The 48,152-nt window shown below is 70.7% G+C and carries 46 protein-coding genes and 1 riboswitch; of the genes, 15 read left to right on the top strand and 31 right to left on the bottom strand.

Annotated features, from left to right (window positions below):
- Positions 1 to 92: 92 nt before the first annotated feature.
- Positions 93 to 803: a TetR family transcriptional regulator gene (locus ACFWBT_RS14345; protein ID WP_385699588.1), complete on the bottom strand. Its 711-nt coding sequence runs from the start codon at positions 801 to 803 to the stop codon at positions 93 to 95.
- Positions 804 to 954: 151 nt separating this feature from the next.
- Here ACFWBT_RS14345 and ACFWBT_RS14350 point away from each other — a divergent pair, with 151 nt between their 5' ends.
- The gene (locus ACFWBT_RS14350) at positions 955 to 2,082 is read left to right on the top strand and encodes an FAD-dependent oxidoreductase (RefSeq protein ID WP_385699591.1); all 1,128 of its coding nucleotides are present in this window, start codon (positions 955 to 957) and stop codon (positions 2,080 to 2,082) included.
- Positions 2,083 to 2,225: 143 nt separating this feature from the next.
- Here ACFWBT_RS14350 and ACFWBT_RS14355 read toward each other — a convergent pair whose 3' ends face one another.
- Positions 2,226 to 3,065, bottom strand: coding sequence for a hypothetical protein (locus ACFWBT_RS14355; protein ID WP_385699593.1), 840 nt, complete (start codon positions 3,063 to 3,065; stop codon positions 2,226 to 2,228).
- 497 nt (positions 3,066 to 3,562) lie between these two features.
- Here ACFWBT_RS14355 and ACFWBT_RS14360 point away from each other — a divergent pair, with 497 nt between their 5' ends.
- Positions 3,563 to 3,736 carry a hypothetical protein gene (locus ACFWBT_RS14360; protein WP_266756206.1) on the top strand — a complete coding sequence of 58 codons (174 nt, stop codon included), beginning with the start codon at positions 3,563 to 3,565 and terminating at the stop codon, positions 3,734 to 3,736.
- A gap of 323 nt (positions 3,737 to 4,059) precedes the next feature.
- Positions 4,060 to 4,239 carry a hypothetical protein gene (locus ACFWBT_RS14365; RefSeq protein WP_266756208.1) on the top strand — a complete coding sequence of 60 codons (180 nt, stop codon included), beginning with the start codon at positions 4,060 to 4,062 and terminating at the stop codon, positions 4,237 to 4,239.
- A 70-nt stretch (positions 4,240 to 4,309) separates the two neighbouring features.
- Here the strand turns inward: ACFWBT_RS14365 and ACFWBT_RS14370 are convergent, their stop codons facing one another.
- Positions 4,310 to 5,050: an SDR family NAD(P)-dependent oxidoreductase gene (locus ACFWBT_RS14370; protein ID WP_385699595.1), complete on the bottom strand. Its 741-nt coding sequence runs from the start codon at positions 5,048 to 5,050 to the stop codon at positions 4,310 to 4,312.
- A 95-nt stretch (positions 5,051 to 5,145) separates the two neighbouring features.
- Here ACFWBT_RS14370 and ACFWBT_RS14375 point away from each other — a divergent pair, with 95 nt between their 5' ends.
- Both ACFWBT_RS14375 and lnt read left to right on the top strand, forming a co-directional pair.
- The gene (locus ACFWBT_RS14375; protein ID WP_385699598.1) at positions 5,146 to 5,631 is read left to right on the top strand and encodes a nuclear transport factor 2 family protein; all 486 of its coding nucleotides are present in this window, start codon (positions 5,146 to 5,148) and stop codon (positions 5,629 to 5,631) included.
- A 116-nt stretch (positions 5,632 to 5,747) separates the two neighbouring features.
- Positions 5,748 to 7,334: an apolipoprotein N-acyltransferase gene (gene lnt / locus ACFWBT_RS14380; protein ID WP_385699601.1), complete on the top strand. Its 1,587-nt coding sequence runs from the start codon at positions 5,748 to 5,750 to the stop codon at positions 7,332 to 7,334.
- On the opposite strand, the gene ACFWBT_RS14385 is transcribed toward lnt, so the two are convergent.
- From ACFWBT_RS14385 to ACFWBT_RS14420, 8 genes are all read right to left on the bottom strand, one after another.
- On the bottom strand, positions 7,252 to 8,163 hold the full coding sequence (locus tag ACFWBT_RS14385; RefSeq protein WP_385699603.1) for a Gfo/Idh/MocA family protein: 912 nt from the start codon (positions 8,161 to 8,163) through the stop codon (positions 7,252 to 7,254). The two genes, lnt and ACFWBT_RS14385, sit on opposite strands and share 83 nt — an antisense overlap.
- Positions 8,164 to 9,375: 1,212 nt before the next feature.
- Positions 9,376 to 9,933: a hypothetical protein gene (locus tag ACFWBT_RS14390; RefSeq protein WP_385699605.1), complete on the bottom strand. Its 558-nt coding sequence runs from the start codon at positions 9,931 to 9,933 to the stop codon at positions 9,376 to 9,378.
- Positions 9,934 to 10,054: 121 nt separating this feature from the next.
- Positions 10,055 to 10,738, bottom strand: a complete 684-nt coding sequence (gene ung, locus ACFWBT_RS14395) for a uracil-DNA glycosylase (RefSeq protein ID WP_351534760.1) — start codon at positions 10,736 to 10,738, stop codon at positions 10,055 to 10,057.
- 128 nt (positions 10,739 to 10,866) lie between these two features.
- A complete protein-coding gene (locus tag ACFWBT_RS14400; RefSeq protein WP_385699608.1) occupies positions 10,867 to 12,447 on the bottom strand; it encodes an ABC transporter substrate-binding protein in 1,581 nt (526 codons plus the stop codon).
- Between the two features lie 269 nt (positions 12,448 to 12,716).
- Positions 12,717 to 13,478, bottom strand: a complete 762-nt coding sequence (locus ACFWBT_RS14405; protein ID WP_385699610.1) for an SDR family oxidoreductase — start codon at positions 13,476 to 13,478, stop codon at positions 12,717 to 12,719.
- Positions 13,479 to 13,495: 17 nt separating this feature from the next.
- The gene (fabG, locus tag ACFWBT_RS14410) at positions 13,496 to 14,257 is read right to left on the bottom strand and encodes a 3-oxoacyl-ACP reductase FabG (protein WP_266756229.1); all 762 of its coding nucleotides are present in this window, start codon (positions 14,255 to 14,257) and stop codon (positions 13,496 to 13,498) included.
- Between the two features lie 203 nt (positions 14,258 to 14,460).
- On the bottom strand, positions 14,461 to 14,844 hold the full coding sequence (locus ACFWBT_RS14415; protein ID WP_385699612.1) for a DUF3037 domain-containing protein: 384 nt from the start codon (positions 14,842 to 14,844) through the stop codon (positions 14,461 to 14,463).
- Positions 14,841 to 15,614, bottom strand: a complete 774-nt coding sequence (locus ACFWBT_RS14420) for a HipA family kinase (RefSeq protein ID WP_385699614.1) — start codon at positions 15,612 to 15,614, stop codon at positions 14,841 to 14,843. Before ACFWBT_RS14420 ends, ACFWBT_RS14415 begins: the two co-directional genes overlap by 4 nt.
- Positions 15,615 to 15,810: 196 nt before the next feature.
- On the opposite strand from ACFWBT_RS14420, the gene ACFWBT_RS14425 reads away from it, so the two are divergent.
- Positions 15,811 to 16,260: a Rieske (2Fe-2S) protein gene (locus ACFWBT_RS14425; protein ID WP_385699615.1), complete on the top strand. Its 450-nt coding sequence runs from the start codon at positions 15,811 to 15,813 to the stop codon at positions 16,258 to 16,260.
- A 12-nt stretch (positions 16,261 to 16,272) separates the two neighbouring features.
- On the opposite strand, the gene ACFWBT_RS14430 is transcribed toward ACFWBT_RS14425, so the two are convergent.
- On the bottom strand, positions 16,273 to 16,911 hold the full coding sequence (locus ACFWBT_RS14430) for a cysteine hydrolase (RefSeq protein ID WP_385699617.1): 639 nt from the start codon (positions 16,909 to 16,911) through the stop codon (positions 16,273 to 16,275).
- Positions 16,912 to 17,082: 171 nt separating this feature from the next.
- Here ACFWBT_RS14430 and ACFWBT_RS14435 point away from each other — a divergent pair, with 171 nt between their 5' ends.
- On the top strand, positions 17,083 to 17,550 hold the full coding sequence (locus ACFWBT_RS14435) for a pyridoxamine 5'-phosphate oxidase family protein (RefSeq protein ID WP_385699620.1): 468 nt from the start codon (positions 17,083 to 17,085) through the stop codon (positions 17,548 to 17,550).
- 22 nt (positions 17,551 to 17,572) lie between these two features.
- On the opposite strand, the gene ACFWBT_RS14440 is transcribed toward ACFWBT_RS14435, so the two are convergent.
- Positions 17,573 to 18,475 (bottom strand): LysR family transcriptional regulator, encoded by a 903-nt coding sequence (locus ACFWBT_RS14440; protein WP_385699623.1) that lies wholly within the window; start codon positions 18,473 to 18,475, stop codon positions 17,573 to 17,575.
- 75 nt (positions 18,476 to 18,550) lie between these two features.
- On the opposite strand from ACFWBT_RS14440, the gene ACFWBT_RS14445 reads away from it, so the two are divergent.
- Positions 18,551 to 19,486 (top strand): DMT family transporter, encoded by a 936-nt coding sequence (locus ACFWBT_RS14445; protein WP_385699625.1) that lies wholly within the window; start codon positions 18,551 to 18,553, stop codon positions 19,484 to 19,486.
- Positions 19,487 to 19,705: 219 nt separating this feature from the next.
- Here the strand turns inward: ACFWBT_RS14445 and ACFWBT_RS14450 are convergent, their stop codons facing one another.
- Entirely contained in the window at positions 19,706 to 21,037 is a 1,332-nt protein-coding gene (locus tag ACFWBT_RS14450; protein ID WP_385699628.1) for an aminotransferase class I/II-fold pyridoxal phosphate-dependent enzyme, read from the bottom strand.
- A gap of 35 nt (positions 21,038 to 21,072) precedes the next feature.
- On the opposite strand from ACFWBT_RS14450, the gene ACFWBT_RS14455 reads away from it, so the two are divergent.
- The gene (locus ACFWBT_RS14455; RefSeq protein WP_385699629.1) at positions 21,073 to 21,762 is read left to right on the top strand and encodes a pyridoxamine 5'-phosphate oxidase family protein; all 690 of its coding nucleotides are present in this window, start codon (positions 21,073 to 21,075) and stop codon (positions 21,760 to 21,762) included.
- 272 nt (positions 21,763 to 22,034) lie between these two features.
- Here the strand turns inward: ACFWBT_RS14455 and ACFWBT_RS14460 are convergent, their stop codons facing one another.
- The 3 genes from ACFWBT_RS14460 to ACFWBT_RS14470 all read right to left on the bottom strand — a co-directional run bounded on the left by ACFWBT_RS14460 (position 22,035) and on the right by ACFWBT_RS14470 (position 25,025).
- The gene (locus ACFWBT_RS14460) at positions 22,035 to 23,006 is read right to left on the bottom strand and encodes a DMT family transporter (protein WP_385699631.1); all 972 of its coding nucleotides are present in this window, start codon (positions 23,004 to 23,006) and stop codon (positions 22,035 to 22,037) included.
- Positions 23,007 to 23,209: 203 nt separating this feature from the next.
- Positions 23,210 to 24,220, bottom strand: coding sequence for a DMT family transporter (locus ACFWBT_RS14465; RefSeq protein ID WP_385699633.1), 1,011 nt, complete (start codon positions 24,218 to 24,220; stop codon positions 23,210 to 23,212).
- 256 nt (positions 24,221 to 24,476) lie between these two features.
- Positions 24,477 to 25,025, bottom strand: a complete 549-nt coding sequence (locus ACFWBT_RS14470; protein ID WP_385699635.1) for a Clp protease N-terminal domain-containing protein — start codon at positions 25,023 to 25,025, stop codon at positions 24,477 to 24,479.
- A 307-nt stretch (positions 25,026 to 25,332) separates the two neighbouring features.
- Here ACFWBT_RS14470 and ACFWBT_RS14475 point away from each other — a divergent pair, with 307 nt between their 5' ends.
- The gene (locus ACFWBT_RS14475; protein ID WP_351554222.1) at positions 25,333 to 25,761 is read left to right on the top strand and encodes an SRPBCC family protein; all 429 of its coding nucleotides are present in this window, start codon (positions 25,333 to 25,335) and stop codon (positions 25,759 to 25,761) included.
- A 108-nt stretch (positions 25,762 to 25,869) separates the two neighbouring features.
- On the opposite strand, the gene ACFWBT_RS14480 is transcribed toward ACFWBT_RS14475, so the two are convergent.
- Positions 25,870 to 26,505 (bottom strand): PadR family transcriptional regulator, encoded by a 636-nt coding sequence (locus ACFWBT_RS14480; protein ID WP_385699637.1) that lies wholly within the window; start codon positions 26,503 to 26,505, stop codon positions 25,870 to 25,872.
- A 479-nt stretch (positions 26,506 to 26,984) separates the two neighbouring features.
- Between ACFWBT_RS14480 and ACFWBT_RS14485 the strand changes: the two genes are divergently transcribed.
- Positions 26,985 to 27,815: a PhzF family phenazine biosynthesis protein gene (locus ACFWBT_RS14485; RefSeq protein WP_385699639.1), complete on the top strand. Its 831-nt coding sequence runs from the start codon at positions 26,985 to 26,987 to the stop codon at positions 27,813 to 27,815.
- A gap of 117 nt (positions 27,816 to 27,932) precedes the next feature.
- Here ACFWBT_RS14485 and ACFWBT_RS14490 read toward each other — a convergent pair whose 3' ends face one another.
- A complete protein-coding gene (locus tag ACFWBT_RS14490) occupies positions 27,933 to 28,736 on the bottom strand; it encodes a CPBP family intramembrane glutamic endopeptidase (protein WP_385699640.1) in 804 nt (267 codons plus the stop codon).
- A 185-nt stretch (positions 28,737 to 28,921) separates the two neighbouring features.
- Between ACFWBT_RS14490 and ACFWBT_RS14495 the strand changes: the two genes are divergently transcribed.
- Positions 28,922 to 30,691 (top strand): substrate-binding and VWA domain-containing protein, encoded by a 1,770-nt coding sequence (locus ACFWBT_RS14495; RefSeq protein ID WP_385699643.1) that lies wholly within the window; start codon positions 28,922 to 28,924, stop codon positions 30,689 to 30,691.
- Positions 30,692 to 30,835: 144 nt separating this feature from the next.
- Here the strand turns inward: ACFWBT_RS14495 and ACFWBT_RS14500 are convergent, their stop codons facing one another.
- Positions 30,836 to 32,353: a glutamate--cysteine ligase gene (locus tag ACFWBT_RS14500; RefSeq protein ID WP_385699644.1), complete on the bottom strand. Its 1,518-nt coding sequence runs from the start codon at positions 32,351 to 32,353 to the stop codon at positions 30,836 to 30,838.
- Between the two features lie 541 nt (positions 32,354 to 32,894).
- Between ACFWBT_RS14500 and ACFWBT_RS14505 the strand changes: the two genes are divergently transcribed.
- Positions 32,895 to 33,479: a hypothetical protein gene (locus tag ACFWBT_RS14505; RefSeq protein WP_385699645.1), complete on the top strand. Its 585-nt coding sequence runs from the start codon at positions 32,895 to 32,897 to the stop codon at positions 33,477 to 33,479.
- A gap of 375 nt (positions 33,480 to 33,854) precedes the next feature.
- The gene (locus ACFWBT_RS14510; protein WP_323178830.1) at positions 33,855 to 34,061 is read left to right on the top strand and encodes a DUF5999 family protein; all 207 of its coding nucleotides are present in this window, start codon (positions 33,855 to 33,857) and stop codon (positions 34,059 to 34,061) included.
- 135 nt (positions 34,062 to 34,196) lie between these two features.
- On the opposite strand, the gene gcvP is transcribed toward ACFWBT_RS14510, so the two are convergent.
- A complete protein-coding gene (gene gcvP / locus ACFWBT_RS14515) occupies positions 34,197 to 37,082 on the bottom strand; it encodes an aminomethyl-transferring glycine dehydrogenase (RefSeq protein ID WP_385699647.1) in 2,886 nt (961 codons plus the stop codon).
- 177 nt (positions 37,083 to 37,259) lie between these two features.
- Positions 37,260 to 37,355, bottom strand: a riboswitch (glycine riboswitch).
- A 114-nt stretch (positions 37,356 to 37,469) separates the two neighbouring features.
- Between gcvP and ACFWBT_RS14520 the strand changes: the two genes are divergently transcribed.
- Entirely contained in the window at positions 37,470 to 37,841 is a 372-nt protein-coding gene (locus tag ACFWBT_RS14520) for a PRC-barrel domain-containing protein (protein WP_351554188.1), read from the top strand.
- Here ACFWBT_RS14520 and ACFWBT_RS14525 read toward each other — a convergent pair.
- The 10 genes from ACFWBT_RS14525 to ACFWBT_RS14570 all read right to left on the bottom strand — a co-directional run bounded on the left by ACFWBT_RS14525 (position 37,763) and on the right by ACFWBT_RS14570 (position 48,046).
- Positions 37,763 to 39,295 carry a DNA polymerase IV gene (locus tag ACFWBT_RS14525; RefSeq protein ID WP_385699649.1) on the bottom strand — a complete coding sequence of 511 codons (1,533 nt, stop codon included), beginning with the start codon at positions 39,293 to 39,295 and terminating at the stop codon, positions 37,763 to 37,765. The genes ACFWBT_RS14520 and ACFWBT_RS14525 overlap by 79 nt on opposite strands.
- A 74-nt stretch (positions 39,296 to 39,369) precedes the next feature.
- A complete protein-coding gene (locus ACFWBT_RS14530) occupies positions 39,370 to 40,044 on the bottom strand; it encodes a MerR family transcriptional regulator (protein WP_385699652.1) in 675 nt (224 codons plus the stop codon).
- 218 nt (positions 40,045 to 40,262) lie between these two features.
- Complete coding sequence (locus tag ACFWBT_RS14535) at positions 40,263 to 40,736, bottom strand: bifunctional nuclease family protein (protein ID WP_006123076.1); 474 nt, start codon at positions 40,734 to 40,736, stop codon at positions 40,263 to 40,265.
- An 86-nt stretch (positions 40,737 to 40,822) separates the two neighbouring features.
- Entirely contained in the window at positions 40,823 to 41,578 is a 756-nt protein-coding gene (locus ACFWBT_RS14540) for a MerR family transcriptional regulator (protein ID WP_385699654.1), read from the bottom strand.
- 42 nt (positions 41,579 to 41,620) lie between these two features.
- Positions 41,621 to 42,577 carry an FHA domain-containing protein gene (locus ACFWBT_RS14545; protein WP_385699657.1) on the bottom strand — a complete coding sequence of 319 codons (957 nt, stop codon included), beginning with the start codon at positions 42,575 to 42,577 and terminating at the stop codon, positions 41,621 to 41,623.
- A 61-nt stretch (positions 42,578 to 42,638) separates the two neighbouring features.
- The gene (locus ACFWBT_RS14550; protein WP_385699660.1) at positions 42,639 to 43,484 is read right to left on the bottom strand and encodes a DUF881 domain-containing protein; all 846 of its coding nucleotides are present in this window, start codon (positions 43,482 to 43,484) and stop codon (positions 42,639 to 42,641) included.
- Between the two features lie 5 nt (positions 43,485 to 43,489).
- Positions 43,490 to 43,822, bottom strand: a complete 333-nt coding sequence (locus ACFWBT_RS14555) for a small basic family protein (RefSeq protein WP_003988855.1) — start codon at positions 43,820 to 43,822, stop codon at positions 43,490 to 43,492.
- On the bottom strand, positions 43,819 to 44,727 hold the full coding sequence (locus ACFWBT_RS14560; RefSeq protein WP_385699662.1) for a DUF881 domain-containing protein: 909 nt from the start codon (positions 44,725 to 44,727) through the stop codon (positions 43,819 to 43,821). The genes ACFWBT_RS14555 and ACFWBT_RS14560 overlap by 4 nt, the downstream gene beginning before the upstream one ends.
- Positions 44,728 to 44,825: 98 nt before the next feature.
- Positions 44,826 to 47,321, bottom strand: coding sequence for a sugar phosphate nucleotidyltransferase (locus ACFWBT_RS14565; protein ID WP_385699663.1), 2,496 nt, complete (start codon positions 47,319 to 47,321; stop codon positions 44,826 to 44,828).
- A 116-nt stretch (positions 47,322 to 47,437) separates the two neighbouring features.
- A complete protein-coding gene (locus tag ACFWBT_RS14570; RefSeq protein ID WP_385699666.1) occupies positions 47,438 to 48,046 on the bottom strand; it encodes a CDP-alcohol phosphatidyltransferase family protein in 609 nt (202 codons plus the stop codon).
- Positions 48,047 to 48,152: the final 106 nt, after the last annotated feature.

Consider the following 48,152-nt stretch of genomic DNA (forward strand, 5'->3'; position numbering starts at 1 on the left):
CCAACTCACCCCGGAGCCGGTCCACTTCCCCCAACCTCATTCCGGGAAGCTGCCCACACTCAGCCGAGATCACTCAACGTAACGAAGCACTACTATTCACCGGGAAGCCGGCCGGCGGTGATGCCGGTGAGGACGAGGTCGATGCCGGCGAGGAACTGCTCGCGGTCGTCGTGGTCGCGCAGCTGGTCCGCGACGGCCCGGGTGAACGGGTAGTCGGCGGGGTCGAGCGCTTCCCACGCCTTCGATACGGAGTCGAGGAACTCGGTGCGGCCCACCCCGGCCCCGAGAGTGCGGGCGCTCGCGGTATTCGCGGCGTTCTGGCCGGCGGCGCCGAGGATGTAGTGCACCAACGCCGAGGTCGCCGTGAACCAGCCGTCCTGGGGCACGCCCAGCGCGGGGACCTGCCGACCGACGCTTTCGAAGATCCGCGGCGTGACCGAGCCCCAGGGGCTGCGGGAGAGATGCGTCGAGAGCTGCGTGGCGAGCCACGGGTGTTCCTCGATCGCGTCGAACAGACCGAGCGCGACGCCGCGGATCTCGTCCCGCGGCGAGCCCGGGGACTCGGCGGGCTCGACGGCCAGAGCGGCGGCGACGACCGCGTCGGTCGCGGCGTCGAGCAGCTCACCCTTGTTCACCACATGCCAATAGATCGCCCCGGGCCCGGTGGCGAGGCGCTCGGCCAGGGCCCGGAACGTCAGCCCGCCCTCGCCCGCGCCGTCGAGCAGCTCGACGGCGGCCTCGACGATGCTCTCCCGTGAGAGCGCCTCCGTGCGCCGCTGTGACCGGCGCGTTCGCGTTGCCATGCCCCCATCCTAGACGGACCTTGGAACGCCGTTCCAGCTTGACAGGGAATGGAACACCGTTCCATCCTGGAGTGGCTGGAACGACGTTCCAGAAGGTGACCCGCCAGGTGGAGGTGTCCGCCGAGCGGTCCGCGATCAGGAAGGAAGCACCATGACCACTCCCGTCACGATCATCGGCGCCGGACTCGGCGGCCTCACGCTCGCCCGCGTCCTGCACGTCCACGGAATCCCGGCCACGATCTACGAGGCGGAGACCTCTCCGAGCCAGCGGTCGCAGGGCGGCATGCTCGACATCCACGACGACACCGGCCAATCGGCTCTCCGGGCGGCGGACCTGATGGACGAGTTCCGCGGCATCATCCTGGAGGGCCGCGAGGCGACACGGGTCCTCGCCTCGGACGGAACCGTGCTGTACGACGACGACAGCACGCGTGGACGCCCCGAGGTGCTGCGCGGCGAGCTGCGACGGCTCCTGCTCGACTCGCTCCCGGCCGGCACCGTCCGGTGGGGCCACAAGGTCAGCGGCGTCCGCACCCTCGGCGAGGGGCGCCACGAGGTGACCTTCGCCGACGGCGGCACCGCCGTCACGAACCTGCTGGTCGGCGCGGACGGCGCGTGGTCACGGGTCCGGCCGCTGCTTTCCGACGCGACACCCGAGTACATCGGCCGGTCGTTCATCGAGACCTACCTGTTCGACGCCGACACCCGGCACCCGGCCGGCGCGAAGGCGGTCGGCGCCGGAGCACTGTTCGCGCTCACCACGGGGAAGGGAATCCAGGCTCACCGGGAGAGCGGCGGGACCCTCCACACCTATGTGGCGCTCTCCGAACCGCAGGACTGGTTCGCCGGTATCGATTTCACCGATTCCGCCGCGGCCACCGCGCGGATCGCGCAGGAGTTCGACGGCTGGGCCCCGGAGCTCACCGCGCTGATCACCGACGGTGAGACCGCGCCGGTCCTGCGCACTCTCAACGCCCTGCCCGACGAGCACCGGTGGGACCGGGTGCCGGGGGTGACCCTGCTCGGCGACGCCGCCCACCTCTCGGCCCCGAACGGCGAAGGCGCCAACCTGGCCATGTACGACGGCGCCGAACTCGGCGAGGCCATCGCCGCGCACCCCGACGACCCCGAGGCCGCGCTCACCGCGTACGAGCGGGCCCTGTTCCCCCGCAGCGCCGCGGCCGCCACCGACGGCGCCGAACTCCACGAGCTCCTCTTCGGCGACAACGCGCCCCACGGCCTGATCAACATGTTCACCGGACACGAGCAGGCCCGATGAGCCACGCGCCGTGCGGGCCCGGGCGCACCGGTGAACCGGCCAGGTCCTGATACCGGCGCCCGACGCCGTCGCCGTCTACTGCGGGACCTCGTCGTCCTCCACCGATGCGATGTCCACTGGCTCGTCAGGCGCGGAGTCCGTGCTCATGGCGTCTCACCGCGGTCCCGCGGAGAGGTGTCGCCGCTGGCGTAGGTGGCCAGGATCAGTCCGCCGGGGTGCTCGTCGTCGCGGACAAGGCGCCAGGTGTTGCCGCCTCCGTCGTCGATCGACTCGTCGTCACCGTGCCGCCACTGAGGCAGGACGTTCTCGTTCACATGGGCGGCGAGCCGCCGCGCCACTTCGTCGATGTTCTCCGACGTGACCTTGAGACCCAGCTTGTGCCGGGCGTAGAGGTCCACGACCTTCCCCCCGACCGCGAGGTCGATGTGCCTCGCCACTCCCTCGCGCTTCCAGGCGGGCATGCGGTTCGGTCCGGCGATGCGGGAGGCGACGCCGGTCCGGTACTGGGCCCAGGTCCGTTCCATGTGCCGGGTGCAGTACCGAAGGATGTGGCTGCGATCCTCGCTGATGAGCAGGCCGTAGCCGTGTTTCGGGAAGTAGACGCGCCAGGCGCCTGCCTCGTTCCGCTCCGTGGCCGCCTGGTCGGCTATGAGATCTTCGAACAGCGATCGGATCTCGGTCTCCGCGTTCTGCGGCTCGACCGCGTGGACCTTGGCATAGGTGGCCACAGCCCCTGGCGTGACGTCGATCTCGTACGCCTCGTCGGAGTCCATCCCCAAGGGGGCGGGCTTCCAGTCCCCGGGTCCCCAACGCCAGGCGGAGCGACGCGGTTTGGCCTCGGCGTCGGTGGTCGGCGGCTCGGGTGTCGTGTACCCCTCGCACTGTCCGCACCAGCCGTCGGCCCGGTTCGTGGCGTTGCCACACCTGACCCCATCGGCGCCGTAGCGGACGCATGCCCGCCTCGGCGGTGCTGGAGTGATCACTCGCCCCCCACTGATTCCTCGTCACGCACCATCGCGACCTCGACCGAAGCCCGCATGAGGAACGTTATGCGCTGGCCGTCGCGGAATGGACGACTTCGCTCGCCACCGTCGTCGGCGGCCGACCGGGACCGCGCGCAACCGCACGGCTTCTGTGGACGTGGAGCTCCCGACACCTTCGGCCACCGCTCCGGCTCCGGCCGGAGCGGTGGTGCGGCAGTCTCCTCCTTTCCGTGCCGCGGAGTGGCGCGTCGTCGGGGCGGCAGACTGCTCCTGTCCGTGCCGCGGGGCGGTGCGGTGTCGGGGCGGCCGTCTGCTCCTGTCCGTGCCGCGGGCTCGGCCCTGGTCGGGTGGGCGATGCCCAGGCCGGAGAGCCCGGTTCCGCCCGGCGTGCCACGGGCGATGTACCAGGTGAGGGGGCAGTAGGCCGTCTGGCCGAACATTTTCTGCCGACTGCGGTGGGGCCGCTTTAGCGTGGTCTCCACGACTGGAGGTGGAGCATGCCGAAGGAGCCAACGCTGGGCCGGTTGGGCATGGAAGCGCGCAGTGTGAAGTTTCCGGATGGCAGCCGCGGGATCATCCTGGTGAAGGCCGGGATCCCTCAGGACGAGGCGGATGCGCTCGCCGCGCAGGTGTGGGCGGAACGGCCGGAGGCGGGCGTGCCGAAGGGCTGAGCCCGCAGCGGAAGCCCCGGAGCGCCCCGGGCGACAGCATCCGCGTGTCCACACGCCGCCGGCGCGGACGATGGCGGCGGGCGCGTCCGCCCGGGGACGATCTCGCAGAACGTGAGCGCATCGCCCGGGCGGCGAGAACTCGACCCCCGGCTCCCCGTCGGCATCGTCGAGTGCCCCGGGCCGCCGCCCGAGGCAACCGAAGCCCCTGCGCGCTGAGTCGGACGAACGGCGGGGCGTCGGTCGCGTGCGCCGTGACGAAGGGCATACGACTTGCGTAGCCGCCCGGTAGCGCAGTGTCAGTCCTTGCCCCTAGGCTGGTGCGCATGTCCCCCGATTTCACTCCGTCTGGTTCCGTGCGGTCTGCCGCCGCGTTGAACGAACAGATCCGCGCCCTGTGGACGCGAGCGGGCGGCTCCCTGTCCGCACAGGAGCGGGCGGAGTATGAGCTGTTGGTCGTGAAGTGGGCCGAGGCGATCCGCGGGGAGATCATCGAGGCGGCGTGAGGCCGTCCCGGCCTGCCGGGACAACCACCCCACCGATACGTCGACTTGGACGCCGGAGAACGGCCGGGGCTCACCGCCCGCCGGACACCCGCAGCACCGCCCCCGTCGTGTACGACGCGTCGGGCGACATCAACCACGCGATGGCGGCGGCGATTTCCTCGGCCCGGCCGACGCGGCGCAGCGGAATCGACGAGGCGGCACGCTCGGCGCGGCCCGGGTCGCCCATGGCCGCGTGCATCTCGGTGTCGATCATGCCGGGAGCGACCGCGTTGACGCGGATGCCGTCGGGACCGAGTTCCTTGGCGAGTCCGGTGGTCAGCGCGTCGACGGCGGCCTTGCTCGCCGCGTAGTGCACGAACTCCCCGGGACTGCCGAGCGTGGCGGCCGCCGAGGACACATTCACGATGGCGCCGCCTCCGAGGGCGGCCATGGACCGGGCCGCGCGACGCGAACACAGCAGCGTGCCCAGCAGGTTGACCTCGATCACGCGCCGCAGGTCGGCGGGGTCGGTGTCCGCGAGCCGTCCGAGCGGTCCGGTCACCCCGGCGTTGTTCACCAGCCCGGTCACCTGGCCCACCCGGTCCGCGGCCGTGTCGAAGAGCCGCTCGACGTCGGTCTCGTCGGAGGTGTCCACGCGCACCGTGACACAGCGCGCCCCGGCCGCGCGGACGGCGGTCGCGGTCCGCTCGGCGGCCTCGGCGTCGCTCAGATAGCCGACCACCACGTCATGCCCGTCCGCCGCGAGTCGGACACAGGCTGCGGCTCCGATCCCCCGGCTGCCACCCGTGACGATCGTGACCGGACGTGCCATAAAAGCCTCCTGGTACGGCAGACCGAATCCCCCGGACATCGAATATCCCCGACCAGCCTCTTGGCGTGGCAAGCCCCGTGGCCAACACTGAGCCGATGACGCAGCGTGTGGAGCTCGCGACCGTGCTGGACCGGTTCGCCGTGGACGAGATCGTCACCGCGTACGCGGTGGCAGTGGACGACGGCGACTGGGAAGGGTACCAAGGGCTGTTCACGTCGGACGGACGGGCCGACTACCGTTCGGCCGGCGGTATCGAGGGCGACGCCACCGAGGTCACCGGGTGGCTGTCGCAGAGCATGGAACTGTTCGCGATGCGCCAGCATCTGATCGTCAACCGGCGCCTGCGGTTCGGCGTGCTGGATCAGGACTCCGGCGACACGGCCCGGGTCCAGGCGGACTACATCAATCCGATGAGGTTCGCGGGACAGGACGGCGAATCCACCGCGCCCGACTTCGTGTGCGGTGGGCGGTACGCCTTCGGTCTGCTGCGGACCGACGACGGCTGGCGGCTGCGCCAGGTGGTCGTCCAGGAGAAGTGGCGCCGGATGCCACAGCCCCGGCACGCACCCGCGAGCACCTGAGTCACCCCACCTGGGGCGCTCCCCCGTGGACGCGCCCCCTCCCGGTCTCATTGCCCCCTGTCGGAGATCGCCGCCGACGCGCACACTGGAGGGACCACCGGGGAGGGAGGCGAAGGATGAAGAGGCCCGACGCTGGATTCGGCCGATGGCTGGTCTCCCCTTGGCGGCGCGGCGTCGTCGCCGCGCTGGCGGGCGCGCTGCCCATGCTCGCCTTCCCCGCGCCGTCCTGGTGGTGGTTCGCGTACGTCGCGCTCGTGCCCTGGATCCTGCTGGCCCGCTCGGCTCCCACGAGCCGGCGTGCCGCGTACGACGGCTGGCTCGGCGGACTCGGTTTCATGCTGGCCGTGCACCATTGGCTGCTGCCGAGCCTGCATGTCTTCACGGTGGTCATAGCGGCGCTGCTCGGCGCGCTGTGGGCGCCGTGGGGCTGGCTCGTCCGGCGGTTCCTGGCGGGCGTCCCGTCACCGGGCCAGGTCGGCGCCGCCCTCCTCGTCCTGCCGTCGGGGTGGCTCATGGTGGAACTCGCCCGTTCCTGGCAGGGCCTGGGCGGTCCGTGGGGTCTGCTGGGATCGAGCCAGTGGCAGGTGGAGCCCGCGCTGCGGCTGGCCTCGGTCGGCGGGGTGTGGCTGCTCAGCTTCCTGGTGGTGGCGGTCAACGTCGCGGTCGCCGTGCTGGTCTCGGTGCGTGAGTCCCGTATGCCCGCCGTGGCCGGACTGGTCGCGACGGCCGCCGCGACCTCGGCGGCCTGGGTGTGGTCGCCGCGCCCGGATGTCGACGGCCGGGTACGGATCGCCGTCGTGCAGCCCGGTGTCGTGGACGGCAGCGCGAGTGGCGACAAGCGGTTCGCGCGCGAGGAGGCGCTCACCCGGGAACTCGCGGGCCGGGGCGCCGACCTGGTCGTCTGGGGCGAGAGCAGCGTCGGATTCGACCTGGCCGACCGGCCCGATCTGGCGCACCGTGTCGCGGCGTTGTCCCGGGAGGTCGGCGCCGACATCATGGTGAACGTCGACGCGCGCCGCTCCGACCGGCCCGGCATCTACAAGAGCTCGGTCCTGGTGGGGCCGCAGGGTCCGACCGGCGACCGCTACGACAAGATGCGGCTGGTCCCGTTCGGCGAGTACGTTCCCGCGCGTTCCCTGCTCGGCTGGGCCACCTCCGTGGGCAAGGCGGCCGGCGAGGACCGTATGCGGGGCACCGAGCAGGTGGTGATGAACGCCGGACACGGGCTGCGCGTCGGGCCGATGGTCTGCTTCGAGACGGCGTTCCCCGACATGAGCCGCCACCTCGCCCAGGACGGCGCCGAGGTGCTGCTGGCCCAGTCCTCGACGTCGAGTTTCCAGCGCAGCTGGGCGCCCGAGCAGCATGCCTCGCTCGCCGCGCTGCGCGCCGCCGAGACCGGCCGCCCCATGGTGCACGCGACGCTCACCGGCGTCTCCGCCGTCTACGGCCCGAGCGGTGAGCGCATCGGCTCCTGGCTCGGCACCGGCGCGAGCAGGGCGACGGTGTACGAGGTACCGGTGGCCCGGGGCGTCACGCCGTACGTCCGGTTGGGCGACTGGCCGGTGCACGCGGCCCTGCTGGTGCTGGCGGCGCTGTGCGTGACGGAGGGCGCGCGGGCGTTCAGGCTGCGGCGGACTGCTCCTGAACCGCTCGTACCACCCGCTCGCACAGCTCATGAGTCGCCAGCGCGTCCCGGGCGCTGAGCACCTTTCCCGCGCGCACGGCGTCGAGGAACGCGAGGACCACCTGCTCGATGCCGCGTTGTCTGGCCACCGGCACCCAGTCCCCGCGCCGTCGCACGGTCGGCTGCCCCTTGTGGTCGATCACCTCGGCGAGGTTGACCACCTGTCGCTTGGTGTCCTGGCCGGAGACCTCGAGGATCTCCTCGCTCGACCCGCTCAGCCGGTTCATCACACCGAGGGCGGTGAATCCGTCTCCGGCGAGCTGGAGCACGACATGGTGCAGCAGCCCGTCCTCGGCACGGGCGCGCACCGTCACGTCGTCGACCGGACCGGGCACCAGGAAGCGCAGGGTGTCGACGACGTGGATGAAGTCGTCGAGGACCATCGTGCGGGGGTCCTCGGGCAGCCCTGTGCGGTTCTTCTGCATGAGGATCAGCTCGCGCGGGTGCTCGACGCATTGCGCGTATCCGGGCGCGTGGCGCCGGTTGAATCCGACCGCGAGACTGACGTTCCGCTCCTCCGCCAGGTGTACCAGCCGCTCCGATTCGGTCAGCTCGTAGGCGAGCGGCTTGTCGACGTACGTCGGTACGCCCGCCTCCAGCAGGCGCGTGACGATCTCGGGGTGGGCGACGGTGGCCGCGTGCACGAACGCCGCGTCGAGGTCCTGTGCCAGCAGGTCCGCCAGGTCGGTGTGGCGCTGCGTCGGCGGCAGATGAAGGCTGTCGGCGACCCGGTCGAGTGTGGCGGGCGTCCGGGTCTGCAGATGCAGTTCGACCCCGGGCTGCACACCGAGAACCGGCAGATACGCCTTCTGCGCGATGTCGCCGAGTCCGATGCAGCCGACCTTCACGGAGATCTCCTTCAGTTGCCGACGCGGGTCCCGTCGGAAGCATACGGCGGCTGCGGCGGGCGCCGGTCGGCGATTCCGTCGAAGCTGCGCGGGAAGAGCGCGGGCCCCGCCGTGGACAAGGCCGTGATCGCCGTGTTGCGCGGGGGGACTCCGGCACGGTTGCCCATCCTGTTCGTCCGGGCCGCCTGAAGGCCTTTCGGGCGATGGCGGCCGTACGGCGTCCCCGGTCCGCCGAGGAGGCGGCCGGGTCGGCGCCCCGTGCCGCTTCGGTGGGGTGGGCCGGCACGATCGCGTCCTCGACGGCCGCCTGGTTCCCGCCCTGTCCGAGGGCCGGCGCCATGGCGTGCGCCCCATCCGAGGGCCGGCGCCATGGCGTGCGCGGCGTCGCCGAGTCGCCGAGCTGTCCGGAGGCTCCGGCCCCGCCCCGGCCGACGGCGCGTACCCTGGGAGCGGGTCAGCTCGCCGGTCTCCGCACCCGCCGTCGGAGCGTAAGGATCACTCGTGCGGGGCATCCTGGGCTTCTCCGCTCCCCAAAGCGGTCCGGAACCAGCAGAGTTGTGTGGGTGTATCGAACGACGACGACCGCAACGCTCCTGGTCACCGTGGCAGTCAGCGCCCTCTCGGGCTGTATGACCGTCCAGCCGGTGCCCGCCTCCGGCTCTCCTTCCGCCCCGTCCGGGACCGGCGTGCCCCGTCCGGACAGCAGGGCGGAGCCTCAGATCGTGCAGGCGCCGGCGCGGGAGGCACTGGAGCGCGTCGGCCCTTCACGGAAGCCTTCACCCGACGCGGCGGCCCGGCACCGGGCGACTCCCCCGCCCCAGGCACCGCAGGCCGTGGCACCCGCGCCCCCTCCGCAGCGCTCCCGCCCGGCCCCGCATACCGAGCCGCGGCACCCGAAACCCCGCGCCGCCCGCCCGCCCGGCACCTCCGACCTGCCGAAGAGGTCCGATCTCTGCGCCCTCGGCAGGAAGTACGGGGGTTGGACGGCGGACAGCCCGGAGTCGGTCATCTGCGCAAAGACGTACGGACGCTGACGCGCCCCGCCGCACCCGGTCCGGGTCGCGGCCCGGCCGCGGGACAGGTCGCGGAGCAGGTCGCGGGACAGGTCGCGGAGCAGGTCGCGGGCCAGGTCGGCGGTCGGTCGGGCAGTCGGCGAGACACCCCGGAGAGGCGGCGTTCGAGGCGACGCGCCGGGGCGGCGCGGGACAGGGTTCAGGGCCGCTGTCTGGGCGGCCCCAGCGTCTCGCCGCCGGGGCTGCCGAAGCGGTCGGCTCCGCCGGTCTCCACGGGGTTGCCGGTGCCCTTGAGGCGAAGCTCCAGGCGGCCGATCGCCGCGCGGACGCCGTCCCCGTATCGGTCGTCCCCGAGGACGCCGACCGCGCCACGGGCCCGGCGCAGATGAGTACGGGCGGCCTCCGAGCGGCCGAGCTTCACATAGTCGGCGGCGAGGTTCAGATGGAGTGAGGGGTAGATCGCGCGGACGGCGAGGGACTGGTGGCGTTCGGCGATCCGGTCGTCGGTGAGCTCCTCGGCCGCCGACAGGGCCCGCAGATCCCAGGCGAGTTCGTCCGCGGGGTCGTCCTGGGTGTCGGCCATGTAGTGCGCCAGCGTGCAGCGGTGGAGGGCGTCGCCGCCTTCGCCGATCTCGCCCCACAGGTCCAGGAAACGACCGCGGGCCTCCTCGCGGTCACCGGCGTGGTGCAGCATGACGGCCTGTCCGATCCGGGTCATCATGGCGTCCGGCGCCGCCTGCTCCTGTTGCTCCGCCACCGCGTCCTCCAGGCTCGTCACTGTCCCTCACGACGCTAGCCGGAGCCGCTGACAATCCCGCTCAGGCGCCCCCGTACGCCGCTGGGCCAGGCCGGTGACGGTCCTGGCCAGCGGCTCGGCGTCAGCCCAGGTCCGGGATGCGCCAGTCGATCGGCTCATGGCCCTGGGCGGCCACGGCCTCATCGATCTGCGTGAAGGGACGCGAGCCGAAGAACTTCTTCGCGGACAGCGGTGAGGGGTGTGCCCCCTTCACCACCACGTGCCGCTCCTCGTCGATCAGCGGGAGCTTCTTCTGCGCGTAGTTGCCCCACAGCACGAAGACCGCGGGGTCGGGGCGGTCGGCCACCGCGCGGATGACCGCGTCCGTGAACTTCTCCCAGCCCTTGCCCTTGTGCGAGTTCGCCTCGCCGGAGCGGACGGTCAGCACCGCGTTGAGCAGCAGCACGCCCTGCTCGGCCCACGGCATCAGATACCCGTTGTCCGGGATCGGGGTGCCCAGCTCCTCCTTCATCTCCTTGTAGATGTTCCGCAGCGACGGCGGGGTCTTCACGCCGGGACGGACCGAGAAGCACAGGCCGTGCCCCTGGCCCTCGCCGTGATACGGGTCCTGACCGAGGACGAGCACCTTCACCCGCTCGTACGGGGTGGCGTCGAGCGCGGCGAAGACCTCCTCCCGCGGCGGATAGACGGGACCCTTCGCTCGCTCCTCCTCGACGAACTCGGTGAGTTCCTTGAAGTAGGGCTGCTGCAGTTCCTCACCCAGGACGCCGCGCCAGGACTCGGGCAGCATGGCGATATCGGTCACGTCAACTTCCTTCGATGTGCGGTGACTTCCAGACCACAGAACCTACCGTCGCCCACTGACAATCGGTTCCCGTCCCCCGCGTCACCGACCGGTTGCCCTGTTCTCCGGGCAACCGGTCCCCGGGTCCGCTACCAGCTGGTCTTACGGTCCAGCTCCCACATCGTCATGATCGTCGACGGGTCGAGGGCCCGCTCGGCGCCCGAGATCTCCTCGTTCGCGGCCACGTACTGCCTGCCCTGCCACAGGGGCAGCAGCCGGGCGTCGTCGACGAGGATCTGCTGGGCCTGCTCGAACTCCTTGACCACCGCCCCCCGGTCGCTGACGCCGCGCGACTCGGGCAGCAGCTCGTCGGTGATCCGCGGTGCCGGATAGGGCGTACCGAGCGCGTTCTGCTGGCCGACGAAGGGCGCGATGAAGTTCTCGGCGTCCGGGAAGTCGGGGAACCAGCCTCGGCCGAACACCGGGTACTCGCCGTCGCGGTAGCCCGCTTCGTAGGTCTTCCAGGGGCGGCTCTTGAGCGTGACGGTGAACAGGCCGGAGCGTTCGAGCTGGCTCTTGAGTTCGCGGAACTCCGGGGCCGTCTCGGAGCCGTAGCGGTCCGTCGTGTACCAGAGCGTGAGCGGGACACGCTCGTTGATGCCCGCGTCCCGCAGGATCTTGCGGGCCTTGGGCGCGCTCGGGCTGCCGTAGTCGTCGAAGTAGACGGTGGTGTGCCCGATCAGGCCGGCGGGGACCATCGAGTAGAGCGGGTCGACGGTGCCCTTGTAGACCTTGTGCGTGATGGCCGGCCGGTCGACGACCTGGGCGATCGCCTTGCGGACCGCGAGCTTCCCGGCCCACTTGTCCTTCGGGTTGAAGACCAGGTAACTGATCTCGGTGCCCGTGCCGTCGATGAGCTGGAGGTCCGTCTTGGAGCTCTGCCCCCGGAGCGCGACGATGTCCGCTGCGGCGAGGCCGCGGTAGGTGACGTCGATCTTCTTGTCCCTCAGGGCCTTGACCATCTGGGCCGAGCTCGGGAAGTAACGGATCGTGACCGCGCTGTTCTTGCGCTCGGCGAAGCCGTCGTAGTGATCGTTCCTGACGAGTTCGGCCTGCTGGCCCTCCTTGTAGGACCGCAAGCTGTAGGGCCCGGACCCGAAGACCTTGTTGTCCTTGCGCAGGGCGTCGGCGGGGTAGTCGTCGGGGTCGACGATCGACATCGCCGGCGTGGCCAGGACGAACGGGAACGTGGCGTCCGGCTTGTTGAGGTGGAAGACGACCTCGCGCTCGCTCAGCGCCTGGACCCGGTCGAGGCTGCCGAGCAGGCCGGCCGGGCCTCCGCGGACACCGATCTTCCTGATCCGGTCGATGGAGTGCTTGACCGCCCGGGCGTCGAGCGGGTCCCCGTCGGAGAACTTCATGTTCGGACGCAGCACACAGCGGTAGGTGCGATTGGATCCGTCCGTGAACGCGCAGCTCTTGGCGGCGTCGGGCTTCGGGGTGACCGAGCCGGTGGGATAGCCCAGCAGCGTCTGGTAGATGTTGCGGAACAACTCCCACGAGCCGTCCCAGGAGGCGGCCGGGTCCAGCGTGCTGGGGGCACTGGTGGTGCCCACCACGATCGGTCCCTCGTCGTCGGACGATCCCGGGGAGAGAACGCCGCACCCGGCCACCAAGCTTATGGACGTGATCGCCGCAAGCTGTCGAAGACATCGGTTCCGGTTGAACACGCGCACGCTCCTCGATCTGCCGTACCAAGGGTCGGCAGACCATACCGCAGTGCCCCGCCGGGGGAACCATGTTCCCGGCAGGGCACTTGATCAGCACATTTGTGACTACGTTGTCAGAGCTCTGTGAACCCGCCGACTCACCGGATATCGGACTTCTTGCCGCTCGGAGCGGACAGCAATTCCGTCAACTCGCGACAAGATGCCGGTCGGTTGCCCGCGCGCGGGGCGCGGGGCCCCGGCGCGCGGACAGCGTCCGCGCTGACGTCGTGTCACTCGACTCCGGCGTTGAGGAAGATCCCGCCGTCGACCACGAGCGTCTGACCGGTGACCCAGTCCGACTGCTGCGAGGTGAGGAAGGCGGCGGCGCCGCCGATGTCGGAGGGCACGCCGAGCCGGCCGAGCGGGTAGGCCGCGGCGGCCTCCGCCTCACGGCCCTCGTACAGCGCGGCCGCGAACTTCGTCTTCACCACGGCGGGCGCGATCGCGTTGACCCGCACCTTGGGCGCGAACTCGTGCGCCAGCTGCACGGTCAGGTTGATCATCGCGGCTTTGCTGACGCCGTACGCGCCGATGAACGGCGAGGGGGCGAGGCCGGCGACGGAGGCGATGTTGACGATCGCGCCGCCGTTCTCGCTCTGCCAGGCCTTCCAGGTCTGCTGGGCGAAGCCGAGCGCGGAGACGACGTTGGTCTCGAAGACCTTGCGCGCCACATTGAGGTCCAGCTCGGCCATCGGCCCGAACACCGGGTTCGTACCGGCGTTGTTGACCAGGAAGTCGACGCGCCCGAAGGCCTCCATGGTGCGCTCGACGGCGACGGCCTGGTGGGCCTCGTCATGGGCCTTGCCCGCCACGCCGATGACGCGGTCGGCGCCGAGGGTCTCGACGGCCTCCTTGAGCGCGTCCTCGTTACGGCCGGTGATGCAGACCCGGTCGCCGCGGGCGACCAGGGCCTCCGCGACGCCGTAGCCGATGCCGCGGCTCGCACCCGTGATGAGCGCGACCTTGCCCGAGAGTTCGGGGAGTGTGGTCATGTGCGTTTCCCCCGGCCCTAGTTGAGCGGTCCGCCGGCGACGTACAGCACCTGGCCGGAGACGAATCCGGCGGCCTCGCCGGTGAAGAAGGCGATGGAGTTGGCGATGTCGTCGGGGTTGCCGACGCGCTGCACGGGGATCTGGGTCGCGGCGGCGGCCTGGAAGTCGTCGAAGTCCATTCCGACGCGGGCGGCGGTGGCGGCGGTCATGTCGGTGACGATGAAGCCGGGCGCCACGGCGTTCGCGGTCACGCCGAACTTGCCGAGCTCGATGGCCAGGGTCTTGGTGAGGCCCTGGAGACCGGCCTTGGCGGTGGAGTAGTTGGCCTGGCCGCGGTTGCCCAGCGCCGACGAGGACGACAGGTTGACGATGCGGCCGAACTTGGCCTCGACCATGTACTTCTGGACGGCCTTCGCCATCAGGAAGGCGCCGCGCAGGTGCACGTTCATGACGGTGTCCCAGTCGGACGCGCTCATCTTGAACAGCAGGTTGTCGCGCAGGACGCCCGCGTTGTTCACCAGGATGGTCGGAGCGCCGAGCTCCTCGGCGATCCGCGCGACGGCGGCCTCCACCTGGGCCTCGTCGGAGACGTCGCAGCCGACGGCGATGGCCTTGCCGCCGGCGGAGGTGATCTTCTCCACGGTGTCCTTGCACGCGGCCTCGTCGAGGTCGATCACCGCGACGGCGCGGCCCTCCGCGGCCAGACGTACGGCGGTCGCGGCGCCGATGCCGCGCGCGGCACCGGTGACTACGGCGACACGCTGCTCAGTGGTGGACATTGCTGGTTCTCCTCGCCCTTGGAAAAGCCGGCCCAAGCCCGGCCAAGCTGTCTCGACAACCTTGCGGCGCCTTCGGTGTCCCGAAAGAACTGCGGCTCATACGGTACGCCCATCCAGTGAGCGACCGCTTAGTACCTTCAGCAGACGTGACGCTAGAAGCCCTGGCACTCGGTGTCAACGGCACACCGCGCGCGTGTGATCCATTACCTGACCAGCAACTGGAGCAACCGGTCGACCTCGGCGCGCGGATCGACGGTCAGGCCGGTGTGCACGGGACCCGGCTGAACCACCGTCGAACGCGGCGCGATCAGCCAGCGAAATCGCCGTCCGGCGTCGTCGCCCGCCGCTTGACCAGCGGCTTTTCCTCCGGTGCAGACACCTTCGACCGCGCGCAGCGCGGCCCGTACGCCCACCACGTCCGCGTCCGGGTCGAGCGCGAACAGCTTGTTCTCGTCCAGATGGGTGCGCGCCGCGACGAAGGAATGGGCCCGGCAGTACACCAGTACCCCCGCGTTGAAGCACTCGCCGCGCTCGACCCGCGGCACCACGCGCAGCAGCGCGTACTCGAAGACGTCCCGCTCGCTCACTTGTCCCCCTCGATGCCGTCGATGCCCTTGATCCGCTCGTGGATGACGCCGGCGCGCGCCAGGAGCGGCCGTGCGTAGGCGCGCCGCAGCGCGTCCGGCGAGTGGAAGCCGGGCTCGTCCGCCAGCCATGCCTCGGGGATCTCCGCGGTGACCTCGGCGAGCAGATCCTCGGTCACCAGCGGGGCCAGCTCGGCGGCGGCCGAGGCGATGTCCGGGCCGAAGGGCGTGAGCGCGTGGTCGGAGACGTCGTACGGCTTGGCGGCGGAGGCCTCCGCGCCGGGCCAGTGGTGGTGCCAGATCATCGTGGCGCCGTGGTCGATGAGCCACAGGTCGCCGTGCCACATCAGCAGGTTGGGGTTGCGCCAGGACCGGTCGACATTGTTGACCAGGGCGTCGAACCAGACGATCCGGCCGGCGTCCTCGGCGCTCACCTCGAAGGCGAGCGGGTCGAAGCCGATGGCGCGGGAGAGGAAGTCCATCCCGAGGTTGGGGCCGCCGCTCGACTTCAGCAGTTCCTGGACCTCCTGGTCCGGTTCGGCGAGCCCGAGGACCGGGTCGAGGCCGATCGTGACCAGGCCGGGCACCCGCAGGCCGAGCCGCCGGGCGAGTTCACCGCAGACGACCTCCGCGACGAGCGTCTTGCGCCCCTGTCCCGCGCCGGTGAACTTCATGACGTACGTCCCGAGGTCGTCGGCCTCGACGAGTCCCGGCAGCGAGCCGCCCTCACGCAGCGGCGTGATGTAGCGGGTGGCGTTCACTTCCTTGAGCATCGCCCCAGGTTACTGGGGTGGTCCCGCCCGGCGGACGCTGCCCGGAGCGCGGCCGGAGGCGGTCCGCGGATCGCGGCGGCTCTCCTGTCGAGACGCTGTCGATCCGGTCAAGAAGTCTTCATCCCCTGAACAGCGTGCGGGGCGGGACCGTACTTCTGGGCAGATCCACATCTCGCCCGTTGAAGGGAAGGCCAGCATGACCAGCGAATCGCTTCACCCCGCACCGGCACCGGCCCGGCGCACCGTCGTGGCCGCGGTCGGCGCGGCGGGGCTCGCCGTCGCGCTGAGCGCGTGCGGAGCGGACGACAATGCCTCCGACACCGTGGGCTCCGACAACGGCGCGGCCGGGAACGCGGGCGGCACGGAACTCGCCAAGACCTCCGACATCCCGGAGGGCGGCGGCAAGGTCTTCTCCGGCCAGGGCGTCGTGGTGACCCAGCCGACGGCGGGAACCTTCAAGGCCTTCTCGTCCAAGTGCACCCATATGGGCTGTGCGGTCAAGGGCATCGCGAACGGTGTCATCAACTGCCCTTGCCACCACAGCGAGTTCTCGGCCACCGACGGCAGTGTGAAGAAGGGGCCGGCGACGAGCGCGCTGGCCGCCAGGACCATCACCGTCGCAGGCGACTCGATCATGCTCGCCTGACCGCCCGCGATGTCAGGGGCGGCGTCGCCTGAAGCAGGCGAGCACGTCGTCGGTGGTCGTGATCGTGGCGACCAGCGCGAGCGTGTTCCTGATCATGGCGGGGGTGTACTCGGAGGGGACCCCCGCGACGGCGTCCGCGGGCACGACGACGGTGTAGCCGCGGTTCACGGCGTCGAACACGGCGTTGGGGATGGCAATGTTGGCCGAGACTCCGGTCACGACGAGGGTGCGACAGCCCAGGTTGCGCAGCAGCGGGTCGACGTCGGTGCCCGCGATCGGCGACAGGCCGTGCAGTCGGCGTACGACGAAGTCCTCCTCGGCGACCTGGACGGGCGGTGCGATCCGTACCGCCGTCGACCCGGTCAACTGCTGCACGGGCAACCGCTCGGCGGCCCGGAACAGCCGGGCGTTGCGGTTCGCGCCGCGACCGTCGGGGCGGCGCTCGGCGACCGCGTGGATCACCTGCACCCCGCTCTCGTGCGCGGCGTCGACCAGCCGGGCGACACGGGCGAGCGCTCCGGAGGACCGTGCCTCCTTGGCGAGTTCCGGTAGCGCGCTGTCCAGGCCCACGACACCCTGTTGGCATTCCACGGTGAGTAGCACCGTGCCGACGGGGTCGAGGAGTTCACTGAGTTGTTCGAACGACGGCATGACTCTCCTTGTCGTCGCGGTCGGGGCGGGCGAGCGTAACGACCATTGCGTGAGGACGGAAGACGCCTCATGCTTTTCTGACGGAACGTCAGAATACTTCGGCGGGCCCGGGCGGGCCGCCGGCAGAGCTCGGCACGGACAGGGCCGACACACAGAAGAAGAGGGGACCGTATGGCCGTCACTCAGCGCAGAGGCCGGAAGATCATGATGACTCCCGGTGAACTGGACGAGTTCCTCACCACCCAGCGCACCTGCCGTGTCGCCTCCGTGTCGAAGGACGGAGTCCCGCACGTGAGTGCCCTCTGGTTCACCTGGGACGGCACCTCGCTGTGGTTGTACTCGGTGGTGCGCAGCAAGCGCTGGGTGCAGCTGCGCAACGATCCGCGGGTCGCGGTGGTGATCGACTCCGGCGAGGAGTACGGGGAGCTGCGGGGCGTCGAGCTGTCCGGCGCGGTGGAGTTCGTGGGCGAGTTCCCGCGCACGGGCGAACTGTGCGCCGAACTCGACGTCCCGGAGACGCTGTTCGCCCGCAAGAACTTCGGCATGGAGGAGATGCCGCACGACGGCCGGCACGCCTGGATGCGGCTGACACCGGACGCGATCGCCTCGTGGGACTTCCGCAAGCTCCCTCCGATGTAACCGAACCACCCTTCGACGGGGCCTACTTGACGGCCTCACCGGCTCTGCGCAAGGCGTCCACCGCCGCCCTGATCGAGGGTCGGCGGTCGGCGTCGGCCCGCCACACGACGTACACATGGCGGCGCACACGCTGGTGCACCGGTACCGTGACGACCCCCTCGGGCATCGGTTGGCGCCCGAGGAGCGGGGCCACGCACACGCCGAGCCCGGCGGCGACCAGTGCGAGCTGGGTGTGCGTCTCCGCGGCGCGGTGCCCGATGCGCGGCTCGACGCCCTTGGAACGCAGCGTGAACATCAGCCACTCGTGGCAGAACTCGCCCTCGGCCCAGGTGATCCACTCGTCGTCGGCGAAGTCCCCGAGGTCCACCTCGTCGCGGCCCGCGAGCCGATGGCCGACGGGCATGGCCACATCGGCCGGGTCGTCGAGGATCGATGCCTTCACCAGGCCGTCGGGCAGCGGCATCGGCTTGTTGTGCCAGTCGAGCACGACCGCCAGGTCCAGGTCCCCGCGCACCACCCCGGCGACCCCGGCCTCCGGTTCCAGCTCGCTGGAGCGCACACGCAGTCCCGGGTGGTCGGCGCGCAGCGCGGCGAGCGCCGTCGGGAACAGTCCGCGCGCCGCGGTCGGGAACGCGGAGAGCCGCAGCTCACCGACCACCTGACCGCGCTGCGCCTCCAGGTCGGACTGCGCGAGCTCGACCTGGGACAGAATGCGCGCCGCGTGCTCGGCGAGCAGCCGCCCGGCGTCGGTCAGGCGCACCCCCCGGCCGTTCTTGGCGAGCAGCTGCTGCCCCACCTCGCGCTCCAGCTTCGCCATCTGCTGGGAGACGGCCGAGGTGGTCACGTGCAGTCCCTCGGCCGCGCCGCTCACCGAGCCGTGCCGGGCGAGGGCGTCGAGGGTGCGCAGGCGCTCCAGATTCAACATGTAAGCGATACTACGAGATAACGCTTGATAATTCTCGCTTGTGCTAAGAGATCGTTCTGCTTCATTGTTGGCCCCATGAGCACCGTCGCCACTCCTCGACCCGTCACGCCGACCGGCGTCGCACCCCGCCGCCGCACCGCCCTCGACTGGCGTATCCGTTTCGGCGTCCTCTCGCTGATCTGGGGCTTCAGTTTTCTGCTCATCAAGGTCGGCACGGAGGGCTACGCGCCGTTCCAGGTCACCTTCGGGCGGCTGCTGTTCGGAACCGCGGTGCTCGCGGCGGCGATGGCGGTGAAGCGGGAGCGGCTGCCGCGCGGGGCACGGACGTGGGGACACCTCACGGTCGCGGCCCTCCTGCTGAACGCGCTGCCGTTCTCCCTCTTCGCCTACTCCGAACTGACCATCCCCTCCACGCTCGCGGGCATCTGCAACGCGACGTCGCCCCTGTGGGGCATGGCCCTCTCCCTGGTCGCCCTCTCCGAGGACCGGCCGACCCGGCGCAGAGTCGCCGGTCTCGGCATCGGCTTCCTCGGCGTCCTGACGGTCCTCGGTGTCTGGCAGGGCTTCCACGGTCTGGACGCCAGGGGCACGGCGATGGCCCTGCTCGCCTCGCTCAGCTATCCGATCGGGTGGATCTACGTCCGCCGCACACTGGCCGGCACCGGCCACTCGCATCTGTCGATGACCGGCGCCCAGCTGCTCCTGGCCACCGCCCAACTGGCTCTCGTCACGCCGCTGTTCACCACGCTGCCCCGCCACTTCGCGGTGGTGCCGCTGCTCGCGGTCGTGGCCCTGGGAGCCCTCGGCACCGGTCTGGCCATGCTCCTGCAGTACGGCATCGTCGCCGAGGTCGGCCCGACGACGGCCCAGATGGTCACGTACTTCATCCCGGTGATCGCCACCGCCGCCGGTGTCGCGATCCTCGGCGAGTCGCTGGCCTGGTCGACGCCGGTCGGCGCGGTGATCGTCCTCGCGGGCGCGGCCCTCACCCAGGCGAGGCCGCGCCGCTGACGCCCGCGGCGCCGGTCGTCGGGGGCTCCACGGCGCCCGCGCGCACGGGCCCGAACGACACCGGCCGTACGGGACTCACGACATGCCGCCACCGCCGGGCGGCTCGCCCCCTTCAACAACTCGTGCGGTCCACGCGGGACATGACATCGGCCGTCCACGCTCCCCGGGCACCCGCCGTCCCGGCCCTACGACACCGGCACCGGCACCGGCACCGGCACCTCAGACGTAACGGCGTGCGGGTGCCGGTCCCACGGCGGACGCGACGGCGTCCGCGAGCGGCTCGATGTCCTCGGACCGAAGCGTCGAGACGGTGATCCGGATGCCCGGCGGTGAGCCCATCCGGAAGCGGGCCCCGGGCGCGACCGCCCAGTCCGCGTGCAGCAGCCGGGCGACCGCCCCGGTCTCGTCCGGGACGGGGATCCAGACGTTCATCCCGCTGCGCCCGTGCGCTTCCACGCCGCGCGCCTTCAGGGCGCCGATCAGCGCGTCGCGGCGCCTCCCGTACGAGGCCGCCACGGCCCCGACGTCGACCGCGCCGGACGTCCACAGGTGGACCACGGCCTTCTGCAGCAGGCGGCTCACCCAACCGGGCCCGAGCCGCTGCCGCCCGTGCACGCGGTCGACGGTGACGGGGTCGCCGGTGAGCACGGCGAGCCGCAGGTCGGGCCCGTAGGCCTTGGCGACGGAGCGCACGAAGGCCCAGCTGTGCGTGACCCCGGCGAGGGAGTGCAGGGGCAGGTCGACGATCCGGTGGCCGTGGTCGTCCTCGATGAGCAGCGTCTCCGGGTGCTCCCCGAGCACGGAACGCAGGGCAAGCGCGCGCGGAGCGGTGATCGCGGCGCCGGTGGGATTCTGCGCCCGGTCCGTGACGATCAGGGCCCGCGCCCCGACGGTCAGCGCACGTCGTACGTCGTCGGGAAGGGGACCCTCGTCGTCGACGCCGACACCGACCGTGCGCAGCCCGAGCGCCGGGGCGAGGTCGAGCAGGCTGCCCCAGCCGGGATCCTCGACGGCCACCGCGTCGCCGGGTTTGAGGTGCGCCATCAGCACGCGCTCGATGGCGTCGAGCGATCCGGAGGTGACGACCACGGGGCCCGCGGGCACCCCGTCCGCGTCGAGACCTGAGCGCGCGAGTCGCCCCAGCTCCGGTTCGACGGCGTCCTCCCCGTACTGCACGGGATGGCGGTCGGACTGCCGGGCCGCCGCCGCGAAGGCCTCGGCGAGGGCGGGCAGCAGAGCGGGGTCGGGATTGCCGTCGGCCACGTCCCGCACACCCTCGGGGACGTCGACGCGAAGGTACTCGCGCCCCGTGGTGGCCGGCTTCGGGCGCACCCGGCTGCCCCGTCGGCCGGCGGTCTCGATGACCCCGCGCTCGCGCAGCGTGCGATAGGCGGCCGCGACCGTATTCGCGTTGACCCCGAGCTCTTCGGCCAACTCCCGCATCGGCGGCAGCGTTTGACCCGGCTCCAGCTCACCCGACCCCACCGCCCGCTCGACACTGGCGGCGATGTCGGCTGCGCGACGGCCTTCGATCCGATACTCTCCTAGCACAAACGAGATTATGCACTAGTGCAATGGAGAAGGCAATGCCGGAGACGAGCACCCAGCCGAGGACGACGCAGTCCGCTGCCTACACCCCGACCGACCGCACCGTCCCCACCCGCTCCAAGGAGCGCGCCGCGTACGACCACGAGTTGGTGCACGCGATACTCGACGAGGGGTACGTCTGCCACCTCGGCTTCGTCCGCGACGGCGCGCCGGTCGTCCTGCCCACGCTGTACGCACGGGTGGGCGAGCGGCTCTACGTGCACGGCTCGACGGGTTCGCGCCCGCTGCGGATGACCGGCCAGGCCGATCCCGGGCTGGCCGTCTGCCTGACCGTGACCCACGTCGACGGACTGGTGCTGGCCCGCTCGGCCTTCCACCACTCGATCAACTACCGCTCCGTGGTGGTGCACGGCATCGCCCACCAGGTCACGGACCCCGACGAGCGGTGCGTGGCGCTGGACGCACTGGTCGACCACGTCGTCCCCGGCCGCTCGGGCGACTCCCGCCCCGCCAACGCCAAGGAACTCGCGGCCACCGCCGTGATCCGCCTGGATCTGGACGAGGTCTCCGCCAAGCTGCGCAGCGGCGGCCCGAACGACGAGCCCGAGGACCTCTCCCTCCCCCACTGGACCGGCGTGCTCCCGCTGACGAAGGGGTACGGCGCCCCGGTCCCGGCGGACGACCTGGCGCCGGGCATCGAAGTGCCCGGCTACCTGACCGCCCTGTGACCACGCGCGCCGTCCGGCACATGGACCTGTGAGGGGCGGGTGGCGGGCCCGAACCGTCCCCTGTGAGGGGCGGGTGCGAGCCCGCACCCGCCCCTCACAGGAGCGAGCACACCTGCCCGCGCCCCAGCCGACACCCCGGAGGGCACCGGCTTCTGCGCGCGCCCGGAGGAGGCCCGTAGGAACACCGGCCCTCCCGGGACCGCACCCGAAGCCCCGGACGGCACCGGCCCCCGCCCGGACCGGTGCCCGCCAGGACCGGTGCCCGTCCGTCCTCACACCAGCGCCGACTCCTTCTCGGGTGCCGCGCGCCGTTCGGCCCCCGCGGCGCGCGTCTCGGCGACCGCGAGTCCCGCGACCGAGCCGAGCATCAGCAGGGTGCCGGCGAGCGTCGGCAGAGTGAGCCGCTCACCGAGCAGACCGACGGCGAGCGCGGCCGCGCTGACCGGCTCCAGGAGCATGATCACGGACACGGTCGCGGAGCGGACGACGGCGGCGCCGGCGAAGAAGAGGGCGTAGGCCAGCGCCGTGGGGACGGCCGCGATGTACGCCAGCAGGGCCAGCACCTCGGCAGGTTGCGCGGCATGCGGGGCCAGCCCCTCGGCGAGTCCGAACGGCAGCAGGCAGACGGTGGTGACGGCGAACGTCCACACCGTCGTACCGGCCCCGTCGACGCGACCGTCGCGCCCCCACCACCGGGTGAGCAGCGTCATCGCGGAGTAGCCGGCCGCGGAGAGGACCGCGAGCGCGACACCCCAGGGGCGCACCGTGGCACCCTCGCCGCCCAGGACCAGCACGACGAGCCCGGTCAGCGCTCCGACGACGGCGATGCTCCCGCCGCGGCCGAGCCGCTCCCCCAGGGCCGCCCGGGCACCCAGCGCGATGAACACGGGCCCGGCCCCCAGCGTCACGACGGTCGCCACCGCCAGGCCGGTCGCCTCGACGGCGGCGAAGTAGGCGGTCTGGAAGACGGCCAGCCCGAGGCCGGTCAGACCGATCCGCAGCGTCTTGCGGCGGAGCGGCTCCCGCACGCCGCGGCGGACGGCGGTCCGGCCCGGGCGCAGGCGTACGGCGAGCAGCAGCGCGAGTCCGCCCGCACAGCGCCAGAAGGAAAGGGCGATCGGCCCCATGTCACTGGCCCGATAGACCAGCGACGCGGCGGCGCCCGCGGTGCCCCAGGCGGCACCGGCGACGATCAGATAGAGCAGGCCTCGCCCGACGGGCAGGCCGACAGCATCGTTCGACACGTGTTCTCTCCGCAGATCCGCAGAAGTTCAGGAAGGAACCACGTCGCAGCCCGTGCCGTGAGGGCGGGGGCGTACGGAAAGGTCCTCGGACTTCTTCTGCGGGCAGCGCCGTTCCGCCCGGCACGGGGCCGGGCGGGATTCCGGTATGCCCGCCTCAGGCGGCCGGAGGCGGAAGAACGAGCGTCGTCGGCATGACCAGCACCTTAGACGGCCGTTCCGTGGGCCGCCAACTTCCTTTCGGCGTCGCCCGGCCCACTCGCGACCGGCTCCTGCGAGGGCTTCGCCGGGGCCGACGACTGCGCGATGAACGCGCCGAGCAGGACCACCGCGCCGCCCACGATCTGCGGCGCCGAGAGGTGCTCGCCCAGCAGTACCCAGGCCAGAACGGTGGCGATCACCGCTTCGAGACAGGCCACGACGCCCGCGACCTGCGGGGAGAGCCTGCGCACGGAGAGGACTCCGGTGACGTACGCGACGACGGTGGCGATGAGCACGATCCAGCCGAGGAGCAGCGAGGCGAGCACGGACGTCCCGTTCATGTCCGCGCTGCCGCCGAGGACGGACCAGTCCATGGTCCAGGGGCGCGCGACCGCGGTCAGCACGAGGGTGCCGACGAGCAGCCCGTACGCGATCACGCCCAGCGGGTCGGGTGCCTCGTCCCCCGCGTCGCTGCCCTGGTCGGAGAGCACGAAGTAGCCGACCTGGCAGCAGGCGGCTCCCAGCGCGAGCAGGAGTCCGACGAGGTCGAAGCTCAGTCCCGACCACACCTCGACCACGCAGGCGAGTCCGCCGACGGCGAGGACGACGCCGAGGGCCGCGGCACGCGTCACCGGCCGGCGCTGCACGAAGCGCACCCAGCCGAGCACCAGCGCGGGGGCGAGGTACTCCACGAGCAGGGCGACACCGACAGGGATGCGGGAGATCGCGGCGAAGTAGAAGGCCTGGACCCCGGCCACGCCGAGCAGTCCGAACCCGGCGAGCAGCGCGGGTCGCCGCTTGACCAGCGCCCGGTGCCGCACGGCCAGCGGCAGCATGACGAGAGCCGCGCCCGCGACCCGCAGCCACACCACGTGGAGCGGGTCGAGCCCTGCCTCGATCAGCGGCTTGGCCGCGACACCCGAACCACCGAAGGCGACCGCCGACACGAGCGCCAGGCTCAGGCCGACGCCCCTCCCGCGGTTCCCCTGACTCCCCTGAGACGTATCCACGGGCACATGATGACAGGCGACGACATGACCGTCACCCCCGATGACACCTGTCTCAACGACTGGACCCCGGCGCCCGGTCCCACCGACGACCGCCGGCCCACACCCGCGGACGCGGCGACCGGCCGCCGAGCCGCGCCTCTCCGCCCGTTTCCCCGCACGCCTCTCCGCCCGTTTCCCCGCCCGCCGATACACCCGTCTCAGCGCCCGCCTCTACGCCCACCTCTACGCCCACCTCCGCGCCCACCTCCGCGCCCACCGGGACTTACCAGCCCCCGTCGGCCCGGCCCACCCGCTCCTCGCGGCCGCTCTCGATCCGCTCCAGCAGCGGCGGGAGATCGACCCCCGCACGCCCGAGGACCTCGACGGCCCGCGACCGGCGGTCGGCGACGAGTGCCGCGAGCAGGTCGAGACCGCGGGCCCGCTCGTCGCCCCGCAGAACAGCGCGCGCGTACGCCTCCTCCATGGCCCCCGCCGCCACCGGGGACCAGCCCTCATCGACCGCCGCCGGCCCGGCGCCGAAGTCCTCGACGGTGCTCTGCCAGCGCAGTCCGTAACCGATGCTGCGCTGCACGAGGTAGCCGAGCAGCCGGGCGACCCGCGCCCCGCCGTCGAAGACGGCGCACACCTCGGGGTCGGACTCCAGCAGCGAGTGCAGCAGATGGGCCGTGTCGATCTGCCGGTCCCCGTCCCGCAGCGCTCTTCTGCGCGCGCCGGAGACCACCGAGGCCAGCTCTGCGCTGAGTCCGGCCTCGATGCCGGGGTGGTTCCGGCCGCTCTCGCGGGCGGACTGCCGGGGGATACGGGATGACACAACCCCCACCTCATCAGCCCCGGGGAGCCGGGTCATCCGCGGCGGGCAGCATCTTCACGTCCCACGCAGGTTGGGCAAACCAGTGCGGGTTCTCCTCCCTACGGATGACTTCGCGCCGATATCCCCCAAAGAGCGCGCGCCGCCTTGCCCCGCGCCCCGAAGACGACCGGGCGGCACCGAGGCTCGCCCTCCGGGGCCTCCACAATTTCTGACGGTTCATCAGTATTGAATGTTCCACGACCTGCGACTACGTTCCGCGACACCGTAGCTGCGCCGGGCGCAGCGCCCGACACGAAGGGGTGGTCGCATGGCCGAAGTCAGCGCGGAAGCACGTATCGAGGCGCCCGCCGAGAAGATCTGGGCCCAGCTCACGGACTGGTCCGCGTACGGCGAGTGGAACGCGACGCACACCAACTTCCCGAAGGGCGGCCCGGAAAAGCTCGAAGTGGGCGGCACCTTCACGGAGAACATGAAGCTCATGGGCTTCCCGGCCGAGGTCACCTGGACCATCGACGAACTGGAGCCCGGCCGCACGCTGGCCATCCGCGGCAAGGGCCCGATGTCGGTGAACGTCACCACGCGTTACACGCTCACCCCCGACGGCGACGCCACATCCGTGCGCATTGACGGGGAGTTCACGGGTGCGGCCGTCTCGCTGATGGCCGGCAAGCTCAAGGACTCGGCGACGGCCGCCCTCGACGAGTCGCTGCGCAAACTGGCCGGGCTGGTGGCCTGAGCCTCGCACGGCCGCTCGTGACCCGAAGCGGCGCTCGGCGCTCCGTATGCGGAAAGGCGCCCCGCGGAAACACTTCCACGGGGCGCCGGCAGGTACCACAGCACGCCGTCAGTCCTCGTCGGCGAGGATCAGGTACAGCTTCTTGCGGGCGTCGTTGATGACCGCCAGCGCCTTGTCGCGCTGGCCCTTGCTGCCGGTCTTCCAGACCTGGCCGAAGGCCTCCATGAGGCCGAACCCGGCCTGCCGGATCTCGTGCAGCGTCTCCCAGTCGACCCCGCGTCCGGCCTCTTCCCACGGCGCGTCGGGGCCCTCGTCGGCCGCGCTGCGGCCGGACTCGGTGAGGGCGAACAGCTTCTTGCCGCCCTCGGCCTCGCTGGCGATCAGGCCCTCGTCCTCGAGCAGCTGAAGGGTCGGGTACACCGAACCCGGGCTGGGCTTCCATGCCCCGCCGCTGCGCTCGGCGATCTCCTGGATCATCTCGTACCCATGCATGGGCCGGTCCTTGAGCAGGGCGAGGATCGACGCTCGTACGTCGCCGCGCCGCGCCCTCCCCCGCGGCCCGCCCCGGCCGCCGCGCCCGCCCCAGGGACCCGGGCCGAAGCCGGGGCCGCCACCGGGACCACCCGGCCCGAAAGGCCCGAAAGCCCCCCGCCGCCCCTCGAAGCCGCCCCGACCTCGATGGCCGGGGCCGCCGTGGTGTCCATGTCCTTGTTCGTATCCGAAGTCTTCTCCACGGGAACGCATCGCAATCACTCCATTCCATCGTTGATCGGTCGCGATGCGTCAACGATATATCGGGACTGTTCTGATGACAACCCCTTGAGAGCGACAGCGCTGCCTGGCTCGCTCAAGGAGCGGGCGTTCCTCCGGTCCTCGACCCGGCCGACGCGCGCGTGCCCGTGTCCCGGGCGCATCCGACCGCCCTCGCCCGGGACACAGGCTCGGGCCGGTCAAGAGCGGTCCCGGCAGCCACACGCCGACATGGTCCGAGCCTGGGAATGGCCGACGTCGAGGCACCAGTTGCGGCCCAGCCGGGCCGTGACCGCCGGGTGCGCGCACGCCTTGAGGCCCGCGTCGGCCTCGTTCCACTCGGCCGGTTCGGCTTCCCGCCCTCGCCCACTGCGCCTCTCCCGCCGCCCTCACCACCCGCCCGGGCCGACAACAGTCCAGATCCCCCGGATTGGCCTTGTCCCCCGGCTTCCCGCGGGCGCTAACTTCGGCACATGCGCATTCGTATCGTCGACGCCTTCACCGACCGTCCCTTCGCCGGCAACCCGGCAGGGGTCCTCCTCCTCGACGCCTTCCCGGACGACGCCTGGCTCCAGAACGTGGCCAAGGAGGTCAACCACGCGGAGACGGCGTTCGCGCATCGTCTTCCCGACGGCGGCGAGGCGGACTGGGCGCTGCGCTGGTTCACCCCCACCACCGAGGTGGCCCTGTGCGGGCACGCGACCCTGGCGGCAGCGCACGTCCTGCGTGGCACGGGCGCCCACGAGGGCCCCGTGCGTTTCGCCACCCGCAGCGGTGTCCTCGTCGCCACGCCCGACGCCGACGGCTCGATCACCCTGGACTTCCCGACCGCGCCGCTCACCCCGGTCGAGCTCCCCGACGGCGTGGCCGAGGCACTCGGCGCCGAGCCGCTCGCCACCCTCGACACCGGCCCGAACACCGGTGACCTGCTGGTCGAGGTCGCCGACGAGAAGACGGTCCGAGGTCTCGCCCCGGACCACAAGGCACTCGCCCGCTACTCCGCGCGTGGCATCATCGCGACCGCCCGCGCCGAAGACCCCTCCCGGGGCTACGACTTCGTCTCCCGCTGCTTCTTCCCGAACGTCGGCATCGACGAGGACCCGGTCACCGGCAGCGCCCACACGGCGCTCGCCCCGTTCTGGTCCGAGCGCCTCGGCCGGCCCGGTCTCACCGGCCTGCAGGCCTCCCCGCGCTCCGGCCTGGTCCGCACCGAAGTGCGCGGCGACCGCACCCTCCTGACCGGGCACGCGGTCACCGTCATCGACGGTGAGCTGCTCGCGCAACAGCCCTCAGGGCTCGCGTAACAGCCCTCGGCGCTCGCGTAACAGCCCTCGGCGCTCGCGTAACAGCGCGCGAAAGGGGCGTACGAGATGGTCGTACGCCCCTTCGCGATCCGTCGGGATCAGGTCCCGGCGCTCGGCTCACGCCGTCGGGAGCCACCCCACCTTGCCCGCGAGCAGCGCGTACCCCACGAAGGCCCCGATGTCGAGCAGCGAGTGCGCGACCACCAGCGGCCCGACCCGGCCCCAACGCCGGTACAGCCACACAAAGACCACGCCCATCGCCATGTTGCCGACGAACCCGCCGATGCCCTGGTAGAGGTGGTACGAGCCGCGCAGCACCGCGCTCGCCACCAGTGCGGTCCCCGGCGTCCAGCCCAACTGCCCCAGCCGACGCAGCAGATACCCTACGACGATGACCTCCTCCAGCACGGCGTTCTGCACGGCCGAGAGGATCAGCACCGGGAACTTCCACCACACGTCCGGCAACGCCTCGGGCACCACCGTGAGGTTGGCGCCGAACCCGCGTGCCGCCAGATAGAAGGCGATCCCCGTACTGCCGATCACCGCCGCGACCACGGCACCCCGTCCGAGGTCAGGCCAGGGACGCGTCCGGTCGAAGCCGATCACCCGCATCCCCTTGCCCTCGCGCATCAGCAGGTGCGCGACGAGCGCGACCGGCACCAGAGCCGACGCGATACCGAAGAGCTGCCAGGCCAGATCGAGCCAGGGACGGCCCGGCGCCGCCGACGCGTTGAGGGTGGCCGCCTGGTCCTTGAGACCCCCCGGTTTGGTGACCGATCCGACAAAACTGATCAGCGCGGACACTCCGCTCGCGCCGAGCGACAGCGCCAGGACGAGCAGCGTCTCGTCCCGGAGAATCCGTCGTGTCAGCCCCTCCGTCCCCGGAATGGAATCCCCCACCGACCCAGCCTCCACCTGCACTCCCGCCTCCAGTTGGGTAATCCCGCCTCATCCCCATCTTCGCCCCGCTAGGGTCTCGAAAGAAGTTGCGAAGATCGTGCGCGACAGGCCGTTGGGGGGCGGGCGCCGTACGGGGTGTACTTCCCCCTTGCCTGTTCTACGGCTCTCTCACGGCTCAGGCCTCACTTGGGAGGAACATCACCGTCATGGGACGTCACAGCTTGCCCGACGCGTACCGGGCGGGCACCGCCGACCCCCGGACCCGCGCACGCCGCCGCAATGCGGCCGTCGCGACGGCGCTCGTCCTCACCGTCGCCGGAGGCACGGCCGTCGCGGTCCGCGGGGGCCTGCTCTCCTTCGAGGGCTCCTGCCAGGACGACGCCGTGCACATCGAGGTGGTCGCCTCGCCGGACATCGCGCCGGCGCTCAGGGCCACCGCCGAGGACGCCCGCGAGAAGAACATCACCTCCGACGGCCGCTGTCTCGACGTCAGCGTGAGGGCGCGCGAGTCCTACAAGGTCGCCGACGAACTCCGGTCGGGCAAGAGGACCGACGCACAGGTCTGGGTCCCGGACTCCGACGTGTGGGTGCAGCGGGTCGCCGAGACCAGCACGGCGACTCAGGTCACCGGCGCGGGCAACGTCGCCTCCTCACCGATCGGCGTCGCCATGGTCCCCTCTGCCGCCAAGGCGCTGGGCTGGCCCAGGAAGACGTACACCTGGACCGAGCTGGCCGGGTCGCCGACGGCGGACGAAAGGCTCAGGCTGGGCACGGCCGATCCCGCCCGTAGCTCGACGGGACTGCTCGCGCTCACCCGGCTCAGCGCGGCCGCCGCCCGGGTCAAGGGCGGGGACACCCAGGCCGCCGCCATGGCGAAGACCCTCTCGCGGCGCACGTCCGACAGCGACACCCAGGTCCTGGACACCCTGCTCCGCGACGCCTCCGGCACCGGTCGGAGCGATGCCGGGCGCAATCAGGCGCTGATCCTCTCCGAGCAGGCGGCGTTCACCCACAACGCCTCGCGGAACGCCGACGCCGGCCTCGACCTCTTCTACCCCGAGGACGGCGCGCCGCTGCTCGACTACCCGTACACGCTGGTCGACAGCCCACGGCTGAGCACGGACGAGAGCCGTGCGGCCCTGCGGTTCATGACGCTGCTCGAGGAGCCGGCACCTCGGCAGTTCCTGCGGATGTTCGGTTTCCGCACGGATGCGGAGAACCCGTCGGACACGCTGGTCACCGGGGCGGGCGGGAGCTCTCCGCAGCCGTACGCGCGCGTCCTGACCGGACCGTCGTCGGCGGAGGCCGTGCAGGAGGCCCTCGGCCTGTGGACGATCACGGTGGAGAACGCCCGGATGACCACGGTCGTCGACGCCTCCGGCTCGATGTCCGAGCTGGTACCGGGCAGCGACCGGTCCCGCATGGAGGTCACCAGGACGGCCCTCCTCCAGGCGCTCGCCACCTTCACCCCCGAGGACGAGATCGGGCTGTGGAAGTTCTCCACGAAGCTCGACGGCGACAAGGACTACCGCGTGCTCGTGCCGACCGAGCGACTCGGCCGCGGCAAGGGCGCCGGCACCCAGCACGCGAAGCTGTCGACGGCCTTCAGGTCTCTCAAGCCGGTCCCGGACGGGGACACCGGTCTGTACGACACCACACTCGCCGCGTACAAGGCGGCCGTCGCCTCCTACGCCAAGGGCCGGTTCAACGCGCTGGTCGTCCTCACGGACGGGGTCAACAAGGACCCCGGCAGCATCTCCCGGTCCGAACTCGTCGCCGAGCTGCGGAAACTGGCGGACCCGGACCGCCCGGTGGCGCTGATCGCGATCGCGGTGGGCCCCGATACCGACAAGCGGGAGGTCGATCAGATCGCCAAGGCGACCGGCGGCTCCGGCCAGCGGGTCAACGAGCCCTCGCAGATCCACTCGGCGATGCTCAAGGCGATCGTGGCGGCGGGAGCGAACAACCCGGCCTGACGACCACTCCCTCGGCCTCCACCCGGCCTCGCGGGCGGAGTCGCCGGCATGCGACGGCCGCCCAGGACGCGGGCCCGGAGCCACCCTCGGTACCGGCTCCGGCGTCCCCGCGTCAGCCGGAGGGCACCGGCGCTCCGCCCCGCGTCACCCCAGCGGAACCGGCTCGGGCAGGCCCACCGGCCAGGTGTGCACCGGCTCCCCGAGGTGCATCAGCTCGCCGTACCGCCGCGTCGTGGCGGCCAGCGCGGCATCCCGCCCGAGCCCCTTCTCCAGGGCCCGGTGGAAGGTGGCCGCCTGCCAGGTCGCGCCGTTGACGCGCAGCCGGCACCGGCCCTCGATCACGCCCAGGTAGAGGTCCCGGTCGGCGGGCTCGACACCCCACGCGTCGAGCCCGGCGGCCGCGAGCGGCAGCAACTCGTCGCGGATCAGGTTCGCGGCGTCCACCTGCGTGGTTCCGCCGTAACGGCCGCGCCGCGGCCACTCCAGGCGCGCATCGATGCCGTGCCGGCAGGCCGCGTCGAAGTTGGCGGCGGCCGCCTCGAAGGACATCCGTGTCCACACCGGTCGCGGCTCCTCGGCGAGCGCGCGGACCAGCCCGTAGTAGAAGGCGGCGTTGGCGATGACGTCGGTGACGGTCGGGCCCGCGGGCAGCACCCGGTTCTCCACGCGCAGATGCGGGACGCCGTCGGCTATGCCGTACACGGGCCTGTTCCAGCGGTACACCGTGCCGTTGTGCAGCACCAGCTCGGCGAGCTTGGGTACGCCCCCGGCGTCGAGGACACCGATGGGGTCCTCCTCGTCGCAGATGGGCAGCAGCGGCGGGAAGAACCGCAGATTCTCCTCGAAGAGGTCGTACGCCGAGGTGACCCACCGCTCGCCGAACCAGGTGCGCGGTCTGACGCCCTGCGCACGCAGCTCCGGCGGCCGGGTGTCGGTGGACTGCTGGAAGAGCGGGGGCCTCGACTCCCGCCACAGCTCGTGCCCGAACAGGAACGGCGAGTTGGCTCCGACGGCGACCTGCGGGGCGGCGACCGCCTGCGCGGCGTTCCACACATCCGCGAAACGGCCCGGTGTGACCTGGAGATGCAACTGCACCGAGGTACAGGCGGCCTCGGGCGCGATGGATGCCGACCTGCAGACCAGGCGCTCGACACCGTCGATGTCGAGCTCGAAGTCCTCTCCGCGCGCGGCCACGATCTGGTCGTTGAGCAGCGTGTAGCGGTCGACGTCCGAGAGGTTCGAGGACACCAGGTCGTCCCGGCCGAGCGTCGGCAGAATGCCGATCATCACGATTCCGGCGTCGACCTCGCTGGCTTTCCGATGGGCATACGCGAGCGAAGTGCGGATCTCCTCGGCGAGCCGGTCGAATACCCGGCCGCCCAGACGGTGTGGGGCTATGTTGACCTCCAGGTTGAACATGGCGAGTTCTGTCTGGAAATCGCGGCTCGCAATCCTTTCGAGTACTTGCGCATTCATCATCCTCGGCATGCCGTCGGGGCCTGCGAGATTCAATTCGATCTCCAGCCCCATCAGGTTCTTCGGGCGGTCGAACCGCTTCTCCTCCAGCAGTCGCTCCAGCCCCGTCAGACACTGCCGGAGCTTGTCGCGGTAGCGCTGCCGATCGGACAGGCCGAACGTCCCTGCCACGACCTTCTCCCCCATCGAAGTGTCCCTCCTCGGATGGGCAGGCCGACGGTCCGGCCCTGGCGTCCCGGGTCACGGGGGATGATGCCCAGGCAACGCGATCCATAACGTCCCCCGCGCGCTCTTCGACCGCTACGCTGGACTCCGGTCCCCGGGCACATTCACCGGGCATGAAGCAATACGCAAGTTTACCGCCCGACATGATCTCGTGAAAAACGCCGACGAGAATCGGCCGACCGCTCCGGCGAGGTATTCCGAGGTCACCGCGGTTCGAGCGCGCAGAATCGGGATGAACTCCTCATTTCATCGACCGAATAGCGACTTGCTCTTCATATTCGGGACGACTAGACGAAACACCGTCTGAACACGCGTCGTATAAACTCCGCTACCGAGGCAGAGAGTTGGCGCTCGCGGTCCTAGGTCCTGTCGTCTCGGTGACGGCGACAGGCGACAACCTGTCGGCAGATCCAGACCCCTCGCCCCTCTGACCCGAGAGCTGACAGCGCCGTCCGCCCCCGCCCTCGCGCCACTGTGCCTGTCGAATGAGAGGCGACCCACCATGCCGCTGCACGTACCCCCGGCTCCCGCGCCCGCCCTGCGCACCGTTCTCACGGCACTCGGTTCCCCCACCGCTGTCCGCGAAGCCCGTACCCCGTCCCTGCGCCTGGCGCAGGGACCCGCCACTCCCGAACTCCCGCTGCCCGTCCACGTCCTGGACCGCATCACTCCGGAGGGCGCCTCCGCCACCCGGCTCGCCGGGTGGCGCTTCCTGATCCGCTGCGGCGAGCGCGCCGTGGCCGCGGCCGACACCATGCTGACCGCCGACGGCTGGGCGTTCTCACGCTTCTTCGAGGGCCCCTACATCGCCGCGACGGAACACGCCGTACGGCAGGCCGAGACCATGCAACAGCCCTACCAGGCGCGCCTGTTGTCCGTACCCGAGCTGTACATGCTCACCCTCTGGCTGCACGGCGACTGCACGGCGGACGGCGCCACCGGTCATCCGGCCGCCACCGACCTCCTGGTCCCGCTCGCGCCCGCCCCGCCCGGCATCGCCGCACACCGCCCGCACCGCGTCGCCGAACTGCTGCCGGTCCTCACCCACCGGGTCACCCCCGGGCCCCTGCTCAGCTCGCCCGCCTGAACCTCGACATCCGTGCCCCGCCGCCGTCACCCGGCCGCGGGGCACGTCGCTGTCACCGACCGGGAATGCCGCTCGCTCGTTAGGGCCTCATAGCGCTCGTACGAGGGAGAACGCGCTCCGGGTCCGACCTGACTAGCCCTATTGGGCCACCTCGAACCACCCAGAAGGACAATGCAGTTGAGGTGAACCCTCCGCACGGGTGACGCGTCATGAACCTGTGAGAAGCGGTGCCCGCAAATCCCTGCGGATTCACGCCCGTGGGGCAACACTGGGTTCCGGACCACACACCAACGGGGGGCGGCCATGAGCACTTCAAGCCGCACGACAGACACCACTGCCATCACTCACGACTCGACCCAGCGAAAGATCCCATCCATGTGCCAGCACCAGCCGCCGTGTCCCTCAGCCGAATCAGCCGACCGGGAGTCCGCCCGCCTTGTGGCGCACCACCCGGAGCAGGGATGGAGCCTGCTGTGCAACGGCGTTCTGCTCTTCGAGGACACCGGTGAGCTCCTGCCGGACGGCCAGATCATCGCCCCGCACCGCCCGCTGGGCGGCGCGCCGGTGATGACCGCCGCCTGAGCCGCACGACCCGGGCGGCCGTGACAGGCCGCCCAGACACACGAGGGGCCGGCCCGGAGACGTACTCTCCGAACCGGCCCCGACGCATGTCCGAGGGTGATTACTCCCCGTAGGCGTTTCCGTGCCGAGCGCTGATCAGTCCTCGTAGGCGTCCAGCGGCGGGCAGGAGCAGACGAGGTTGCGGTCGCCGTACGCCTGGTCGATGCGGCGCACCGGCGGCCAGTACTTGTCGGCGGCCGAGACACCGGCCGGGAAGACGGCCTCCTCGCGGCTGTACGGGTGCTCCCAGTCGCCGCCGAGCGCGGCGGCGGTGTGCGGCGCCCCGCGCAGCGGGTTGTCGTCCACGGCCCACTCGCCCGAACCGACCTTCTCGATCTCCGCGCGGATCGCGATCATCGCGTCGCAGAACCGGTCGACCTCGCCCAGGTCCTCGGATTCGGTCGGCTCGATCATCAGCGTGCCGGCCACCGGGAACGACATCGTCGGCGCGTGGAAGCCGTAGTCGATCAGACGCTTGGCGATGTCGTCGACGCTCACGCCGGTCGCCTTGGTGAGCGGGCGCAGGTCGATGATGCACTCGTGCGCGACCAGGCCACCGGGGCCGGTGTACAGCACCGGGTAGTGCGGCTCCAGGCGCTTGGCGATGTAGTTCGCGGAGAGCACGGCCACCTGCGTGGCGCGCTTGAGTCCCTCGCCGCCCATCAGCCGGACGTACGACCAGGAGATGGGCAGGATGCCCGCGGAGCCCCAGGGAGCGGCCGAGATCGGGCCGACACCGGTCTCCGGACCGGCCTCCGGCTGGAGCGGGTGGTTCGGCAGGTACGGCGCCAGGTGCGCGCGCACACCGACCGGGCCGACGCCCGGACCGCCGCCGCCGTGCGGGATGCAGAAGGTCTTGTGCAGGTTCAGGTGCGAGACGTCGCCGCCGAAGTGGCCCGGCTTGGCGAGGCCCACCAGGGCGTTCAGGTTGGCGCCGTCGACGTAGACCTGGCCGCCGGCCTCGTGGACCTGGGCGCAGATGTCGGCGACGTGCTCCTCGAACACTCCGTGCGTCGAGGGGTACGTGATCATCAGGACCGACAGCTCGTCGCGGTACTGCTCGATCTTGGCGCGCAGGTCCTCGACGTCGATCTCACCGTCGTCCGCGGTCTTCACGACGACGACCTTCATGCCGGCCATCACGGCGCTCGCGGCGTTGGTGCCGTGCGCGGAGGACGGGATGAGGCAGACGGTGCGCTGGTCGTCACCGTTGGCGCGGTGGTAGCCGCGGACGGCCAGCAGACCGGCCAGCTCGCCCTGCGAACCGGCGTTGGGCTGGAGCGACACCTTGTCGTAGCCGGTGACCTCGGCGAGCTGGTCCTCCAGCTCGTGGATCAGCGTCAGGTAGCCCTGTGCCTGCTCGGCGGGCACGAAGGGGTGCAGCTGCCCGAACTCGGGCCAGGTGACCGATTCCATCTCGGTGGTCGCGTTGAGCTTCATCGTGCAGGAGCCCAGCGGGATCATGCCGCGGTCGAGCGCGTAGTCACGGTCCGAGAGCCTGCGCAGGTAGCGCAGCATCGCGGTCTCGGAGCGGTGCTCGTGGAAGACGGGGTGCGTGAGGTACTCGTCGGTGCGCAGCAGCGCGGCCGGCAGGGTGTCCTCCGCGCTCGCGTCCAGCGCCTCGATGTCGCCGTCGACGCCGAAGGCGGTCCACACGGCGGCCAGCTGGGCGCGCGTGGTCGTCTCGTCGCACGAGATCGACACATGGTCGCCGTCGGCGGGGTGGAGGTTGACGCCGTGGTCGCGGGCGGCGGCCACTATCTCGGCGGCGCGGCCCGGGACCCGCACGGTGAGCGTGTCGAAGTACGCGCCGTGCACGACCTCGACGCCGCCGGCGGTGAGACCCGCGGCCAGGAGGGTGGCGTAGCGGTGGGTACGCCGCGCGATGGTCCGCAGGCCGTCGGGACCGTGGTAGACGGCGTACATACCGGCCATCACGGCGAGCAGCACCTGAGCCGTACAGATGTTGCTGGTCGCCTTCTCACGGCGGATGTGCTGCTCACGCGTCTGCAGGGCGAGGCGGTACGCCTTGTGCCCGTCGGCGTCCACGGACACACCGACCAGCCGGCCGGGGAGGCTGCGCGCGAACTTCTCGCGCACCGCCATGTAACCGGCGTGCGGTCCGCCGAAGCCCATCGGCACACCGAAGCGCTGCGTCGTACCGACGGCGATGTCCGCGTCGAGTTCGCCGGGCGAGGTCAGCAGGGTCAGGGCGAGCAGATCGGCGGCGACGGTGACGACCGCGCCGAGCCCGTGCGCCTGCTCGATGATCGGCTTGATGTCGCGTACGGCACCGGAGGCGCCCGGGTACTGGATCAGCACGCCGTTGATCTCGCGCCCGGCCAGGTCGGCCGGGATGCCCTCGCCGAGGTCGGCGACGACGACCTCGACACCGGTCGGCTCGGCGCGGGTCTCGATGACGGCGATGGTCTGCGGCAGCGCGTCCGCGTCGACCAGGAAGAGGCCCTTCTTGTTCTTGCCCATACGGCGGGACAGCGCCATCGCCTCGGCGGCGGCGGTGCCCTCGTCGAGCAGCGAGGCACCGGACGTCGGCAGTCCGGTCAGCTCGGCGACGACGGTCTGGAAGTTCAGCAGCGCCTCGAGACGGCCCTGCGAGATCTCCGGCTGGTACGGCGTGTACGCGGTGTACCAGGCCGGGTTCTCCATGACGTTGCGCAGGATCACCGGCGGCGTGAACGTGCCGTAGTAGCCGAGGCCGATCATCGAGCCGAGCACCTGGTTGCGGTCCGCGAGGGAACGGAGCTCGGCCAGTACCTCGGCCTCGGTGCGCGCGGCCGGCAGCTTCAGGGCCTCGACGTTCTTGATCACGTCCGGCACCGCGGCGGCCGTCAGCTCGTCGAGCGAGCCGTATCCGACGTGCGCGAGCATCTTGGCCCGTGCTTCGGAGTCGGGCCCGATGTGGCGCTGCTCGAAGGGGATTCCCTGTTCGAGCTCGGAGAGCGAAATGCGAGGGGCGGTCATGGCGGAGGCCTCCTGGTCTGACGCGACCTTCGAGGGGCACCCCGGCACGGGTACCCCGACGGCCTCCCCCTCTGTCATCTCAACCTGAGAGTTTCACCGGAGCGTCCTTGGACGGTCCGGCTTTCACCGTCGGTGAGAGCGGAGGCCATCGGCACCCGCTCTGCTTTCCAGAGTGACCTCGTCCGTGCGGTACGTGAGCCTGAGAGATTCTGGGGAGGATTTGCTCCTTCGGCGCCTCCGGTGAAGTCTGGAGGACTCTCCCGCACGGGATCAGCAGCCGTCTGCCAGCCTACCAGCGAGGACAAGACACGAGCTTCGAGTGGCCGCCTTCCCTAATGTGCTCTTTTGTAGTACTTACGGATGAGTTTGCGACCACGTGGAGGGACCGTGCAGACCGACATCGATCCGCGCAACCTGATCGGCCGCAAGGCGTTCGACAGCAACGGCACCAAGATCGGCACGATCGACGAGGTCTACCTCGACGACGCGACCGGTGTCCCGGAGTGGGCGGCCATACGCACCGGCCTGTTCAGCAGAGACGCCTTCGTACCCCTGGAGCCGAGCGAAGTCGTCGAGGGGACCCTGCGCATTCCCTTCGAACGGGCCCTGATCAAGGACGCCCCCGACTTCGGTGTCGGACGTCACCTCTCCCCCGAACAGGAACTCCAGCTCTACCACCACTACGGCCTCGACGTGGCGGCCCCTCCCCCGCCCCCGGACCGGGACTTCGGCCGGCTCGCCGGCACGGAGGACGCCTGAGACCCCGGGTCCGGATCCTGCGTCCCGGCTTCCGACGCCCCCGGCCCGGAACCCGCCGGCGGCTCGTCGGCCGTCTCGGCTCTTCGCTCCACCAGCGGCAGCGGATCCGCCGGTTCCAGCCGCGGATCGTCCGTCCGGAACGTCCGCACCCGCCCGGGCTCGGAGTAGGGCGTCTCGAACCGCACCGTGACCCGCCCCAGCCCGCTCCCCTGAACCCATCCGTGCCCGTGCTCGGCGTGCCGCACGTCGTGTCCCGAGGGCCACCGCCGCTCGGCCGGCGCCTCCTCCTCCGCGGCGGCACCTTCCGCGGGCTCGTCCGCCGGATGTTCCTCGGCCGTCGGCTCGGCAGAGGCCTGGGCCTGGGCAGAGGCCTGGGCCTGGGCAGAAGCCTGGGCGAACAGATCCTCCTGCGTGTAGTCGGCGAGCCCGGAGACGCCGACCCCCAGCAGACGTACGCCTCCGGTCGTGTCCACGCCCTCCAGCAACCGTGCGGCGGCCTCCCGCACGACTCCGACATCGTCCGTGGGCCCCCGCAGCGTCTCGGACCGGGTCAGCGTCGAGAAGTCGTACCTGCGCACCTTCAGCACGATCGTCCGCCCCGACAGTCCGGCCCCGCGCAGCCTCCGCACACACCGGTCCGCGAGCCGCGCCACCTCCAGCCCCACCCGGACCCGGTCGTGGATGTCCACGTCGTACGTGTCCTCGACCGACACCGACTTGGTCTCCCGCTCGGCCACCACGGGCCGGTCGTCATGGGCCAGCGCCATCGCGAACAGCGCGTGCCCGTGAGCCTTCCCCAGCAGGCGGACGAGCTCGTCCTCGCCCGCCTCGGCGAGTTCCTCGACGGTGGTGATGCCCGCCCGCCGCAGATGGTCGCCGGTCGCCGGGCCCACGCCCGGCAGCGTCCTCACCGACATCGGCCCCAGCATCGCGCGCTCGGTGCCCGGCTCGATCAGCACGAGACCGTCGGGCTTGGCCTGCTCCGAGGCGATCTTCGCCAGCATCTTGGAGGCGGCGAGCCCCACCGACCCCGTGAGCCCCGTGACCGCCCGGATGTCCGCGCGCAGCTTGGCACCGGCCAGCCGCGCCGAGGCGTCGTCCCAGGCCGTCCCGCCCGCCTCCAGATCCACGAACGCCTCGTCCAGGCTCAGCGGCTCCACCAGCGGCGACAGGGCCCGCAGCAGCCCCATCACCTGCTCGCTGACCTCCCGGTAGAGCCCGAAGCGCGGCACGAGATAGGCCGCGTTCGGAGCGCGTCGGCGTGCCTGGGCCATGGGCATAGCCGAGTTCACCCCGAAGACACGGGCCTCGTACGAGGCGGTGGCGACGACCCCACGCGGTCCGAGTCCGCCCACGACGACGGCTTTCCCGCGCAGGCTCGGCTTGGACGCCTGCTCCGCCGAGGCGAAGAAGGCATCCATGTCGAGATGCAGGATCGTGGGCGCGGTTCTCACATGTCCGATGCTGCCCTACGCCACTGACAATGCCCCGGCACGCCGGGGCATCACGTCATCGAAGGTCCCACGCGTCACACCGCGCGGTTGCGTCTCCGCGCCAGTTCGTCGGCGGGATTGTGCCCGAGGAGCGTCTCACCTGTGTCCACGCGCTCTCCGTGCAGCTGCGACAGGGCGCTCTCGACGTCCCGCCACACGACGCCCACGGCGATCCCGAAGACCCCCTGGCCGCCTTGCAGCAACGCGTGGACCTCGTCGGGCGAGGTGCACTCGTAGACCGTCGCGCCGTCGCTCATCAGCGTCATGCGCCCCAGGTCCTGGAAGCCACGCTCCCTCAGGTGCTGGACCGTGGTGCGGATGTTCTGCAGCGACACCCCGGTGTCGAGGAACCGCTTGACGATCTTCAGGACCACCACGTCCCGGAAGCTGTAGAGACGCTGCGTCCCCGACCCGTAGGCGGGACGCACACTGGGCTCGACCAGCCCGGTCCGCGCCCAGTAGTCCAGCTGCCGGTAGGTGATGCCCGCGGCGGCGCACGCCGTGGGTCCCCGGTAACCGACCTCCTCGGGAACAGCCTCTCCTTCACCGGGCACTGCCGTCGGCCGCCGCGGAACCTGATCGGCCGCGCCGCCATGATGAGGGTGCCCCCTGCTCGAGTCGAGCCGAGAGCTTGGGGGAGGGTACGGGCCGCTCTCCCCCAGACCGCGTCCGGGGGCACCCCCAGCCGTACCGTCGCCGCTGCTTCTCACGCCGACCTCCGTCCTTGACCTGCCTTCTCGACGGTAGGCAGTCACCAGGGGCGCGTCAACGATCGCCACACTCGGCACGCCGAGTGATAATCACCCTAAGAGTGGTTTCCCGTGCCCTACCGCGGGGAAAGGCTAGCCGAATGCTCCCGGCACGGGCCGCGGCACACCACACTCGCCGCGGGCAAATGCCACCCGGAGCTTCCCGCCGCTCCCCGGCGTCACTGACTGTTGGTGCCGAAGTCCTCGGGCGAGATCTGGTCGAGGAACTCGCGGAACTTCTCCACCTCGTCCTCCTGCTCGTCCGGGATCGCGATGCCCGCGTCGTCGAGCACGCCGTCGCTGCCGTAGATCGGCGTCCCGGTGCGCAGGGCGAGCGCTATGGCGTCGGACGGACGGGCACTCACCTCGACCCCGCTGGCGAACACGAGCTCGGCGTAGAAGACGCCCTCGCGCAGGTCCGTGATGCGTACTTCGGTGAGCTCCTGGCCGACGGCCTCCAGCACGTCCTTGAACAGGTCGTGGGTCAGCGGTCGCGCCGGGGCCATGCCCTGCTGAGCGAAGGCGATCGCCGTCGCCTCCCCCGGTCCGATCCAGATGGGGAGGTAGCGGTCGCCTCCCACTTCACGCAGAAGCACGATCGGTTGGTTGGAGGGCATTTCGACCCGGACACCTACGACATCGAGCTCGTTCACACAGCAACCCTAGGCCGTGCCCGGGACGTTTGGGTAGTCGGGCACAGAACGGGTGGACGATCCACAGCCCGCGCCGGTACCCCGGATCAGCGCAGCCGCACACCCAGCGCGGTCTGCACGAGCGCCGCGTGCAGCTTCACCGTGAGGCCCGCGAGCTCCTTCGTACGGGCCTCCGCGTGCGCCCGGGTCTGCGGATTGCGGTGCCGCCGCAGGGGCGCGACCACCTGGTCCACAAGGCCCGCGTCCCGCTCCGCCGCCGCCTTCATCGCCCGCAGATGGCGCGGCTCGATCCCGAAGCGTCCCAGCTCGACGACGAGCGCGGCGACGGTCACCGCCTCGGCGTCGTAGACACCGTCGGGCAACGGGCCGATCAGCCCGTACGACTCCCATTCCTGGAGTTCCTGCTCGCCGATCTCCGCGGCGGCCAGCAACTCCTCACGACCCACCCGGGCCGCCGTGGGCCCCTCGGGCTCGCCGTAGAGGTCTCCCAGGGGCTCTTGCTCACCCGAGTCGCGCTGGCGCCCCACGGAGGGCAGACGCACCTGCTCACCGCGCTCCAGGGCGTCCAGGTGCTCGCGGATCACCTTCAACGGCAGGTAGTGGTCACGCTGCATCCTCAGGACGTGGCCGAGGCGCTCGACGTCGTTCGCGCTGAACTTGCGGTACCCCGACGGGGTCCGCCGCGGCTCGACGAGCCCCTCCGACTCCAGGAACCTGATCTTGGAGATGGTGACTTCGGGGAACTCGTCGCGCAGCACGTTCAGCACCGCGCCGATGCTCATCAGCCCACTGTCCGCCGCGGCGGTACCGCTGCCGGCACCGCCGCTCGGTGTTTGAAGCATGGACATTCCCTCGGTGTCCCCCCGGACGGAGTTGGGGGAGGGTCAGATGCCCCGCTGGCTCGCGTAGAACACCAGCCGGTACTTGCCGATCTGCACCTCGTCACCGTTCGACAGCGGGACCTGGTCGATCCGCTCCCGGTTGACGTAGGTGCCGTTCAGGCTGCCGACGTCCGCGACCGTGAACGAACCGTCCGCCACACGACGGAACTCCACATGCCGGCGCGACACGGTCACGTCGTCCAGGAAGATGTCGCTCTGCGGATGACGTCCGGCCGTGGTCAGCTCACCGTCCAGCAGGAAGCGGCTGCCCGAGTTCGGGCCACGACGCACCACCAGCAGCGCCGAGCCGACCGGCAGCGCGTCGACCGCCGCCTGAGCCTCCGGGGACAGCATCGGCGACGGCGTCTGGCCCGTCACCTCGGCGTCGTAGGCCTCGATCCCGGAGATGGAGATCGTGGACGTCGTCTCCGACGGACGCTCCGCCGCGCCCCGCAGCGGCGCACCGCAGTTGGAGCAGAACCGGCTGTTCTCCGCGTTGCGGTTACCGCACCTCGTACACACCTGGGCCGACATGGACGGATCCTCCTGCCGCGGCTGCCCACCAGGGGCATGGGACGCATACGGATCGGGGGCGAACCCTCCACCCGTGCTTGAGGCTGACGAGTCCCCGAAACCTATGCGGCCGGGCTGGGCAGGGTCAACAGACGACGCGCCCTGACCACCGGGACCGGTGACCTGGTCCCGGAACAGCGGGCGGTCTCCGCCCTGCGCCTCCGCGTCTCCCTGGCGCGGTGCGCGGTGCCGGGCAGTCGCGTTGTCACCGCTGCCCTCTCGCGCGCTCTTGCCGAACAACTTCCCAAACAACTTCACGGGCGATTCCCCTTGACCGAAACAGACCCGCCCGTGGGGCAGGACGAACCCTGATTGAACACACCGGTCGACCCGGACATCCTCACAACGTCCGTATCCACCAGACAGTTTCCACCACGCACCACCCATTCGGTGCGCCGACCCCCCGCAACCTCATGCCCTCGCCCGGCGGTCCCCATGCGACCCCGGTTCACCGGGAGGACGACCGAGCGTAGTCAGGCCGCTCCGCCGGTCGCAAGGCGTCCACGACGATCTTCGTCGAGCGGTCCACCGTGACGGTGGCCTGCTCCTTCTCCAGTGTCTGCACCACGCCTCCCGGGATGTTCAGCGCCGGCTCAAGGTCCTGAGGCTTGCCGATGACCTTGAAACGATAGGGCTGGGTGATCTTGTTCCCGTCGACCTTCACTCCGCTGCCGGAGTCGGCGAGATAGGTACCGGCGACCACGCGTACACCGTTCACCTGGATCGCCTCCGCGCCGGCGGCGCGCAGCTCCTGGATCGCGTCGAGCAGCATGTCCGCCTTGACCGTCCCCTTCGTGTCGTCGATCGTCAGGGTGATGCCGGGCCCCTGAGCGGCTACGGTGCCCGCCAGAATGCCGAGTTGCTTCTCCTTCTCGACCGTCTGCTTGCGGGCCTCCTCGGCCTGGTCCGAGCTGTTCTCCAGCTCGGTGCGCTGATCCTCGAGACCCTGCTTCTCGTCCTCAAGACGCTGAGTTCGGTTGTCGAGTTCATCGAGAATGCGCACGAGATCCTCTTGGCGCGCTCCGCGCAGGGCGCTGTCGCCGTCGCTGTTGGACGCCACCTGGACCGCCAGGCCGAAGCCGAGGCCGAACAGCAGAACCGCGACGATGAGTTGGGCGCGCGACACACGCGGCGGCCACAACCCATTGGCCAGCCTCTGACGGCCGGAGAGCGACGGCTCGCCGCTCTCCTCGGCCCTCTCCGGCTCGGGCTCCTCCGCGGGCGCGGAGACCTCTTCCGGCAGCTCTCTGCGCAGCGGGTTCTCGGGGACTTCGTCCTCGTTGCTCTTGCTCATCGCCCTCACGCCCGGAACACGTGCCGACGGATCGCCGCGGCGTTGGAGAAGATACGGATGCCGAGGACGACCACGACACCGGTGGAGAGCTGGGCACCCACACCCAACTTGTCGCCCAGGAAGACGATCAGCGCGGCGACGACCACGTTCGACAGGAACGAGACCACGAAGACCTTGTCGTCGAAGATGCCGTCGAGCATCGCGCGCAGACCGCCGAACACGGCGTCGAGCGCCGCCACGACGGCGATCGGAAGGTACGGCTCGACAACCGCCGGAACCTCGGGCCGGACCAACAATCCAGCCACGACTCCCACGACGAGGCCCAGTACGGCGATCACGATGTGCCCTTCTCTGTGCTCGGCTCTGCTGTACGTACGATCACACTCGGTGCGGCGGACAACCGGACGTCCCCCTCGACGGAGATGCCGGTCCTGATGCCGTAGTTCTCTTGCAGGGCATGCAGATACAGCCCGTCGGCGCTGTTCTGGAACCTGGTGCTGAGCCGCTGGCCGTCCCCCACCGCGAGCACCGTGTACGGCGGCACCAGCGGCTTGTTGTCGACCAGTATCGCGTCACCCGCGGCCCTGATGGCCGAGAGGGCGGTCAGCCGCTGTCCGTTGATGGCGATGGCCTCGGCGCCCGACTCCCACAGACCGTTGACCACGCGCTGCATGTCACGGTCCCGCACGCGTCCGGTGTCCGAGAACCCCGAGGTCTCCCTCGGATTGCTGCCGTCACCGCCCGTGCTGGCTTCCTTGGCGTCGTTCACGACGAGCTTCACACCCGGGCCGTGCACATCCGTGGCACCCGACAGGATGCTCACGAGGTCGGCCTGCTCACCGCCGCCGTCCTTCTTGAGCGCCTCGCGCTGGCGGGCACTCACATCGGCACGCAAGGTGTCGACGTTGTTCTCCAGCTTGTCCGCGGCCGACGTCTCCCGCTCGATGCGGTCGATCAGCTCCTGGCGCTCCTTGGCGACGACAGGCGCCGCTATCCGCGCGTTCGCGGCCCCCACGGTGACCACGAGCGCCGCGAGCACCAGACCCGCCGCGAGACCCAGCTTGGACCGGAGCGTCCTCGGCATACCGCCGGCACCCTCGGCCTCCCTACGGGCGGCCGCCTCGGCGTACCCGTCGTCGAGGCTGTGATCCATGACGTTGGTGAGCAGCGACATGGAGGCGTCCGGGCGCGGGGGGCGCGGGGGGCTGCTCCGAACGGGGGGCTGCTGCGGCATGCCGCACATCGTCGCACGTCGCGGGTGCTACCTCCGAATGGCCCCACCAGCGTGCCGGACAGGCCCCCTTGGGGGCACTTGTCCGACACGCACGAGTGAAGATCGTTTCAGCGGCCGGCGCTGTCCACAACGGCCGCCCACTCGTCGAGCAGAGCCTCCGCGGAAGCGTCGTCCGGTCCCTCCGCCCACAGATGGGTGACCGCTTCGGCGGGGTCGGGCAGCACCATCACCCAGCGCCCGTCCGGCTCCACGACCCGCACGCCGTCCGTCGTGTCCACGAAGCGGTCTCCCGCCTCCTCCACGACCCGGCGCATCACCAGCCCCTTCACGGCCCACGGCGTCGCGAGGTCCCGCTTGAGGACATGCGCCCGCGGAATCCGCGCGTCGATCTGGCTGAGCGTGAGCTGTGTCCGCGCCACAAGACCGATGAGCCGGACGAACGCGGCCGCGCCGTCGAAGACGCCGCTGAACTCGGGAATGATGAAGCCGCCGCGCCCGTCACCCCCGAAGATCGTCGTCTCCTCGCGGCCCACCCTCGTCAGGTCGTCCGGCGACGTGGTCGTCCACTCCACCTGCGTGCCGTGGTACGCAGCCACCTGCTCGGCGATCCGTGTGGTGGTGACCGGCAGCGCCACCCGCCCGCTGCGCCGCTCCGCGGCCACCAGGTCGAGCATGACGAGCAGGGCCCGGTCGTCCTCGACGATCCGTCCCTTCTCGTCGACGAGCGACAGCCGCTCGCCCACCGGGTCGAAGCGCACTCCGAAAGCGGCTCGCGCCGACGCGACGATCTCGCCCAGCCGCACCAGGCCGGCCCGCCGTGTGTCCGCCGTCTCGGTCGGCCTGGACTCGTCGAGACCGGGATTGATGATCAGGGAATCGACCCCGAGCTTGCCCAGCAGACTGGGCAGCACCAGTCCGGCACTGCCGTTGGAGGCGTCGACGACCACCTTCAGCCCGGAATCCGCGATACCGGTGGTGTCGACGTTCCGCAGGAGCGATCCCGTGTAGGAGTCGAAGACACTGGCCGGGAAGTGCAGATCCCCGATCTCGCCGGGGAACGCGCGCCGGTACTCCTGCCGCGCGAACACCCGGTCGAGCTTCCGCTGGCCGCCCTGCGACAGGTCGGCGCCCTGCTCGTCGAAGAACATGATGTCGACGGAGTCCGGCACTCCGGGTGTCGTCCGGATCATGATTCCGCCCGCGCTGCCCCGGGCCGTCTGCTGCCGGGCCACCGGCAGCGGTACGTTCTCGAGGTCGCGTACGTCGATGGCGCTGGCCTGCAACGCCGAGATCACGGCCCGCTTCAGCGCGCGAGCACCTCGGGAGTGGTCACGGGCCGTGGTGACGGTGGAGCCCTTCTTGAGGGTCGTCGCGTACGCCCCCGCGAGGCGCACGGCGAGTTCCGGGGTGATCTCCACGTTCAGGATCCCGGACACGCCGCGGGCGCCGAAGAGCTGTGCCTGCCCTCTCGACTCCCAGATCACCGAGGTGTTGACGAAGGCGCCGGCCTCGATGGTCTTGAACGGATAGACGCGGACGTTGCCCTGGATGATCGATTCTTCACCTACGAGGCACTCGTCGCCGATGACAGCGCCGTCCTCGATCCGCGCGGCTCGCATGATGTCGGTGTTCTTTCCGATCACGCAGCCGCGCAGATTGCAGTGCTGACCGATGTACACGTTGTCGTGCACGACGGCTCTGTGCAGGAAGGCGCCGGTCTTGACGACGACGTTGGAACCGATGACGGTGTGCTCGCGGATCTCGGCGTTCGCCTCGACCTTGGCGTAGTCACCGATGTACAGAGGCCCGCGCAGCACCGCGTCCGGATGCACCTCGGCGCCCTCGGCGACCCATACGCCCGGGGAGATCTCGAACCCGTCGAGCTCGACGTCGACCTTGCCCTCCAGGACGTCGGCCTGCGCCTTCACATAGCTCTCGTGCGTACCGACGTCCTCCCAGTAGCCCTCGGCGATATAGCCGTAGACCGGCTTGCCTTCCTTCATGAGCTGGGGAAAGACGTCTCCGGACCAGTCGACCGAGACGTCGGCCTCGACGTAGTCGAAGACCTCGGGCTCCATGACATAGATACCGGTGTTCACGGTGTCCGAGAAGACCTGGCCCCAGGTCGGCTTCTCCAGGAAGCGTTCGACCTTGCCTTCCTCGTCCACGATGGTGATCCCGAATTCCAGCGGGTTGGGGACGCGCGTCAGACAGACGGTGACGAGCGCGCCCTTCTCCTTGTGGAAATTGATGAGCTCGGTGAGATCGAAGTCGGTGAGCGCATCACCGGAGATGACGAGAAACGCGTCGTCCTTCAGCGCGTCCTCGGCGTTCTTGACGCTCCCGGCAGTACCGAGGGGCTTCTCCTCATTGGCATAGGTGAGCTCCATGCCGAGCTCTTCACCGTCACCGAAGTAGTTCTTGACCAGCGAGGCCAGGAACTGGACAGTAACGACGGTCTCGTTGAGTCCATGCCTTTTGAGCAGCCTGAGCACATGCTCCATGATCGGGCGGTTCACCACCGGCAGGAGCGGCTTGGGCATGCTTGAGGTCATAGGGCGAAGGCGTGTGCCTTCGCCTCCGGCCATCACGACGGCCTTCATGTCGGAAGCGTCCTCCTTGAAGAGACGACGGTACAGCCGACTTCACCCGTCCTGATTGTCCCGCAGTTTTCGAGCGCGGGCCATCGGGGCACTACAGCCGCCCAATCGGGCCGAGCTCAATCGGCCATGGTGTCCGCCCGGACCAACCGGCGGACCTGTACCACGTAGAGGACTCCTGCCCACCAATAGAGGGTTGTACCCCATCCGGCGAACGCCCATCCGAAAATAGCGCCGAGTGACGCGATCCAGCCGTTCGCGTCACTGAGCAGCAGCAACGGGAAGGCGTACATCAGGTTGAAGGTGGCCGCCTTCCCCAGGAAGTTCACCTGCGGGGGCGGATAGCCGTGGCGCCGGAGGATCCACACCATCACCAGCAGAACCAGCTCGCGTGCCAGTAGCGCGGCCGTCAGCCAGATCGGAAGAATCTCGCGCCAGGTGAGGCCGACGAGCGTCGACAGAATGTAGAGCCGGTCCGCCGCGGGATCCAGCAGCCGGCCGAGGCTGCTGATCTGGTTCCAGCGCCGGGCGAGCTTCCCGTCCAGATAGTCGGTGATACCGCTCAGCATGAGGATGAGCAGCGCCCAGCCGTCGCTCTTGGGGCCGCCGAACTCCGGCCTGAGGATCAACCACAGGAAGACGGGTACGCCGACGAGGCGCGCCATGCTGAGGATGTTCGGGATGGTGAGGACCCGGTCCGTCTGAACGCGGGTCTCCTGGACCTCCACCCGGGGGCCTCCTGTGGGAAACGAGCCAACGATGCCCCCTGACCTTACCCGCAGCCCCGACGCCGCAGCGCAGGGGGGAGGCGTCACGGGGAAAATATGTGCCGGA

The organism is Streptomyces sp. NPDC060027 (assembly GCF_042737005.1).
GTDB lineage: Bacteria > Actinomycetota > Actinomycetes > Streptomycetales > Streptomycetaceae > Streptomyces.

Bases quoted from the DNA above. Each gene is read 5' to 3' on its own strand.
- ACFWBT_RS14345 (WP_385699588.1), bottom strand. From the start codon at position 803: ATGGCAACGCGAACGCGCCGGTCACAGCGGCGCACGGAGGCGCTCTCA.
- ACFWBT_RS14350 (WP_385699591.1), top strand. From the start codon at position 955: ATGACCACTCCCGTCACGATCATCGGCGCCGGACTCGGCGGCCTCACG.
- ACFWBT_RS14360 (WP_266756206.1), top strand. From the start codon at position 3,563: ATGCCGAAGGAGCCAACGCTGGGCCGGTTGGGCATGGAAGCGCGCAGT.
- ACFWBT_RS14365 (WP_266756208.1), top strand. From the start codon at position 4,060: ATGTCCCCCGATTTCACTCCGTCTGGTTCCGTGCGGTCTGCCGCCGCG.
- ACFWBT_RS14370 (WP_385699595.1), bottom strand. From the start codon at position 5,050: ATGGCACGTCCGGTCACGATCGTCACGGGTGGCAGCCGGGGGATCGGA.
- ACFWBT_RS14375 (WP_385699598.1), top strand. From the start codon at position 5,146: ATGACGCAGCGTGTGGAGCTCGCGACCGTGCTGGACCGGTTCGCCGTG.
- lnt (WP_385699601.1), top strand. From the start codon at position 5,748: ATGAAGAGGCCCGACGCTGGATTCGGCCGATGGCTGGTCTCCCCTTGG.
- ACFWBT_RS14405 (WP_385699610.1), bottom strand. From the start codon at position 13,478: ATGACCACACTCCCCGAACTCTCGGGCAAGGTCGCGCTCATCACGGGT.
- fabG (WP_266756229.1), bottom strand. From the start codon at position 14,257: ATGTCCACCACTGAGCAGCGTGTCGCCGTAGTCACCGGTGCCGCGCGC.
- ACFWBT_RS14420 (WP_385699614.1), bottom strand. From the start codon at position 15,614: ATGCTCAAGGAAGTGAACGCCACCCGCTACATCACGCCGCTGCGTGAG.
- ACFWBT_RS14425 (WP_385699615.1), top strand. From the start codon at position 15,811: ATGACCAGCGAATCGCTTCACCCCGCACCGGCACCGGCCCGGCGCACC.
- ACFWBT_RS14430 (WP_385699617.1), bottom strand. From the start codon at position 16,911: ATGCCGTCGTTCGAACAACTCAGTGAACTCCTCGACCCCGTCGGCACG.
- ACFWBT_RS14435 (WP_385699620.1), top strand. From the start codon at position 17,083: ATGGCCGTCACTCAGCGCAGAGGCCGGAAGATCATGATGACTCCCGGT.
- ACFWBT_RS14440 (WP_385699623.1), bottom strand. From the start codon at position 18,475: ATGTTGAATCTGGAGCGCCTGCGCACCCTCGACGCCCTCGCCCGGCAC.
- ACFWBT_RS14445 (WP_385699625.1), top strand. From the start codon at position 18,551: ATGAGCACCGTCGCCACTCCTCGACCCGTCACGCCGACCGGCGTCGCA.
- ACFWBT_RS14455 (WP_385699629.1), top strand. From the start codon at position 21,073: ATGCCGGAGACGAGCACCCAGCCGAGGACGACGCAGTCCGCTGCCTAC.
- ACFWBT_RS14475 (WP_351554222.1), top strand. From the start codon at position 25,333: ATGGCCGAAGTCAGCGCGGAAGCACGTATCGAGGCGCCCGCCGAGAAG.
- ACFWBT_RS14480 (WP_385699637.1), bottom strand. From the start codon at position 26,505: ATGCGTTCCCGTGGAGAAGACTTCGGATACGAACAAGGACATGGACAC.
- ACFWBT_RS14485 (WP_385699639.1), top strand. From the start codon at position 26,985: ATGCGCATTCGTATCGTCGACGCCTTCACCGACCGTCCCTTCGCCGGC.
- ACFWBT_RS14495 (WP_385699643.1), top strand. From the start codon at position 28,922: ATGGGACGTCACAGCTTGCCCGACGCGTACCGGGCGGGCACCGCCGAC.
- ACFWBT_RS14500 (WP_385699644.1), bottom strand. From the start codon at position 32,353: ATGGGGGAGAAGGTCGTGGCAGGGACGTTCGGCCTGTCCGATCGGCAG.
- ACFWBT_RS14505 (WP_385699645.1), top strand. From the start codon at position 32,895: ATGCCGCTGCACGTACCCCCGGCTCCCGCGCCCGCCCTGCGCACCGTT.
- ACFWBT_RS14510 (WP_323178830.1), top strand. From the start codon at position 33,855: ATGTGCCAGCACCAGCCGCCGTGTCCCTCAGCCGAATCAGCCGACCGG.
- gcvP (WP_385699647.1), bottom strand. From the start codon at position 37,082: ATGACCGCCCCTCGCATTTCGCTCTCCGAGCTCGAACAGGGAATCCCC.
- ACFWBT_RS14540 (WP_385699654.1), bottom strand. From the start codon at position 41,578: ATGCTTCAAACACCGAGCGGCGGTGCCGGCAGCGGTACCGCCGCGGCG.
- ACFWBT_RS14545 (WP_385699657.1), bottom strand. From the start codon at position 42,577: ATGGGTGGTGCGTGGTGGAAACTGTCTGGTGGATACGGACGTTGTGAG.
- ACFWBT_RS14550 (WP_385699660.1), bottom strand. From the start codon at position 43,484: ATGAGCAAGAGCAACGAGGACGAAGTCCCCGAGAACCCGCTGCGCAGA.
- ACFWBT_RS14560 (WP_385699662.1), bottom strand. From the start codon at position 44,727: ATGTGCGGCATGCCGCAGCAGCCCCCCGTTCGGAGCAGCCCCCCGCGC.
- ACFWBT_RS14565 (WP_385699663.1), bottom strand. From the start codon at position 47,321: ATGAAGGCCGTCGTGATGGCCGGAGGCGAAGGCACACGCCTTCGCCCT.